The sequence below is a fragment of the Paenibacillus pinihumi DSM 23905 = JCM 16419 genome, from assembly GCF_000422505.1.
Taxonomy (GTDB): domain Bacteria; phylum Bacillota; class Bacilli; order Paenibacillales; family Paenibacillaceae; genus Paenibacillus_D; species Paenibacillus_D pinihumi.
This window is the reverse complement of the sequence record NZ_AULX01000012.1, coordinates 115,343-173,013: the sequence shown is the minus strand read 5'-3', so window position 1 is coordinate 173,013 and position 57,671 is coordinate 115,343. Positions and strand designations below refer to the sequence as shown.

At 44.3% G+C, this 57,671-nt stretch carries 46 protein-coding genes (2 of these 46 running past the window's edge); 6 read left to right on the top strand and 40 right to left on the bottom strand.

The genetic code is table 11. The features are described from left to right. Window positions 1-2,416: the 5' portion of an S-layer homology domain-containing protein gene (locus H583_RS35090; protein ID WP_051235918.1), read on the bottom strand. Its footprint begins 4,241 nt before the window's first position; only the first 2,416 of its 6,657 coding nucleotides appear in the window; it begins with the start codon at window positions 2,414-2,416; its stop codon lies beyond the left edge, outside the window. A 675-nt stretch (window positions 2,417-3,091) separates the two neighbouring features. Between H583_RS35090 and H583_RS36465 the strand changes: the two genes are divergently transcribed. After that, a complete protein-coding gene (locus H583_RS36465; protein ID WP_154665790.1) occupies window positions 3,092-3,244 on the top strand; it encodes a hypothetical protein in 153 nt (50 codons plus the stop codon). 293 nt (window positions 3,245-3,537) lie between these two features. Here the strand turns inward: H583_RS36465 and trxA are convergent, their stop codons facing one another. Both trxA and H583_RS0103235 read right to left on the bottom strand, forming a co-directional pair. Further along, window positions 3,538-3,849 (bottom strand): thioredoxin, encoded by a 312-nt coding sequence (gene trxA / locus H583_RS0103240; RefSeq protein WP_028559210.1) that lies wholly within the window; start codon window positions 3,847-3,849, stop codon window positions 3,538-3,540. 58 nt (window positions 3,850-3,907) lie between these two features. Next, complete coding sequence (locus tag H583_RS0103235; protein WP_028559209.1) at window positions 3,908-4,333, bottom strand: Rrf2 family transcriptional regulator; 426 nt, start codon at window positions 4,331-4,333, stop codon at window positions 3,908-3,910. A gap of 268 nt (window positions 4,334-4,601) precedes the next feature. Here H583_RS0103235 and H583_RS0103230 point away from each other — a divergent pair, with 268 nt between their 5' ends. Beyond that, a complete protein-coding gene (locus H583_RS0103230; protein ID WP_028559208.1) occupies window positions 4,602-5,132 on the top strand; it encodes a superoxide dismutase family protein in 531 nt (176 codons plus the stop codon). Between the two features lie 53 nt (window positions 5,133-5,185). Here H583_RS0103230 and H583_RS0103225 read toward each other — a convergent pair whose 3' ends face one another. The 33 genes from H583_RS0103225 to H583_RS0103065 all read right to left on the bottom strand — a co-directional run bounded on the left by H583_RS0103225 (window position 5,186) and on the right by H583_RS0103065 (window position 47,276). Then, a complete protein-coding gene (locus H583_RS0103225) occupies window positions 5,186-6,373 on the bottom strand; it encodes a bis-aminopropyl spermidine synthase family protein (RefSeq protein ID WP_028559207.1) in 1,188 nt (395 codons plus the stop codon). A 714-nt stretch (window positions 6,374-7,087) separates the two neighbouring features. After that, window positions 7,088-7,450 (bottom strand): LytTR family DNA-binding domain-containing protein, encoded by a 363-nt coding sequence (locus H583_RS0103220; protein ID WP_028559206.1) that lies wholly within the window; start codon window positions 7,448-7,450, stop codon window positions 7,088-7,090. A 66-nt stretch (window positions 7,451-7,516) separates the two neighbouring features. Beyond that, on the bottom strand, window positions 7,517-7,636 hold the full coding sequence (locus H583_RS0103215) for a cyclic lactone autoinducer peptide (RefSeq protein ID WP_028559205.1): 120 nt from the start codon (window positions 7,634-7,636) through the stop codon (window positions 7,517-7,519). Further along, window positions 7,633-8,169, bottom strand: coding sequence for an accessory gene regulator ArgB-like protein (locus H583_RS0103210; protein WP_051235915.1), 537 nt, complete (start codon window positions 8,167-8,169; stop codon window positions 7,633-7,635). The genes H583_RS0103215 and H583_RS0103210 overlap by 4 nt, the downstream gene beginning before the upstream one ends. Beyond that, entirely contained in the window at window positions 8,156-8,815 is a 660-nt protein-coding gene (locus tag H583_RS0103205; RefSeq protein ID WP_028559203.1) for a hypothetical protein, read from the bottom strand. Before H583_RS0103205 ends, H583_RS0103210 begins: the two co-directional genes overlap by 14 nt. 407 nt (window positions 8,816-9,222) lie before the next feature. Continuing rightward, a complete protein-coding gene (locus H583_RS0103200) occupies window positions 9,223-10,098 on the bottom strand; it encodes a DUF72 domain-containing protein (RefSeq protein WP_028559202.1) in 876 nt (291 codons plus the stop codon). A 66-nt stretch (window positions 10,099-10,164) separates the two neighbouring features. After that, window positions 10,165-10,965, bottom strand: coding sequence for an alpha/beta hydrolase (locus H583_RS0103195; RefSeq protein WP_028559201.1), 801 nt, complete (start codon window positions 10,963-10,965; stop codon window positions 10,165-10,167). 115 nt (window positions 10,966-11,080) lie between these two features. Continuing rightward, complete coding sequence (locus tag H583_RS0103190) at window positions 11,081-12,013, bottom strand: hypothetical protein (protein ID WP_028559200.1); 933 nt, start codon at window positions 12,011-12,013, stop codon at window positions 11,081-11,083. A 207-nt stretch (window positions 12,014-12,220) separates the two neighbouring features. After that, entirely contained in the window at window positions 12,221-15,868 is a 3,648-nt protein-coding gene (locus H583_RS0103185; RefSeq protein WP_154665789.1) for an S-layer homology domain-containing protein, read from the bottom strand. A gap of 236 nt (window positions 15,869-16,104) precedes the next feature. Then, entirely contained in the window at window positions 16,105-17,115 is a 1,011-nt protein-coding gene (locus H583_RS0103180; RefSeq protein WP_028559198.1) for a copper amine oxidase N-terminal domain-containing protein, read from the bottom strand. 58 nt (window positions 17,116-17,173) lie between these two features. After that, window positions 17,174-18,022, bottom strand: coding sequence for a hypothetical protein (locus H583_RS0103175; protein WP_028559197.1), 849 nt, complete (start codon window positions 18,020-18,022; stop codon window positions 17,174-17,176). A gap of 42 nt (window positions 18,023-18,064) precedes the next feature. Then, a complete protein-coding gene (gene galU / locus H583_RS0103170) occupies window positions 18,065-18,982 on the bottom strand; it encodes a UTP--glucose-1-phosphate uridylyltransferase GalU (protein ID WP_028559196.1) in 918 nt (305 codons plus the stop codon). Between the two features lie 18 nt (window positions 18,983-19,000). Further along, window positions 19,001-20,536 carry a murein biosynthesis integral membrane protein MurJ gene (gene murJ / locus H583_RS31735; protein WP_051235914.1) on the bottom strand — a complete coding sequence of 512 codons (1,536 nt, stop codon included), beginning with the start codon at window positions 20,534-20,536 and terminating at the stop codon, window positions 19,001-19,003. A 54-nt stretch (window positions 20,537-20,590) separates the two neighbouring features. Further along, window positions 20,591-21,727, bottom strand: coding sequence for a glycosyltransferase family 4 protein (locus tag H583_RS0103160; protein ID WP_028559195.1), 1,137 nt, complete (start codon window positions 21,725-21,727; stop codon window positions 20,591-20,593). Further along, window positions 21,702-23,021 carry an O-antigen ligase family protein gene (locus tag H583_RS0103155; protein ID WP_028559194.1) on the bottom strand — a complete coding sequence of 440 codons (1,320 nt, stop codon included), beginning with the start codon at window positions 23,019-23,021 and terminating at the stop codon, window positions 21,702-21,704. The genes H583_RS0103160 and H583_RS0103155 overlap by 26 nt, the downstream gene beginning before the upstream one ends. Before the next feature lie 41 nt (window positions 23,022-23,062). Next, window positions 23,063-24,136, bottom strand: coding sequence for a glycosyltransferase (locus H583_RS0103150; RefSeq protein WP_028559193.1), 1,074 nt, complete (start codon window positions 24,134-24,136; stop codon window positions 23,063-23,065). Further along, window positions 24,136-25,524, bottom strand: a complete 1,389-nt coding sequence (locus H583_RS0103145) for a UDP-glucose dehydrogenase family protein (RefSeq protein WP_245585831.1) — start codon at window positions 25,522-25,524, stop codon at window positions 24,136-24,138. The genes H583_RS0103150 and H583_RS0103145 overlap by 1 nt, the downstream gene beginning before the upstream one ends. Next, window positions 25,478-26,641 (bottom strand): glycosyltransferase family 2 protein, encoded by a 1,164-nt coding sequence (locus H583_RS0103140; protein ID WP_028559191.1) that lies wholly within the window; start codon window positions 26,639-26,641, stop codon window positions 25,478-25,480. Before H583_RS0103140 ends, H583_RS0103145 begins: the two co-directional genes overlap by 47 nt. A 1-nt stretch (window position 26,642) precedes the next feature. Continuing rightward, on the bottom strand, window positions 26,643-27,800 hold the full coding sequence (locus H583_RS0103135) for a LegC family aminotransferase (RefSeq protein ID WP_028559190.1): 1,158 nt from the start codon (window positions 27,798-27,800) through the stop codon (window positions 26,643-26,645). 7 nt (window positions 27,801-27,807) lie between these two features. Next, window positions 27,808-28,425: an acetyltransferase gene (locus H583_RS0103130; protein WP_028559189.1), complete on the bottom strand. Its 618-nt coding sequence runs from the start codon at window positions 28,423-28,425 to the stop codon at window positions 27,808-27,810. Window positions 28,426-28,449: 24 nt separating this feature from the next. Next, window positions 28,450-29,070, bottom strand: a complete 621-nt coding sequence (locus H583_RS0103125) for a sugar transferase (protein ID WP_028559188.1) — start codon at window positions 29,068-29,070, stop codon at window positions 28,450-28,452. A gap of 19 nt (window positions 29,071-29,089) precedes the next feature. Continuing rightward, window positions 29,090-29,746 (bottom strand): hypothetical protein, encoded by a 657-nt coding sequence (locus H583_RS35085; protein WP_028559187.1) that lies wholly within the window; start codon window positions 29,744-29,746, stop codon window positions 29,090-29,092. 40 nt (window positions 29,747-29,786) lie between these two features. Continuing rightward, a complete protein-coding gene (locus H583_RS0103115; RefSeq protein ID WP_028559186.1) occupies window positions 29,787-31,607 on the bottom strand; it encodes a nucleoside-diphosphate sugar epimerase/dehydratase in 1,821 nt (606 codons plus the stop codon). Between the two features lie 43 nt (window positions 31,608-31,650). Beyond that, entirely contained in the window at window positions 31,651-32,361 is a 711-nt protein-coding gene (locus tag H583_RS0103110; RefSeq protein ID WP_028559185.1) for a CpsD/CapB family tyrosine-protein kinase, read from the bottom strand. After that, on the bottom strand, window positions 32,342-33,115 hold the full coding sequence (locus H583_RS0103105; RefSeq protein WP_036708295.1) for a YveK family protein: 774 nt from the start codon (window positions 33,113-33,115) through the stop codon (window positions 32,342-32,344). The genes H583_RS0103110 and H583_RS0103105 overlap by 20 nt, the downstream gene beginning before the upstream one ends. A 140-nt stretch (window positions 33,116-33,255) precedes the next feature. Continuing rightward, entirely contained in the window at window positions 33,256-35,607 is a 2,352-nt protein-coding gene (locus tag H583_RS0103100) for an S-layer homology domain-containing protein (RefSeq protein ID WP_028559183.1), read from the bottom strand. Window positions 35,608-35,706: 99 nt separating this feature from the next. Beyond that, complete coding sequence (locus H583_RS0103095) at window positions 35,707-36,492, bottom strand: tyrosine-protein phosphatase (RefSeq protein WP_028559182.1); 786 nt, start codon at window positions 36,490-36,492, stop codon at window positions 35,707-35,709. 839 nt (window positions 36,493-37,331) lie between these two features. Beyond that, complete coding sequence (locus tag H583_RS0103090) at window positions 37,332-37,589, bottom strand: hypothetical protein (protein ID WP_028559181.1); 258 nt, start codon at window positions 37,587-37,589, stop codon at window positions 37,332-37,334. A 132-nt stretch (window positions 37,590-37,721) separates the two neighbouring features. Next, window positions 37,722-37,892, bottom strand: a complete 171-nt coding sequence (locus tag H583_RS36460) for a hypothetical protein (protein ID WP_154665788.1) — start codon at window positions 37,890-37,892, stop codon at window positions 37,722-37,724. A gap of 85 nt (window positions 37,893-37,977) precedes the next feature. Beyond that, window positions 37,978-38,649, bottom strand: a complete 672-nt coding sequence (locus H583_RS0103080; RefSeq protein WP_036708291.1) for a response regulator — start codon at window positions 38,647-38,649, stop codon at window positions 37,978-37,980. Next, a complete protein-coding gene (locus H583_RS0103075; RefSeq protein WP_028559179.1) occupies window positions 38,636-43,750 on the bottom strand; it encodes an AAA family ATPase in 5,115 nt (1,704 codons plus the stop codon). Before H583_RS0103075 ends, H583_RS0103080 begins: the two co-directional genes overlap by 14 nt. Window positions 43,751-43,787: 37 nt before the next feature. Continuing rightward, on the bottom strand, window positions 43,788-45,296 hold the full coding sequence (locus H583_RS0103070; RefSeq protein ID WP_028559178.1) for a sensor domain-containing diguanylate cyclase: 1,509 nt from the start codon (window positions 45,294-45,296) through the stop codon (window positions 43,788-43,790). A 300-nt stretch (window positions 45,297-45,596) separates the two neighbouring features. Further along, window positions 45,597-47,276: a glutamine--tRNA ligase/YqeY domain fusion protein gene (locus H583_RS0103065; protein ID WP_173477134.1), complete on the bottom strand. Its 1,680-nt coding sequence runs from the start codon at window positions 47,274-47,276 to the stop codon at window positions 45,597-45,599. 600 nt (window positions 47,277-47,876) lie between these two features. On the opposite strand from H583_RS0103065, the gene H583_RS0103060 reads away from it, so the two are divergent. Next, window positions 47,877-48,593 carry a hypothetical protein gene (locus tag H583_RS0103060; RefSeq protein ID WP_028559176.1) on the top strand — a complete coding sequence of 239 codons (717 nt, stop codon included), beginning with the start codon at window positions 47,877-47,879 and terminating at the stop codon, window positions 48,591-48,593. Window positions 48,594-48,766: 173 nt separating this feature from the next. After that, window positions 48,767-49,129, top strand: coding sequence for a LapA family protein (locus H583_RS0103055; RefSeq protein ID WP_028559175.1), 363 nt, complete (start codon window positions 48,767-48,769; stop codon window positions 49,127-49,129). 178 nt (window positions 49,130-49,307) lie between these two features. On the opposite strand, the gene cls is transcribed toward H583_RS0103055, so the two are convergent. The 3 genes from cls to H583_RS31725 form a co-directional block, all read right to left on the bottom strand. Continuing rightward, on the bottom strand, window positions 49,308-50,750 hold the full coding sequence (cls, locus tag H583_RS0103050; RefSeq protein ID WP_028559174.1) for a cardiolipin synthase: 1,443 nt from the start codon (window positions 50,748-50,750) through the stop codon (window positions 49,308-49,310). 506 nt (window positions 50,751-51,256) lie between these two features. Continuing rightward, entirely contained in the window at window positions 51,257-51,925 is a 669-nt protein-coding gene (locus tag H583_RS0103040; protein WP_028559173.1) for a hypothetical protein, read from the bottom strand. 519 nt (window positions 51,926-52,444) lie between these two features. Next, window positions 52,445-53,635 (bottom strand): peptidylprolyl isomerase, encoded by a 1,191-nt coding sequence (locus H583_RS31725; RefSeq protein WP_051235912.1) that lies wholly within the window; start codon window positions 53,633-53,635, stop codon window positions 52,445-52,447. A 221-nt stretch (window positions 53,636-53,856) separates the two neighbouring features. Between H583_RS31725 and H583_RS0103025 the strand changes: the two genes are divergently transcribed. Continuing rightward, window positions 53,857-56,154: an ATP-binding protein gene (locus tag H583_RS0103025; protein WP_036708287.1), complete on the top strand. Its 2,298-nt coding sequence runs from the start codon at window positions 53,857-53,859 to the stop codon at window positions 56,152-56,154. 73 nt (window positions 56,155-56,227) lie between these two features. Next, window positions 56,228-57,544: a deoxyguanosinetriphosphate triphosphohydrolase family protein gene (locus H583_RS0103020; RefSeq protein WP_028559170.1), complete on the top strand. Its 1,317-nt coding sequence runs from the start codon at window positions 56,228-56,230 to the stop codon at window positions 57,542-57,544. Between the two features lie 125 nt (window positions 57,545-57,669). Here the strand turns inward: H583_RS0103020 and H583_RS31720 are convergent, their stop codons facing one another. Then, window positions 57,670-57,671, bottom strand: a 2-nt sliver of a protein-coding gene (locus tag H583_RS31720; RefSeq protein WP_051235910.1) for an MMPL family transporter. It continues 3,211 nt past the right edge of the window; a 2-nt sliver of its 3,213-nt coding sequence is all that appears in the window; its start codon lies off the right edge, out of view; the stop codon is cut by the window's right edge — 2 of its three bases fall inside, at window positions 57,670-57,671.

Sequence of the window (57,671 nt, the reverse complement as noted above, 5' to 3'; positions counted from 1 at the left end):
CAGCTACTGTGCCATAAAGGACAATACCACCGCTGTTTTCGTACAGAAATTGACCGTTAGCCTTATTTTTGATCCGGATTGGCGCATCCGTAAGCGGCTCGGAAGGTAGTGTTACAGGCTCCACTGAAAATTGCGCGCTTTCTGATTCGGCTACGAGCTTGCTGACCTTCGTAAAGCCCTGCTCATCTGCATATAGCAGATGTCCGGCCCAGCCGCTTTTCAGCACTGTCAGGCCTTCTTCAACACCCGGTTCCATCAGCCATTTTGCGCTGCCCCAGCAAGTGCAGATATCACCTTCCGCAATGATTTGCTGTGGCGGCGCATCCTCCTTGACATCATCGCCCACATGCTCCATGGAAACATAATGGCCGGTCTGCAGATTTTTCAGCCTTACGGATGTCGGCCCGTCCCCTGTTCTCTCCAAATACCAGACCGAACGATGGTCCGTCTCCGGAAGCTCGCCGTATTTCACTTTGGCCAGCTCATCTCCTGCCTCTGTTACTTCGTATAGATAGCTGCCTGTCGCTTTGTTCTTCAGCCTTACATTCGTAAGGCCAGTATCCGCTACTAATTCAAACTTCCATTGGGGACTGCCCCAGCCTGGATTAATAATTCCGTATTCCGCATACTTGGTCAGGTTTTGCAGACTGATATATTTTTGCTGTCCCTCAACATCATTGGCATCCAGCACACTATGAATCAGGTTCGTGCCGCCAGTATCCTTAATGACCCAGATTGCACTTTTCCAATCGTCCTCAACCTCAGACACGCTGATTCTTCCTTCAGACACATGCTGCAGATTGATGAAATGGCCCGTCGCGCGGTTTTGAATCCGCTTGCGCCCATTATAGCGTTCGATCAGCCACTGTCCTTTGTGATCATCCCTGGCAACATTTCCATACTTCAACTGCCCGGCTTCATCCTCATAGAGCACAAAAGGCTGCCATGCATTTTCTATGCGGAAGTATTGCGGAGAACCATCGCCACTAAGAGTCGGGTCCTCGAACAGCCATTGTGCTGCATCCTCCTCCGGCAAAACTGCTCCTGCCTGGGCAGCACCAGTGCTGTTTTGAATATGCAGATACTCGGCTGGGCCTGCCTGGCTTTGAATCGTTTTGTAATCGTCGTAAAGTTTGGAGTCTGCAAGTGTCCACTGGTCCTCAGTTGTAATGTCCTCATTCGGTGCTGCCCTCAGCGGGTCAGTAGCGGAACCGGCACCTTCTCTTGTAATGTAGTGGCCGGTGGCCAGATTGCGCAGCCGCTTCTTGCCGTTCATATCCTCCGTCTCCCATTGATAGAGAGCCCTCTGCCCAGGATCGGTCGTTAGCGAACTATATTTCACAATACCATCTGCTTCATACAAATAGGCATTGCTGACCTTTTCAGTCGTGAAATTCGCAATGCGGTATGGTTTTACGTCCGGGGCCACTTCCACCCGCCACTGGGCATTGTCCCGCTCCGGCACAGACCAGTCGTTAGAACGTGCGTGAATATCATCGAACTGGGTATTCAGAAGATAGATTTTGGACTCTTCCGCCTGGTAGGCATCTACATTCTGGATGTTGATGTATCCTTCGTTTACGGCTGGATTGATCATCCATTCGCTCTTGGCTGTATTATCCAAAGGCCCTGCTTTAATAGGGTCCGAAAATAAGCCCTGTGTCACGTAGTGCCCGGTCGCACGGTTTTTTAGACGATACGTATCAGGTGCTGTACCCGGCTCCAGAATCCAATGTGAACTGTGATTCAGAGGCAGAATTTCCCCATAATCTACAGCACCGTCCTCTCCTTCATACAAATACTGCCCGGCACGAAACTTGTTGGCTAGCCGAACCGGAGCAGCAACCTCCACAGGCTCAAACGCCCATTGCGGGCTCTCAAAGGTGATATTGATATCATTGCTCACCTCGGCAAAGCCGAGCTGGTCCTCCTGGTGGATGACAAGGTTGGCGTTCTCCGGCACTGTTGCACTCTTGATGACCATGTAACCCGCGCGGTTAGACTCATGAATGGTCCATTGGTCCGCAAGCGTGCTCGTTGTAATTTCCCGGCTTGTCAGCGCATCCCTTCTCTTCTGGACGTCGGCAACTGTAATGTAGTGGCCGGTCGCACGATTGCGGATACGCTTATTGCCTTGATAGTCTTCGATGAGCCAATGGGATGACTTGTCCTCATAGCTCGGAAATCCGTAACGAACGATGCCGCTTGTATCCTCGTACAAATAATTTTGCTTCCACTTGTTCTGAATTCTAACATAGCCGGAATCCGGCTCAGGGACAGCCGTCAGCTCCTGCGCTACTTCTTGCTGCGTACCGCCCTCTCCCTGCGGCACCGCTTCATTCGCATAAACAGGTGCTGATGTAAGCGCGAGCAGCAATGCCAGCATAAATGCCAAAATAGACCTTGCACGTTTCATTGCACAGACCTCCCAAGGATACGCAAGTGCAGCATACACGCCAATCACCGCAAGCACTCGCTTATGTAAATTGTTCACCCCTTTATCATAATTTGGAATCGCTTTCATAACGATGTGCATTTCTAAAAAAAGTAGGTGTTATATTACGCATGGAGATCATAGAATTGTTTTGCTGCAATAAATAAAGTAACAGAGAAGGGTTTATAGTAGTAAAAACAGAAAATAATAGTGAACTTGAATTCGCGAATACATTTTGAAGCAGATAAATAACGTTGAACGAGATTAACCGCTTGCCTGGAGGGGATTCTACTGAAATTAAGTTTCAAATCACTTAGCAAACGGGTCTTATTCTTAACCGTCCTTGCCCTCCCCACCGGATATTTCTTTTTCAACTACATTCCCACAGGAATTTTATTAAAGAACGGCATAAAACCAAATCAACTCATCCTCTCCCATGATGATAAGTGGTTTAAGCATTATCTGTATGATCAGGAAGACTACTCTATTGGTATGATTACACTTCAGAAGCGGGACAGATCCAAATTTTATTCCAAATACAATGACGAAAAAAATATTATAAGAAGTTCGAATCGCTCCATGTATGTTAAAAGCGGGTATCCGACTGTAGAGAGTGGCACAATTATAAGACATCTCATAATAGCCGGGAAAATACCCTTGCAAGAGTCAACATCCAAAAAGGTATTCCTTCAAATCAGTGGTTCCCTCAGAGAACCCGATCTGACGAAAGTCATTTCCGGGCAAACCTATTTCTACTATGATGCCGGCCCGACCGGCTACGACGAACCGGTTGAAGTCGTGCTCAAATAGCCTTTAATACTATATAAGTTGAACAAATGACTTTCGGTCAGGGCCGACGTGTGAAAGGTTCTTCCGATCGCTGTTGTTCCCGGATTTCTTGATCGAACGACAGGTAAGAGGGAAATCCGGGAACAAAGGCGACCGCTTCGCTTCTACAGAATCCTTTCACACTCTGGCTATCCCACCTCTGTTTCTTTTGTTCAACTTCTATAGTCAGCCATAACAAAAACAAACCTCCTGCCAAGCAGCATCCCTCGTGGGGTAGCCGCCTAAGCAGGAGGTTCTTTTACGAAACGTATAAATTACAGCTGGCCCAGGATCTTGCCTTTGAGCGCGTCTTTGCTTTGCAGACCAACCATTTTGTCAACTGGTTGACCGTCTTTGAACAGAATCAGAGTCGGGATGCTCATTACGCCGAATTGGGAAGCCAGTTCAGGCTCTTCATCCACGTTGATTTTGCCGATCGTAGCTTGGCCTTCCATTTCAGTTGCCAGCTCTTCTACGATTGGAAGCTGCATTTTACAAGGTCCGCACCATGGAGCCCAGAAATCTACAACCGATACGCCGCTCTCAATGCTTTGATTAAAGTTATCTTTAGTCAATACTACTGCCATTGTAATCATCCTCTCAATATAATAATAATGTAGCTATGTTTAGGGAATACCCGTCACATCAACAATCCTCGCAGTCGTGAATCTGACCAAGCACATCTTGAATTGTAATCCCGTTAAAATGGGTCTCAAGATGACGCTCTGCGGTACAGAAAATACTGCTCATTACCTCTTGCATATTGGAACCTACTACACAATCCATTTCCGGATCACCTGAACACCAGCTTGGACTGAGTGTACCCTTGGCTATACAGCGATAGATGTCGCCGAGTGTAACGGTCAAAGGATCAGCTATAAGCTTATAGCCGCCGCGCGTTCCTTCCCGGGTCTCGACAAAGCCCTCACGCCTTAGAAAGCCCATCACTTTACGAATTCGGGCAGGATGGGTCTGCACGTTCTCAGCGATATATTCGCTGCGCGCCATCCTTCCTGGCAGGTGAGCCAGCAGCACAAGACTATGGACGGCTATTGTAAATTCGCTGTTCATATATGGCACCCCGATTCATACTGTAATATTATCAGTTACAGTTAAGGATGTCAATATCCTTGCTTATTTTGTGATTCAGAATCAAAAGTATACACGGCTTCCCCTGTAAATGCCTTGCTGCAGCAGGCCAATTAGCCAATTACTATGTTGTTAAACGAAATAAGCGGAAGATAATCATCCCTTCCATACATATTATCCAAATTTATGTACAAACTAAAAGCATTGGTTTTGCGTAAGCAACTAACAACTATACACTTGGAGGATACACATGAAAAAAATAGCGATGTTCGCCTGTTTAATTTTTTTGACTTCTGCTCTTGGAACAGCTGCCGCGGACAACAAAGCTCCCGCAGGTGCTCTGGTTGTCCCGATTATTAACAGCGAGGGTCAAAATATTGGCACTGCCAAGCTGACCCAGCAAGGAGACAACGTGCATATCCACCTGGAAGCTGAGAAGCTGGCGCCAGGCAAGCATGGCATTCACTTTCATAATGTCGGGAAATGCGATACCCCGGACTTCAAAACCGCCGGTGACCATTTCAATCCGACAAGCAAGCAGCATGGCTTCAATAACCCGAAGGGTTACCATAGCGGCGATCTGCCAAACATTAATGTAAATGAAGACGGAAAAGTGGATGCCGATATTACGAGCGCCCACGTTACCCTTCTTCGCGGCAAACCGAACTCCTTGCTCAAGGAAGGCGGCACTGCGATCGTCATCCATGAGAAAGAGGATGACTACATGACCGATCCGTCCGGCAATTCCGGCAATCGCATTGCATGCGGTGTTATTAAGTAAATAAAACGGGGCAGAAAGGGGCCAATATGACCCTTTTCTGCTCTTTGTCTTTATTAATTTTTATTTGAGTCGGGATTGGCGTTTGTCTTTCTGATCAGATCGAACGTATCACTGCCGCAGCTCGGACATCCCCGATTTTTGAGTTGCTCTATGGTTGGAATATTCAACTGCGCGCCAACAAGCACCTCTGAATGGCATGTTTTGCATTGATACGTACGGATCGTGCGCTTCACTTCTCCTGTGTATAACGCATCTGCAAATACATCCATGTATTCTGGAGCTGTCTTGTCCGTTGTCCGCAATACAAACATCTGACTATGGTTCGCGATCATTTCGGCCCCCTCATACGTATTAAACCGGGGATAATTGGCCCCGACGGTCAAGCCCATACGGATAAACTCACGCTGCATGGCCAGCATGGATTCCGGGGGCTGATGAGCAAAGGACAAAAATACAGGCTGCCCCTTGCTCCTTTTCAGAGCAAGAATCCCGCGGGACAAAAACAAGCTCATCCCTTGCAGTGTATACGGCGGATCTGTAAAGAAACAATCGTATTGCCCGCATAATTGATCAGGGACGGGCTGCCGCAAATCATGCTGCAAGCATTCAATCGACAGCTGCTCCTGCACCGCAATTCCGCCGATATAATCTAAGAAGCGTTTATCGATATCCACTACAGTAACAGAAGTCTTGGTATGCCCGCCTGCCGGGAACAGCCGCTTCAATAGAAGCCCGATTGATACGCTTACCAGATCGTCATCTCCGACACAAAGGATACGCTTCCCTATTAGCGCATGCTGCTTCAGGCACAGTATTGCCCGCTTCATGCTAGTCTCTGCTGTACACTTGGATTGATCAATTTGAACATCTGCCTGCGGACGCTGAAGGAAATAATTCTGAACCCCGGACATCATGTCTTGAAGCAACAGGGTCCAATCTGAGTCGTTCGCCATAAGCTTCAGATACAACTCCTTGTTCAATCCTCTGTAGCCCCACTGCTCTTCGATCGCATTTTCTCCTGACAGGGTACACCGGACGCCCCGGTCCTGCATGAGCATACCTTCCCGGATCAGCTCCTTTTTAATCGCAGTCGCCAGCGGGATCGGGATCAGCGTTCTGCGCGCCAGCTCCTTGGTGGCTATCCCCGGATTCAAATAACATTCCAGCAGAAATTGCTCAATGACAACAGGACCCTCTTGAAGCTTTACCCGTATACTTATCTGTTCAATGAATTTAATGATAGAAGACCTCCCCGTGTATAGTTGAAATCAAATTTGTTCATGGTGATTGTGCTTTCATGCCGTGCCATTTTCATCTTCCTTTCTGATTTGAAAATAGAAAAAAGGGCAGGGAATGAACATACGTCATTCCCTGCCCCTTTTTCGCTCCACCTGATAGTCCCCATAAAAACAAAAAAATCCGCACTCAAAAACAGTACGGATTGTGGGTACATATACAGGTATCCCTCAAGGTTTGGTTTATATCCGTTGTTCTTAACTAATTCCGAAGCGACTAACAACGCAAATTCAAACAAACCTTGCTATTCAAAGCAATAGGTCCATTGCGATCAGTGCTTCATAATATGGAATTTGATTAGTTAAGAACTACCCTGGCCATAAATTTTCTCCTTGAATTAAGATGTGTTTAGTATAACCTTTGCTAAGAGGGAGAGTCAAGGAGGGACACAGGGATTTGTACGGAGGAGTCTTGAATGACAATCACAAAGAGGATAACAGGAAGATTCAAATAAATATGAGGGGCTGCTCAAGCAGATGATGCGGAGCACGAATAATAAGAAAAGGAGAGAAGCCGATTACGAGGAATATCTTGAGAATTGAGAAAAGACCGCTACTTGTCGCCAGCGGCCAAACGATATATATAGCATGTCTGAGTTTATGTGTTCGCCAGGCACAATCTGGTAATTAATCCGCATCAAAAAGCATGACAGGAATTCGTCATTCACCACCTTTATTGTGCTCCTTCAATTTCCGTTTTACCACTCTCTTCGAGTTGTTGGATACCGTCCCATATTTACCGTTTTTTGTTTTTGACTCTTGAAAAAAAACGAGTGAACGATCCTCGTCAAAATCTGTAATCTTATTCATATTCACCAGATTCGTCCGATCCAGCCGGTGAAAGTCAAACTGCTTCATATGATGTTCGAAAGTCGAGAGTGTTGGCAGCAGAGGATAAAACTCACCGTCCGACGTATGTAAGATGACTGTACGCTCGGAATTTTCGATATATAGGACATCATGTATATCTAAGGTGATCAGTTCCCCCATATTTTTCGGGTCTCTGGTTACATATAATTTCATAGTCTACCACTCCGAAAATCGGTTTGGGCTGCCCGCTTGCGCAATGGCAGCCCTTTTCCGTCATTACTACTTCAATTCTTCAGGCAGTTCAGGACGATGACCTGCAACTGGTGATGCAGTAGCTGCAAAGTAAGCTGCGATACGATTCAACACAGTTGATACATGCTTAGCGATCAATTGCTTCATGTTCTCACCTCCCTCTTATTAGGAAATAATAGAGACAGAGCTTGAACTATGAAAATCATTGTGAAGACTGGCACCTGAAAAATAAAGTTACTGCCCACAATGAATAAAGAAATGACTTTCATAAGCGGGAAGTATTTTTCAGGCATTCTCGCATAGCCTTTGATATTTGCCGGAGCAAAGATGGCAAATATCACAAAGCTAATCGCGGTTATATATAGATTCCACCCCTCCGGAAAAGGTATATGAGGAGGAGCAGCCGCTACGAGCATCGTTACAATACTGCATACGGTAGAAGATTGAAAATGATAACCTCCTGATACTGCCCGCACAAGAATAAGAGCAAGTACAGAAAGTGCTGTTTCAGAGAATTTACCGGAAATTATGCCAATTATGAGAGCTGAAGTATAAGGAATTAAAAAATTAATAACAATAATGAGCGCATACTTCATTACAGCAATACTTACCGTATCTTGCTCATTCGTTTTTTTTATTTTGACTGCCAGCTTTTCCGCCAAAGATTCAATCATCAGCATCAGCATACTCCTTTCGCTGGGCATAATACAGCAAAACTCCAAGAGCAACGAATGAAATGAGAATAATTAATTTTGGAGTGCCTTTACTAAAAGAAACAAAATTTGAAATAGCTATTAGGAGATAGCCTACAATTGTAAGCAGTAATAACCCTAAGTTGGTTCCCTTCAAAGTAACAGGCGCATACTCAAAGTCAGGTACAAAGGTATAACCCAGACGCAACTTGTAAAGTACGGCTGCAGCTATTAAAACTATCAATATAGAACAAGCCTGTAATACATACAACGGTGAAGTATTCGGGATTAACTGTTCCAACGGTACACCCAACCACAGAAAAATTGTCATTACAGAATGCTGAACAAACAAGTATCCCATGTATCCATAGACCGTCATCAAGCTTGAATAGAAAATATGGACCCGAAACACCTGCCAAAACAACAGAAATAGAACAGGCGGTTGTAATATAGTGGCAAGCGTACGTTGATCAATGACCTGGAACAAAAAGTGAGATAAGAATGACATTACAGCAGCAGTAAGAATTATCTGTCCCCAGTAACCTCTCAATGGAAACTTGAACATAACGAATGTTAATATAACCATTGCCAGCCATTCGCTACTAGAGAATAAAAAATAAAGTAACGTCTTCATTCATACGCTCCCGGTTATGAATTCCCCCTAAATAATTTTAGGAAAATTATTCTTGTATTACTTTATATTATACAATAACTTGGGCGATACAGAAAGTGGTAAAACGACATCTTCTTCTATTTTTTTATAATTATTTATGATTAAACTTTAACTCCCTTATTGATTCTCCAATCTTTGATACCTCTGGCTTCGGCAGATTTGAAAATATGATTTATGGGACATTATTTTATGGTATATACTGTAAATAAAACATAGAGCCAATAAAAAATAGCCGAGATGCACTCATCTCAGCTGGTTGATTTTAATAGATTGAATCCATGTATTGCTATACTAATTTTAATTAGTATAAAAAACGATTAGTTTAGTAGTATAAACTATTATCCTGTATTAGCTTCTTAACAAATCTGTCAGAATAAATTTAGCTGTTCCGGCTTCTCTCGCCCGGGCAGCACATCAGCAAACGAGCCGCGCGGCGGCAATTGCCCAAGCATAGCCATCAACTGCTTGCCGTTATCTGCCGCATCTCCGCCAGAGTTATTGTTGAAGATGACACACAGCTTGCCGGACTGTGCCTTGAGCCGCTCCAGCCGCTGCGCCCATTCCGTTAGCTCCGCTTCGCTATATCTGTACAGATAGCGAACCTCACGCCAATTCGGCTGGCCCGAAGACTGCCATCCCTTTTCATTACGCCCATGAAAACGGACTACAGTCAGCTCCGAATGGGTCGTCTCCTCCACAATAGGCACACAGCCGATCCCGGTCTGGGGCTCATCACAAATACTATGAATCCAGCCCTCGTCCCGCATAAACCTCAGTGTCCGCTCACGCATCTCCGGCTCGAACCAGCTGCGGTGTCTGAACTCAAGCGCACAAGGGACTTTTCCCATTCTCCGTCTTGCCTCGCGCAGCGCATTCACATGCTCCCGTCTGCAATCAAACCAGGGCGGGTACTGGAAGAGGACCGCTTCGAGCTTGCCAGCCTCCAACATTGTCTGCAAGGACAAGTGAAATGCCTGATACATGGCTTCTTCTGAATCAAACGGAATTTTGCCCCGGGAATGGCCCGTCATCCCTTGATAAGCCTTCACAAGAAAACGAAAAGATGACGAAGTGTCGTCGGTCCATTTCTGCATGTTTTTCAGAGGCTGTACAGCATAAAACATACTGTCCAGCTCTACAGTCTCGAACCATTCATTATAGGTCTTCAGCTTGTTTGCAGCAGCTTCCCGATCCGGATACAGTGAGGTGTGATCCCCCCACCCGGTCAGTCCGATCTGAATCATGTGTTATCGACCTCGCATAACTTAACTGTATTAGAACTGTGCTTTATAACTTAAGATATCACATTCTCAAAATCCTTGCAGGCGAAGCCAGCGTTCACACGCCGCTGTCCAAGGTTCTGCATACGGATGACCTTCGGCCAGTCCGACACCATGATGACCACTCTCATAGCTATGCAGTTCAAAAGGCACACCATGCCGACGCAGTGATGCTGCAAAATAAAGTGAGTTTTCCACAGGCACGGCATCATCGTCAGATGTATGCCAGATAAAAGCCGGCGGGGTCTGGGCGCTCACATGCAGCTCCAGACTCATGCCCCGAATCTGTTCTTCTGATGCTTCCTCACCCAGCAGGTTGGCAGTTGAACCCTGATGCCCGAACTCCGGCAGCATCGTAATAACCGGGTAGCAAAGCACAGCAAGGTCGGGACGCGAGGACTGACGCAATAGCGGATCTGCGGAACCGGGGTCCCCCTGATGGAACAAAACGCTGGCCGAAGCTGCAAGATGTCCACCCGCGGAGAACCCCAGGATGCCAATGCGGGACGGATCGATGCCCCACTCGAGCGCTCGCTCCCGCACGATACGAACCGCCTGCCGGGCGTCTTCCAGCGGAGCAGGATGCTTGGAAGGAGTGATCCGGTAATCCAGGACAAAGGCAGAGATTCCAATCCGGTTCAGCCATTCTGCCACTGGCGGTCCCTCATGTTCTGCCCGAAAACCGTAACCGCCTCCCGGACATACAATAATTGCCGCCCGCTGTTCTTCTTCCGAAGCCTCCAGCAGATAGGGTGTCAAGACAGGACGCTCCTCCTGCACATGCTCTTGCGCATAGGGCAGCTCCCCGGGCCATAATTGGATAACAGACATCTGAATAAATCCCCTTCCGGATCGATCTTTTCGTTAGCGTTCATATGTATATGATCACACTCAGTCCATATTCGTCATCCTGTTTGCAGTTCCTTCAATCTGCCTGGAAGAAGTGTTACGTTGGCACCGGGAGTGCCATGAATGCGAGCTTATCGTCATTGAAGTACAAGAAAAGGGAAAGATAATCATCCGTCAAATATCCCCAGAGCGTTGAGGTCTCCAAATTAGGCTTGCCCAGTTTATCCATTACCTGCTGTTTGGACATGCCGTTATGGATACCATCCGGCGTCTTGTGCCGTTCGTCCTTGAATATAAGGAGCGAATTCAGTTCATAAATTCCCTCATCGTAATATTGGATATATTGGATTTGTCCGATTTCATCAGAATAAAAAGGCGTTTTGGCATCCGGCTTCCTGCTCTGCAGCTCTTTCTCCCATTGCCCAAAGTTTTTTTCTCCGACAACCAGCCGTTTGGCATCATACTTGGGTTTCTCATTAAGTGGAGCATCCTGTTTCTCGAGCTCCAGCTTTGACTTCTCCAGCAGACTCTCCAACTCCCCCAGCCCGCTGGCCGGTTCCAAGAGCTCATTCACGAGCAGATACACCTGATCATCAGCATAATAGGCTTTGCCGTCTGCTTCAATCGTGTTGCTTTTCAGGTTATACAGGTATTCATAGGTTTCATTTTTGACCTGAAAACGCAATCGGGCCTCTTCTTTCTCCTCCGGCGATACAGCACCAGCCGCTGCATCCTCCATATTAAGCCAGGCCAAGTTTTGCAGTATGACATACTTCCGTTCATCCGGCACTTCCACGGCCTGATCTGAATTGATTGACTGCACAAAGATCTTCTGGACCTCTTCCTGTACAAAAGGCAGCTTATCGAGCAAATACACGGCTTCTTCTGCGCCCTCTGATGGCTTGACTACCATGCCCAAATCAGAGGTATGTACGGTTGGACGGGGCGTATTGACTTGAATGGCAACCCATACCCCGACCAGAAGCAGCAGGAAGCCCCCGACTGCCAAACTTGCCTTGGAAAATTTCATGATTCCACCGCCTGTCTAACATTTTAAAAAAACGAATCATACGTTCGATTATAACACATGAAAAAGAGCGTTCAGCGTTCAGCGGCGAACGCAAATGCAAATTGGGAGTAAGGTATCAATTTTTTGTGAGGAAAGACGGGGTGGACAGAAGAGAATGAGAGCAACCCCCTGCCGGAATGGAGGGGGTTGCTGAATATGGGGTTAAGATTAGCTTTCTTCTGCAGGCTGAACCGGCTCAAATGGTGAGTCCGGGGTTTCTTGTTCTATGATCGGCAGCCAAGGGCCTGGTCCTCCGTTATATCTCTCTTGCAGGTAGGAGTAAGCAGGATCAAAATCCTGGCGCTGAACAACATAGCCTATCGGCTTCCTCTGAGCGTCGTAGAAGATGACATAGATAAACAAATTCGGTGCATCAGGGGCCGGGTTCTGGTAAAGATGATCCGTTTGAAACTGGCCGTCCTGAATTTTGCCTGTGGCCTTCGTCTCCTGTACCGTTACAGGATACGGTTCTTTAGTGGCTGTAAATATAGGACGGCTATGAATGGAATAATAGTGGGCTTGCCAAAGGAGCGGACTGGGCTCCTTATCCCGGCTCCAACTGATTTGCCATCCGTACCATAATACACGGTCCCAAAACAAATTTATTGGAAGGTTATGCTGCTCAATCTCATCCTTCGTCAATCTCTTCAATGATATCTGATCAGAACTTATACGCTGTAACGGAGTTAAATCATACGCATAAGCCCGCTTCGCTTCCTTCACGCCATTTCTCTCTATAGATACATAGAAGGTCCCGGGGCCTCCCGGATTCAGCAATTCCTGTGGCAACAAGCATTGCCACTGCTTACAGCTATAGAGCGGTTCCTGATCATTTTCATTTTTGTAAATTAAAATTATATCTTCGGGATTAAAGAAGGCACTGGTGAAAAAATAAGTCGGCCTGATCTCCCCTGTCCCAGGGGAAGGATAATACGAAATGCCGATATGGGTTACCAGTTGAAAATCATAGGTGTACATAAATACGACTATATAATTCCGTTGCGCAAACTCCGTATCGACCCTAAATTCAATAGAAAACGGCAGAGACGGCATCTGAGAATCAAATCCGATTTGAAACTCATTGGTATTTACCTTTGTTACTTCTGACCAGGATTCCCCATAATCTATCCTATAACTCACGCTTGCCTTGGGGGACTTAGCATTTAGTTTTACAGGAATGGACTTAAACCCCTTAGAGTCTGTCACCGGTACATAGTACACGGTTACTTCTGGGTCAAATGGCTTAGGGTTTCCATTAGTATCTGACAAAGTAAAGCCCTCTAATTCAAAATGTTCCAGGCTGGCATCCATATCTTCGTCATAATCTTGCTCGTCCTGTGTATTACGGATAGCTTTGAAGCCCTCAGGGACATTGTTCTGATTAAATTGAACCAGTTGAACGACATAACCGAGCGGCTGCCTGTCTTTGTCGTAGAAGTACACATACGCATACCGATCATATATAACTTTGGAATCCCCATTATTCCACAATGTCAGTTCTTGACCGCTCAACTCGGGATTAACCTCGGTATCTACAGGAGCCAGACGATACATCAGATTAGGCAGCACCTTTGCATCATCGATTGTAGGGACATATGATTGAGGATTTTCGCCCTGTGTTCCAAAAGTGGAAATGGAGTAATACTGGGCCTCTTGTGGAATAAAATCCGTTTTGCGGCTATCCCATTGGAATTTAACTCCGCTTACCGGTTTGTAGCCAGAGCCCGCATCGGTATTCCTTGCAAGCTCATCTCTGGTAAGAGGCTTAATGCCCAGGTCAGCATTCTGGCTGAGTTTTGCTAACCGTTGCGCCTGATATACATAGGAAACATTAAGCTTCTCCCCATTATACTTTACAATCGACATATCTAACTGAACTTCCCCTTGACTCTGCTGCAGTTGCAGCTGACAATCCAAGAAGCCGTAATAAACAGGGCAAGTTGCAATCGTTTGACCATTGTGAGTAACGGTAACCTGATCTCCGGTATTAAACCTTTCGCTCATTAAATAATATCTGTAGAACAAAGTACCATCGGGATAATAATAATGGGCAGTTAGCACCTTGATGTCTTCTTTCAATATAGAAGCATTCTTCATAAAGATGTTATAGCGGGTAAGCTTGTTCGTTTTAACCTCCACGGACACATGGGCATTTTGTTTGAGCTTTAGAGGAATATCCAAGCTGTAGAAGCTTGCGGCAAGCGGGCGAATTATCTCCTCACTGCCGTCCGAGTAGGTCACAATTACGCTTACCTCTGCGTCCTTTTTCACAGGCGTAAACTCGATCGTCTGGCTGGGAGACGGCTCGTCTACAGGGACCGATACTTCATAATTGTTAACTGTCCCCTTAAATCCTTTACCAATAATTTCGTATCCCTCACCGCGTTGAAGCAAAGTGCCATCTTTCACAACAAGATTGCTCAGTCGGCTGTCATCCGTTTCTGTACCATTGCCGGGATTTGGCCCGGGCGCGCCTCCCCCGCCGCCACCTCCGAAGAAACCACCACCAGCGTTGGATTTCCCTTTGTCGATGAATACCGGTTTGACCTTAAAGGTGGTGCTCTCAGCTTCTTTACTAATTAGGGCGGACTGGATTTTGCCTTCCCCCGTGAAGGCAGATTTGGCATGCAGCTCCACACGATTCAGACTTGCAGTCTTGTCCAGCTCAAACGTGCCGTCTTTGGCATTCTTATCGACGACAAGACGATCAATTGTTCCTTTTGATGCACTCAGCTTTATCCCTACGCCACGAACGTCAATCTGACCAAAACTTCCCTGGAATTGAAGCTCACTCTTGGCAGGGATTATAGAATCAATTTCGATCTTTTTTAAACCATCTAACGATATGGTTGTATTCTCCACTTTCGCTGGAGATTGCAGGATGAGCCTGCTAACAATCGTCAAACCGGAGGTATGCAGCCTAAGTGGCCCGCCCTGCTTGTTCACAATAACGGCACCAAGATTGGAGTCCTGTACGTGGATGGAGTTCGGTCCGCCACCTTTGATTGTTGTTGCACCATGTACGGTTACATTGACCAGGCTGGCATCCCCTTCGCCTACTTCTTCCGAAATAAGCAAATCGCCCTTTATAATTACATTTTGCAACGTTACCGATGCACTCTTGATCGTAGCATTACCGGGTATGGTCAGTGTTCCTTCTTTTGGACCGTACGTCCCCTTCTTGGTATAGACCACATTTTTGTTTGCCGCATATACATCAAGCGCATTGCTAATCGCAACAACGGCCTCGGCGCGGGTTAGAGGCGCAGCTGGACGAAATTGATTGGACGTATCGCCCTTCATAATGTTTTGACTGATCAGATATGCAACGGAGCTGCGGCTCCAGCTTGCAATTTGCTCCCGATCCTTGAATGCAGGAAGCTCAGCAGTCTTATTCTCCCCATTTTGAAGAAGCTTGGCCAACATAACAGCAGTCTCCTGGCGTGCCGCCGGGCGGTCCGGGGATACCTTATCTCCGCCAGTACCACTCAGGTAACCATTTGCAATCGCAGTGGCAATTGCATTCTTCGCCCAGTGAGTCGACGGCAAATCTGAGAACTTTGCGTCACTTGCTCCCTTTAATTCAAAAGCTTTGTTAATCAGAGCGGCGAGCTCTGCACGGCTTACTTCTTTATTAGGCTTGACAGTCCCGTCTTTGTACCCCGTCAGCCAGCCTCTATCCAGCCATTCTTTTAATGCTTTCTCAGCCCAGTGGCCGCGAATATCGCTGGCTTCGGCTGCGTGCAGCGGTATACTGCCCGCCAGCATTGCCAGCATAATAAGCATGCTTGCAGACCATAATCTCGTTCTCCTCAATGTGTACCTCTCCCTTATATGCTCTCTTGTACCAAGTGCTTATCTACTTGGAAAATTTAGTAGAAAAGAACCATATGTGAACATAGTAGCATGAAAAGGTTAATTTTACCAATATGATTTTGTAAATTACAGCTAATCAAAAAAAGCTTGAAAAGCGCCAGATCAAATAGCGCTTTTCAAGCTTAAAAATGATGCTTATAAATAAAAAACTATCAGACTGTTACCAGAAACAAGCATTAGCCTGTCATGCCTTCTAAAACTTCTTTGCCGTCTTTGACTTGCTTTTCAAAAGTATCCCGATATTGTTGGAGAATATCTGTACTATAACCATTGCTAGTAAGCTGTGATTCAACTGAGCTCAAGATATTTTCAAACTTGGTCGTACACTCATCCAACTTTGCCTGGCCCCTGTTCAAGGCTTCTTCTTTTGTAATCTTTTTTGCAATAAGGTCGCCCGCGATAGCCATCATGCTATTCTTACAGCTTGTTTCCAGAGCTTCAAGTTGAGATTGAGCATTCGCTGTAATAGATTCGTAGCTTGGTTTGTTTGGCTGATTATTACCACCATTATTGCCACCAGGATTGCCGCCTCCACCTGGATTAGTTGTGCCGCCAGAATTGCCTGACCCGCCATTTCCTGTAGATGGATTCGTCGGATTTGTTGGTGTAGTATTTCCGCCATTAGGATTTTCAGCTTGAGGTCGGGAGGATTTAGCCGATATCTTGTTATCCTTTTGGTTCCAAGTGATTTGAATGCCAGAGGACTCAGACATAAAACGGACAGGAACATATAAAGAACCATCCAGGATATACGCAGATTGTCCAACTGGAAGTTTCATTTCCTTGCCATTAAATATGAATTTGGCTTGCTTTTCTACCAGCCTTTTAGAAATCCCCACTTTGGATGCATTTTCGCCATCCTTTGCTGTCAGGGCTGCGAGATATTGTTGAAGCCGAGCCTGCTCCTCCTTTGAAGGATTGCTGACCGAAACCGTTGACTTGGCATTATCCCAGTTTACATTTTTCTGAAGAGCGTAGGAGACAAAGCGAACTGGCACATAAGTCGTTCCTTTTAGCATAAATACAAATTGGCCGTCAGGCAGCTTCAATGTTTTTCCGTCAAACACCATCTGTACTTCAACAGACTTTGTAGCAACCACAGCTGGCGCCGCGGCAGCAGCCATAGTCGGAATGACTAGCATCAAGGCAATGAGTAAAGCAACGACTTTCATTTTCGTTTTAGACATGGGATACCTCTTTTCATAAATATGTAGGATGAGTAACATCCAATTCACTACAAGAGCGTTAGTTAAACATCGATTTTAATTGTTCCAAAGCATCATTGTAGCTATCCTGACGGGTCTCATTGTACTCTTGCTTCCACGCATCAATGACACCGGTAGAAATGTGCCTCTCCTGAAACTCGTCCCGGGCATTGGCGACAATTTCATTAAACGTACCTTCACAGCTTCCTTCAGCACTAATGACAGAGACAAGCAACTTCTTTTTTGCACTGTTAGCAGCATCCTCGTCACCATCTTTTTGTGCCTGCTTAATGCTCTCCTTAGCCTGACCGATCAAGTTGTTGACACTTGACTTACAACTGGACTTTAGTGCTGTAAGCTTCTTTCTGTGTTGCGCAATGACACCCTGCTTCTCTGCATCCGTTACAGAGGTCGAGGAATCGTTACTGGTTGAAGATACTCCTGAATCGGATGTGTCAGAAGATTTAGTTCCTGTTGCTGGGGCATTAGGGTTGGAATGTGCAGAGTTAGATGAATTAATCTGCCCCTGATTTTGATCATCATCTTTGACTTGTGGCGGCACTTCATTTGTAAACTGATTTTCTGGCTGTTTAGTGTCAGAGGAATGAACATCGTTACTTGGTGAGTTAGTTGGAGATAAATGTCCTGTATCAGGCTGATCTTTTAGCTGATTTTCAGATTGCTGATTCACAGGTTCAAAAATTTTCTCCTGATTTTGATTATTTAGCTTTTCATCTGCACTTAGTAGCGGAGAAGCGACCTTTTGTTTGCCTTCACTCCAATATAAGCTTCCAACCGTGATGCCAACTGCAAGCACAATAATAGCCGCACTCCACACCTTCTTTGTCGAAGATTGGCGCTTATTGGGCTGAAGAGATTGTTTTTCCATATCACCCTCCTAATTATGGAATTCACTATATTTAGACGCTTTTTAGGGGTGTTTAGTTGCGCTAATGGCAACTTCTTCAAATGCCTGGCCTGCCTCTCTCTCGGCAAGTTTCAGCAAATATTGCAAAAATTCGTCTCTCAGATCTTCGCGGCGCAGGGCAAACTCTACTGTTGCTTCAAGGAAGCCTTGTTTGTCACCAACATCATATCTGCGGCCTTCAAACTTATATGCATACATGGCTTCTTTATGCGAAAGCTCTTGAAGTGCATCTGTCAGTTGGATTTCCCCGCCCTTGCCGGGTGCGGTAGTTTCGAGAATATCAAAGATTGCGGGATTGATTATGTATCTGCCCAGGATGGCTATATTGGACGGAGCTTCTTCCATAAGAGGTTTTTCAATGAGGTTTTTGACCTTGTACACGCGGTCTTCAATATGCTTGCCTTCCAGCACTCCATATTTACTAACATCCTGAAGCGGAACCGCTTGAACCCCAAGAACGGAAGTCTTGTACTCTTCATAAACCTCAATCATCTGTCTTAAACACGGTTTGTCCGCGTAGACAATATCGTCGCCAAGAAGGACAGCAAAGGGCTCATTGCCGATAAAGCTTTTTGCGCAATAGATGGCATGTCCAAGCCCTCTGGGTTCCTTTTGTCTAATGTAATGAATATTGACCATGTTCGAGATTTTTTGGACTTCTTCAAGGAGATCATGCTTCCCTTTGGATTCCAGTTCAAGTTCCAGTTCTACGGACTTGTCGAAATGGTCTTCGATGGATTTCTTATTTCTCCCCGTGATTACCAGTATTTCTTCAATTCCGGATTCAACCGCCTCTTCAATAATATATTGAAGGGTCGGTTTATCTACGATCGGCAGCATTTCCTTTGGCTGCGCTTTGGTAGCCGGCAGGAAGCGAGTTCCTAGGCCGGCTGCTGGGATTATGGCTTTGCGTACTTTCACGGGAAAGTCCTCCTTCTTCTAACTTCTTGATAAACGCTTATCAATTATTTTTTTCAAAATATTAATTTCTTCAATTTTAAATATAATTATTCCAACTAAATACATTAAAAATCCTATTAATATACTCAAAGTAACGGATAATAAGTTTGAAGGAATTAAAGAATAGGTAAATTCGTAACAGTAATGAACAATAAAGCCCATAATAACACTTAAAAATGACACTTTCAAAAAGGTATAAAATATTTCCTTTAGTCCAAATGCACCAATTTTGTTTTGAAGGTTAAACATTAGCAACAGAGTCCCTATTATTCCTGATAATGATGTAGCAAGAGCCAAACCGCCTAAACCCATATAAGGCGCTAAAACAAGCGAAAAAATTATATTTAGAATTACTGCAATAGAGCCGTTTATCATAGCAGTTTTTGTATCTTTTATTGCATAAAAAGCTCGACTCAATACATTTCTTAACAAGAAACCGATTAATCCTATTGTATAAAATAGTAATGCCACTGCTGTCATTTCGCTTGCTGTACTGTCAAACATTCCTCTTTCAAAAATTAACTTTACAATTGGAAGACGAAGAACTATAAATCCTACAGATGCAGGTAAAATAATGATTACGGAAATATTTATAGTATTCTTTAACATCCTTTTAAAAAGTTCATCTTGCCCTGCAGAAAAATATTTTGACATTGATGTGTAAAAAACAGAAACGATTGCTGCAGAAAGTAAGCCTATTATGAATAAGCTCAAACGATTAGAAAAATTAAGTGCTGCGATACTACCTTCTTCAAGTCCCGAGGCCATTATTTGGTTAACCATAGTATTGATCTGCTGAATGCCTGAACCAATCAATATTGGCACAATTAGGATCCCAACTTTTCTAAGACCTTCGTTATTAATATCAAAATTGACTTTAAATCTATAACCTAACTTTTTTGTGAATGGGTACTGTAAAATAATTTGCAATAATGTTCCTAAAACAAAAGCTACTGCAACTCCTGATATTCCAAATGATTCTGTGAAGAAGAACATGGTGATAATCATAATGAAATTCATTGGAAAGCCAATAGTAGCAGGAACAAGAAAACTCCCATGACTTTGTAATTTTGAGCTACTTAACGTTACAATAGCAGTTAATACAATCACAGGTAACAGTATTTGAGTCAATTGGACCGTTAAGACATGCGCTTCAGTAGTAAAATTGGGTGCAAATAAGTTCACAAGCTCACTGGTATAAACAAATCCTAAAATACAAAGAATAATTGTTAGACTTAAAGTTATTGTATAAATAACACTTAAAAAATTATTTGTCTCTTGCTTTTTGTTTTTTTGTAGATAATCTGCCATAATAGGAATAAAAGTTGTGCCTAATGCAGATAGTATTAGACCTGTAAAAACACCAACAATTGATTGAGCCATAATAAATGCATCGGAGTTAACTGTTGTACCATATTTGTTAGCTAAAACAATATCCCTAAAAAAACCTGTAAACTTACTCAGAAGAGTAATTAGTGTTATTAATATGGCAGCATTTGCAATTTTTTTTGACATAGTTAAACTCCTGAGGGTCTTTTGGTATGTTTAAAGGTCAAATTTAATAGAAATCTAAATTTTTTCATATAAATTATTGTATGCTTTAATATTACTCCTATACCCAAAATAATTATGATAACGTTTATAAAAAAGTTCCTTAGTTTTCAAAATTTCTTTATAGTTACACATTTTTGATCTTAAAATATTTAAAAGCTCATCTGAATGTGAATATAAATATTCACTATTCCCAATAACTTCAGATAGCCCATCAACATTTCGTCCTATCACTATATTTTTCCTCGCCATCGCTTCTACAGCAGTCCTTCCAAAGGATTCCCATTTTGATGTCAAAATAAAACAATCCATTGCATAATAAACTTCCTCAACCTCATTAATATTAAGATTAATATATATTTTAACTTTATCTTCTCCGATTTTCCCCTTCAAATCCTCACAATATTTTATAACTTCATCCATATTTTTTTGCGTTCCATCTGTTCCTATAACTAGCATATATACATAATCATTGAATTCATTGCTACATTTTTCAATTATTTCCGTTGCCAGTGCCCAATCTTTTTGAGGACTAAATCTACCACAAAAACCAATCACTGTTCTATCATCTTCAATTTTATATTTTTCTCTAATTAATTGTCTTTTTTCATCGGTATAAATATCAAAGGATTTTCCAGCAGTATTATATATTACTTCAAACTTACCAGAATTTTCATGGAATTTTTTATATGTTTTTTTGTAATTCAACAAATTATGGTTAGTAGTTGTTATTATTTTATTAGCTTTATTGATTAAGCTATTAATGGAGAAAGTTGTAACTTTACCATATAATCCATAAACTCCTCTATCAGTATAGACTATTTTAACATTGCGAATCAGTTTTAAACTAATCAGAATATTCATAACTACAAGGGTTGATGGCATTTGGATATGAATTATATCTGGTTTAATTTTTTTAATTGCTTTTGAGATATCTCTTGACATCATTATTAAATCAATGATTTTTTTACCCCTAACTATAAAATTCTCATATCTATTTAGAACATAATGATTTTCATTTATTTTTGTCCCGCTAGGCGTTATTAAGTAAAAATCATATTGGTTTGACAATTCATTAAGCAATATTTTCATAGATTCTTGTGCCCCACCTGGGCTGGAAATGTCAACATCACTCAAGTACACTATTTTTTTCATGATTTACTCCAGTTTCTAATTTTTTGTTACTACTATTACATGCTATTTCAAGGTGAAAATAAAGACACCAGAAATAAAAAGAAAATGGATTGTTATGAAATATGTCATTAGCAAAGCCGCATATAATAAACATAAGCATGATCAGAAATAATATCCGGGCTTCAACTAAATTATCTTTACTTCTAATGATAATATTCTTAATAGTCCTTACTAAAAAATATATGAAAAAAATAAGGCCAAGCAATCCCAACTCTCCGAAGAAAGATATATAAGAATTCTCTACTCTCATCACTTTATCCGATTGATACTTTGAATCCGAGTTTGAAGTTCCCAATCCTGAACCCCAAAAATAAAATAATCCACCTTCTGAAAGAACAGTTGTAATGTATTGATTCCAATTATCTAACCTAACATTTTCTTTCACATAATTACCCTCAATATGACCAAACCTTGTCTTTATATTTTCAATATTGTTTTCAGGCAACATTTGAAAAACCACTGATAAAAAAAATAGAATGGCAACACCTACAGTGATAGAACGAATAGTAAAGAAATATCTCCTAGAATAAAACACATATATTAAAACCGTTATAGCAGCAACAATATATGACATTCTAGAAAATGTTAAAAGAATAACAGCCAACGTATAAAAAATGGTAACCAATTTCACTAGAAAGAATATATAATTTTTACTTTTATTAAAGAGTATAAATGCTAGAAATATATTCAGAAAAAAACCCAAATTAATTGGATTATATAAAAGTGAAACTAAACGAATTCCAGTTTGCCCCAATAAATCTCTATGAATATTTACAAAATCATTTTGATATAAAATGATTAATAATCGATCTCCCAATAGCAATTCTAAAACTGAAAAAAACAAAATTATATACCCTTGAATTACAAAAATTCTTTTAAAAAATTGAAAATTGTTGTTTGAGTTATATTTATTATTCTTAAAGTAAATAATTACTAATAATGAAATTAATGGATAGAAAAAGACTAAACGGAATTTTAAAAAAGATGTTATAGGATCTAAAATAGATATAAAAACATGAAAAAGTCCATAAATAATAAAAGATAATAATAGAAGATTAGAAATTGACAATTTTACGCTCTTTTGTTTTAGTACACTAGCAAGCAAAAACAAAATTAAAAAAGTAATTAATCCATCCCTAACTATACTAACAGTACTACCTAGAATCATACTTGATAAAACAGATATAAAAGGAATCATTATTGCTAAAATAGTTAATAAAGCTAGTATAATTTTGTTAGATTTCAGTGTGCTCATAATAACACCATATTAATAAAATTTACTTGCATAATACAGCTTCATCCTTCACTTATTAATTCTTTTAACTTTTCAGAATCATCTTCAAAGAAAATACTTTCTTTGTAATTCCTCATTTTAGAAACTTTAGTAGATAAGTCAGATCTATCATTTAATATATGTAATATTTTAGCCTTTATTTCATTTTTGTCATATGGATTCACAGTATACCCGATATTTTGCTCCTCAACCAATTCACCTGCCTTAGTTGAATTGGGGAAAATTCCTGGGGTCTCAAAATAAATTGACTCAAAATATTTATTTGGCATTACAAACTTCTTATTACTATTTTCTGTATTAGGATATACAGACCACACCAAGTCAGTATTAGCGTATAATTCCCCTATTAAATTATAATTAAATTGCCCAGTTATAACTACATTCGGAAAATTACAATCTTTTACGTATTTTATTAAGCGTTCATTATCAGCTCCGCTGCCATGAATTTTTATCTCAACATTACTTAAGTCTTTAGTAGCTTCTAATAAATTTTTTAAAATATCAAAAAATCTAACCGCGCCAATAAATGAAATTCTAAAAACAACAGATTCTGTGTTCTCATATTTTGGGAGGAATCTCGGAATTTTGTTTTCCAGTACAATTATTTTCCTTTTGAAACACGGATATTTATCTTCAAAAAATCGTGATGCTAAAATCATACTATCAACATTTTTAAGGCTTATTCTTTCAATGGCCTCAAGTGAATACTTAACTAGAGAATTACTTGTACTAATCATATCTCTATTTTCATATATTAAATTAAAATGAAATTTCTTCTTAATAAATGAAGCCAGAAATAACATATCCCAATTAGATGCAATTACTATTTCAGGTTTAAATGAAAGTATTTCTTTTTTTATGAAACTATAATATTGAAACATATACTTAAGTTTTTTGAATCGACTACCATATGGTGCAATTCTATTAAATATTTGATAATCAGTATTAGTAATTGTGTCTTTTGTTCTATTCCAAGTAATCACTTTAACATGATGATCTTTATTAATCACTTTAATAATTCTTTCATTCCTACTATTAATTGGATAGCTACTATCTAAAAATATGACTTTCTTCATTAATTACCTACCCCAATATAGATAAAATCATCTAGTTTCCTTTCTCTTTTAGAGTATATATTACGTAGATCAAAAAAATAATTCCCATTCATATTTTCTCTAATTTTACTCAAATTCATCCCTCTAAATTGATGCCATTCAGTCATAATTACTATCGCCTCTGCATCCTTAGAAACTTCATACTCATCATTCATATATTTAATATTATTACCTAGATGTTCAAGTCTCCATTTTGCTTCTTTCATACCTTGAGGACAATATGCTTGTATTTTAGCTCCCGCTTTAATCAATCCTTCAATAATATCAATAGACGGTGCATCCCTCATATCGTCAGTTTCTGGTTTAAAAGATAAACCCAAGACTCCAATAATTTTACCATCAAGTCGTCCATCAATACTCATATTGTTAACAATTTTATGTACCATTTTTATCTTCTGTTTCTCATTAGCTTTAATAGCCGCTTCTATAACCAACATTTCTTCATCATTTTTTCTTCCAATATCTGCAATAGCCTTAGTATCCTTAGGGAAACAGGAACCTCCGTAACCCGGTCCAGCGTGTAAAAATTTAGGAGAAATTCTCCCATCCATCCCCATTGCCCTAGCAACCTCTTGAACATTAGCCCCAACTTTCTCGGCCAATAATGCCATCTCATTAATAAAACTGATTTTTACTGCGAGAAAAGCATTTGATGCATATTTTATTAGTTCAGCTGTTTCAATATTTGTGAAAACAAAAGGGGTTTGATTTATATACAATACATCATAGACGCTTTTCATAGTTGCTCTTGCTTTATCGGAGTCAGTTCCTATAACGACTCTATCAGGTTTTAAGCAATCCTGAACTGCTTTTCCTTCTCTTAAAAACTCTGGATTAGATACAACTTCATATGGTATGTCTTTTTCTCGCTCACTCAAAATTCGAGAAATAGTATTATTGACCATTTCACCTGTCCCTACAGGAACTGTAGATTTGTTGACAATCACTTTGTAGTCATTCATATGGATTGCAATATCTGTCGCAGCTTGTAGTACATATTTTAGGTCTGCACTTCCATCATCTTTTGGTGGAGTACCAACCGCAATAAAAATAACATCACTTTTTGAAACAGTTTCCTGGATATCTGTAGTGAAATGTAATCTTTTCTCTTTAAAGTTTTTATCCATCAACTCCTTTAATCCAGGTTCATATATAGGTAGTTCACCTCTTTTTAATTGAATAATTTTCTCTTCAGCTACATCCATACAAATTACATTCATACCAAACTCCGCCAGTATAACTCCCTGAACTAACCCTACATAGCCAGTCCCTATTACTCCTATATTCATTTTAAATCCACCTTTATCTTGTAGTTTCAGCTTTGTCCCAAAAGGGTTTTGATCTTCCACTAATTTGTCTCATTGCACCCACTAATTGAGCCGCTATAGTCATAGTATAATAATACGGATAATAAAATATTTTGTGATTGAATCCAAATATCAATTTACATCCTGCAAGGAAATAAAACAAAATTTGCAACACAAAAGTAATTAAATAAAATTTGTTTTCTATACTCAAAATCAGATTCGTAATCAATGCACTTAAGTGAAAAAGAAACAATGAATATCTGAGAGTCCTGTGCCCTAAGTAGAAATAACTAAACCAACCATTTTTAAAAACATTATATTTTTTTATGTTTCCAAAAATGAAAGTCAGAATCTCTCGATTCATTCTTACCTTTCTTTTGAATTCATCTCCAGAAGTTTCTCCTGCCTTCTCATAGGCAACCGCATTTGAATTATAAATAGCTCTTTTCTGATTAATACCTGCAAAAATAGGCATGGCAGAATCATGACAAGCGATAGGATTAAAATCCACATAATCAATTCTTCTTATTGCATATATTGCTCCATTACCAGCTGTAATCGTTTGAATATCAGACTCTATTTGTCTCATAAACAAATCATATTGCCAATAATTATTTTCAGTATTACTTGATGCAAACTCTAAATTATTTACATATTGCAATCTTCCTGTAACATATACAATATCCTTTGATATGAATGAAGAAACAAGGTAATTTACAGCTTCACTATCTAACATCGCATTAGCATCGCTAAATACCAAAATCTCGCCTTTAGCTATTTTAACTGCTTCATTTTGAGCATTAGTTTTTCCTTTTCTTTGCTGAACTTTATACAACTTTATAATATGATTCCGATTATTTTCAATAAAACTGGTTACAATTTCATTTGTTTTATCTGTACTATTATCAGAAGCAATAATTATTTCAACTAATTCTGCAGGATAGTTCAAGTTGATTAAGTTTATCAACTTATTTTCGATAACTGTTTCTTCATTGTGAGCTGGAATTATTATTGTGACAGATGGTTTAGATTGGGCGTTAGCCACCGCTTTCTTATTTCTAATACAATTCTTTATTAACCATAGAGAAACGGGATAACCTATAAAACAATAAAAAATAAGAAACAAGCTTATCCAGAAAATAAAACTAATTATTCCCATTTTAATCTCCCAACCTTTTTAAAACTTCCATTACTTGTTCCTGTTTCAAATTGCTACTGCATGGAATGTTTAATAGCCTTTCTTCATAGAAGATAGCATTTTCAATCCTATAAGACTGATTAGCGCAGTAAGGCTTCTGTTTATGTATCAATCCCCATAGAGGTCTAGTTTGTATCCCAAAATTATTCAATTGAATTAGTAATTCATCTCTGTTGACCTTATACTGTTCCTCTACTATTAATGAATAAAACCAATGGTTTGCTCTTGTGTCCTTTCTAAACGATAATAGCCCCAAGCCCTCAATATGCTCTATTCCATTACTGTAGAGGTTATAATTATTGATTTTTGTATCAATAAAACTTTCTAATTGGTCAATCTGATGTGTGCCAAATGCAGCTTGAATGTTCGTCATTCTATAATTGTATCCCACTTCATCATGTGTAAAATAAAGAGGGTCTGTTTTTGCTTGGACAGAAAGAAAGGATATCTCTTCTAATAGTTCTCCATTATTAGATACGATCATCCCTCCTCCACCGGTTGTTATAATTTTATTTGCGTTAAATGAATATACCCCTATATCACCGATTGTTCCGCAATGACGATAAGCGAATGTTCCATCTTTATAATATGACCCCAAAGCTTCCGTAGCATCTTCAAGCAACTTTAGATTATATTTTTCTTTAATTTCCATTAATCGTTCCATACTAGCTGGATTTCCAAAAACATGAACAACAATTATTGCCTTAATTTTTTTCCCTGTGGATTTATTAATTACTGTACCATCTGTAAACTGACATTCTTCTTCCAAAAAGGCTTCCAATTTATTCACATCTAAATTTAAAGTATCGTCACAGTCCATAAAAACTGGCTCTGCTCCAAGATATTTCACCGGATTAACTGCAGCTATAAAGGTTAATGTCGGGACGATGACTTCGTCACCGTATTCCACTCCAAGCACCTTCAATGCAAGATGAAGCCCGGCTGTTCCACTTTGGCACGACACCGCTCTTTCAGTGCCAACATAAGCTGCTACTTTTTTTTCAAACTCTTCAATGAAACGCCCGCCGGTTGAGACCCAGCCTGTTTCAATAGTTTCTCTCAAATTCTCTAGTATGTCTAACGAAAGATTAGGTACAGATAATGGAATGACTTGACTCAAAATTTATTCACACTCCAAGTTGCTTTTTTATTTTGGCAGGTACCCCCGCCGCCATTACATAATTGGGAATATTTTTAGTAACTACGCTCCCAGCTGCGATAATTACTCCTCTCCCAATGCTAACATTATTAATTACTTTTGCTCCTAAGCCAATCCAACTAAACTCGTCTACTGATACGGAGCCTCCTAACCTCACCCCAGGTGATAAATGTACAGAATTATTGATTGTACAATCGTGATCCACACTTACCGCAGTATTTATTATGCAGTGTTTTCCTATTGAAGAATCACAGTTGATAATTGCACCAGGCATAACTACTGTACCTTCATCAATACTACTTTGAGAACTAATTATCGCATTTGGATGAACTAAAGTCGGGATTGAGTATCCAGCAACTTTTAATCGACTGTTCCATTCCGTTCTTAATCGGTTATCTCCGAATGCTGAAAAAGCATATTGATAGCGATTCAAAAACAACTCGTACTTACTGGTATTGCCTATTGTGTTAGTTAGGTCTTCATTATCATCCAGGAATGAAACTTCATCCCATTGATTCATTAAAACTGCTATTTCAGCAACCACTTTACCGTGGCCACCTGCTCCTAAAATAAGTAATTTGGGCATTATTTCATTCACCGACCATTTTTATTATAAGCCAGATTCCACGTCACCTGTAAAAGGCTGCATGGTATTATCAGAAGAAGAGTTTATATCCTTACTTTTTAAAACATTATATATTGTAAGTAGCAAAATTTTGATATCAAGACTTAGAGATTGATGTTCTACATACCAAACATCCAGTTTAAATTTTTCTTTCCAACTTATAGAATTACGCCCATTAACTTGTGCCCATCCTGAGATTCCTGGCATTACTTCATGTCTTCTGGATTGCTCTGGGGTATAGTAGTCTAAATATTTTACCAAGAGAGGACGTGGGCCAATAAAACTCATTTCACCACGCAAAATATTAATTAATTGGGGTAATTCATCAATACTTGTTTTGCGTAAAACATTACCTACTCTAGTCATACGCTCCATATCAGATAATGCCCTGCCGTCTTTCTCCATTTCAGTTGCCATTGTTCTGAATTTCAGCACTGTAAAAATACGAGAATTCTTCCCAGGTCTATTCTGTTTAAATAGTGCTGGACCTCTAGACTCCATTTTAATTGCAAAAACTGCAAATAACATAATTGGAGAAGCAATCACTAGAAGAAGAACAGCAAATACTATATCAATTAATCTTTTCACATAAGGATATAATTTCACTTTTTAAACCCCATCAATATTATTTGTCTTTCTTTACCTCATCATATTGTCTTCCTTGACTCACACCATATTTCTTAGCTATCTCAATCAATTCATTATACTCATCTTCAGAAAGCTTCTCTAACATCAGCGTCCTGGCTTCCTTTTTCTTCTCCTTGCTCAACCCTCCACTCGCTAACTGCTGAAGAGTCTTAATGTCCTCCAAACTCAGCTTGGAAAGCAGTATTGAGGTTACCTTGGCTTTCTCAGATACAGTAGCTGTTTCCTGTATCTCTTTTGCTTTATCTACAGAAACGTTAGGATTATATTTCTCCTCACCTTTGCTTAGTGTCTTGGAGCCATCATCCTGTTTGGTTTCATTTTTGTCTGGTTTAGTTAGAGTATCTTCGTTTTCTTTAGCAGTTCCCTCAGAAGGAGTATTTTCCTCATTCTTCTCAGACTTCTTCTCTGAATTAGAAGGAATATCTTCCTTCTCAACCTTGTCATTTTCTTGCGTTTGGCCGCCCTCTGCTTCTTTATCACTATTAAGCATCGAGCTCTCCATCTCCGCAATGACACTATTTGAGAAGGAAGACAGGAACTTATCAATCACATAGTTTGCTGTAATCAGACCGCCTATTCCAAGAACTAGCACAATAGAGAACACCACAATTAAAATTTTATGCCACCGCTTCATGTTCGTGTGTCACTCCTTTATCAAATCCACTTAGTTCTGCCTAAGACACATGCTGATACATCGGTACAAGATTCTCAATAATGTCCTTGACGGAACCATGGCCATCTTGTATCACTTTCTCAAAGCGCTTGAATTCCAGTTCCAAATGAGTGCGATTAATTTCTGTCGGCTTGCCTATGTATATTCTGTCATGTTGTGTGGAGTCCACCGCTTCTTCACTAGTCAATAGCTCTTCAAACAATTTCTCACCTTCACGAATTCCAGAAAACTCAATTGGAATTTCGGTATAAGGCTCATAACCGGAAAGCCGAATCAAATCCTCTGCAAGGGTAACGATTTTAACCGGCTTGCCCATATCCAGCACAAAGATTTCTCCACCCTTGGCAAATGAACCAGCTTGGATAACCAGTTGTACAGCCTCAGGTATTGTCATAAAATAACGAATCATGTCGGGATGAGTCACCGTTACCGGTCCGCCACGAATGATTTGTTCCTTAAACCTAGGAATCACACTGCCGCGGCTGCCTAACACATTTCCAAACCGGACAGCGACAAATTTGGTTTTGCTTATAGCATCCAAACTCTGCACATACATCTCCGCAATTCGCTTGGTTGCGCCCATAATGCTGGTTGGATTAACAGCCTTATCAGAGGAAATCATTACGAAGCGCTCTGCGCCATACTTATCTGCACAATCCGCAACATTTTTTGTACCAAAAACATTATTCTTAACAGCCTCTGACGGATTGCGCTCCATCAATGGAACATGCTTATGCGCCGCCGCATGAAAGACTACCTGCGGGCGGAATCTTTTAAAAACTTGATCCATTCGTTCCCTGTCTTGAATGTCTGCAATAACAGTCTCAATATGAAGCCACGGGAACTTTGTCCTTAACTCCATCTCAATCAAATAAATACTATTTTCCCCATGGCCTAGCAATAATAGCGTATCTGGCGAGAACGTAGATATTTGTCGGCATAGCTCAGAGCCTATAGAACCTCCGGCTCCTGTAACGAGAACAACCTTATCCTGTACGTAATTCGCTATGCCTTCCAAGTCACTGACAACCGGATCTCTTCCCAGCAAGTCTTCAACTTCAACATCTCGGATAGCTTTGACAGATATCTTACCGGTAATGAGATCGTTAATAGCTGGAATCATCTTGACTTTAGCACCAGTAGCCAATGCCAGATTGATTAAAGCGGAAATTTCCTTCTTTGGAGCTGATGGCATTGCAATAATAAATTGCGCAACACCATACTTCTCTACAACTTCTTGAATTTCATTCCTTGAACCAAGTACGGGTACGCCAAGAATATGCATTCTCTGTTTTTCAGCTGCATCATCCATGAAACCTACCAGTTCCCAGTCCGTGAATGCCGGATTCGTCAACTCTCTGGCTATCAATACTCCGCAATCACCGGCTCCAATGATTACAACGCGTGACTTTTCTCCAGCGTCATTAAACCGGTTGGAACGAAATACTCTCCACCCAAACCGTACTGCCCCCATTAGTATTAACATGGTCTCCAATGTACGGATCATGATTGCGACGGATACAACCTCCTGTAGAATCAACACAGGGATTAACCAAGAAAGAATACCCCCAATTGTAACCGCTTTGACAATGGCAATGATTTCTCCAATACTCGCATACTGCCACATTCTGTGGTAAAGACGGAAGTAATAAAGGCTACCACCACAAAGCAAGGTTGAACCCAGCCCATAGACAAGCATTTGAGAGTAATACGTATCTGGAATAGCACCATCAAATCGCAGCACGTACGAAATGTAAATACTAAACCAAATAATAGCGATATCTATTAATAATAGAACCGAGAGCCTCCACCTCTTGTTCATGGTTTCCCCCTTACTAAATTAGCGTCTTTGACAGGTATCCTGACTACGCTTTGTCATCCTGACCATAATAATAGTAATAGTACCCAGCCTCGCCGTTCTTGCGTTTTACGTTATTCATCACAACACCAAGAATTCTAGCGTTGACATTATCCAAATTTGCCTTGGCTTTCATAGCAGCATCCTTTTTGACATTGCCATAATCTACAACCATAATCACCCCGTCACTCTTGGATGCAATGATTTGCGGATCTGTAACAGCCAGCAGCGGCGGCGCATCAATCAAAATAATATCGTAGTTTTGACGTAGTTCATCAAGCAGCGCACTCATCCGCTTTGACGCCATCATCTCGGCAGGGTTCGGTGGTATTGGGCCTGAGGTAATAATTTGTAAATTCGGAATATCGGTATTTTGTACGATATCCTGATAAGTCGCTTGCTGAGATAATATAGAAGAAAGACCTTGACGGTTAGACAACTGAAAGGTGTGATGTGCGGTTGGCCTTCTCATATCCGCATCGATCAAAACAACCCTGCGTTCCGTCTGCGCATACGTAACAGCCAGATTGCTAATTGTGGTTGATTTACCCTCCCCAGGACCAGCAGATGAGACCATAATGACTTGTACCTGCTCATCAATGGAAGAGAAATCAATATTTGTGCGTAAAGTCCGATAAGATTCGGAAATGGGGGAGCGTGGATTTGTAATTGTAATTAGGTTGCGTCCATTCTTGCTTTTACTTTCCAATTGTGACACGTTCCAGTTCACCTGCTTTCTTGTAGCTCTGCGTTACAGACTTGGCGCCGCTAGCAGTTTTCACATCCTCTTGATCCATTTTTGAAATTGCACCTAATGTAGGCAACCCCAGATAGCGCTGTACATCTTCCTCGCTTTTCAAGGTATCATCAAGAAACTCTAACAAAAATGAAATTCCTACCCCTAGCATTAACGCTACTACAAAGCTAATCGCAATATTTAATGGAATATTCGGAGAAACCGGCGCCGGAAATGCGTCAACTTTGGCTTCGTTAAGAATCGAAACATTCTCAATATTGAACAACTGTGGAATCTCACTCTGAAAAATTAAAGAAACAGCATTGGCAATCTCCGCCGCCTTACGGTAAGAGATATCCTGAACGGCTAGTGTCATAACCTGAGTATTGTTGACAGAACTTACCTTCACTTTCTTGGAAAGTTCCTCTGCTGTTAACTCAAACTGAGGGTATTGTTCGGCTACCTTATCCAAAATAGCAGGAGTCTTGATAATCTCTTTGTACGTATCAATCATCCGAATATTGGAGTTGATCTGATTGATATCAAGCTGCTGAGATATCGCTTGAGAGGCACTTTGATTAACAATGATCTTGGTAGAAGCCTCATAGACTGGTTTCTTGAAATATACACTGAAAATCCCTGACACCATACAAGCCGCAACCACAATCGCAAGGATCATCCACACTCTCTTGCGAATTATGCGAAAGTAATCGCGCAAGTCCAATTCATTTGACACGTCATTTCCCTCCATGCTGTCTATGCAATTTCGTTACAATACGTAGCAAAAAACGACACAAATCTACAAATTGTAGACAATAGAAACCACCCTCCCCGCATCTGCATGAGAGGAGAGTGGTGTTTTAATAGGCAGATGGATTATTCAGCGTAATTGAATGCGCGGTAGATAATAACTGCTGCCTCAGCACGGTTAGCTGTAGCGTTAGGACGGAATTTACCGCCTGAACCGATAACAATCTCTTTGCTGGACGCCAGAGCTACTCCAGATGCCAGAGTCGAATGAATATCCGATGCGTCAGTGAATTTAGTCAGATTTGCTTGGACATCTTCAACATCCTTCAAGCCTGCAGTTGCTTTCAGAGCACGGGATACCATTGTCGCCATCTCAGCACGGGTAATCGTTGCATTTGGTACAAACGTTGTTGCTGTACGTCCGTTGATAATTCCGCTCTCTGCCGCTGCTGCAACATAAGGAGCGAACCAGTCAGCTGCTTTCACATCGCTGAAGTTATGCTTAGCCAGGCTGCTGTCCAGGTCAAGCGCTTCAACGAGCATTTTCGCAAATTCAGCACGAGTTACGCTATCTGCTGGAGCAAATACGCCCTCTTTCTTGCCTTGGATTACACCTTTGGCAGCAAGAACCTGAATTTGACGGCCTGCCCATGCTTGTACAGAAGAAATATCGCTGAACGATACTTTGTTCTCTACAACTACATAGGAAGAGAAGCTGTGACGGGATTCAACGATTGCATCGCCTTGAACTTTACCGCCTACGAATTGCAGTTTGCCATCGACAATTTTCGCAACAGTCAGAAGCTCTTTGTCCAGATTAGCTGCATTTTTGAGCGGGATTGAGATCATAATCGGTTGGGCAAACTCAGTTACTGCTTGTCCGCCAACAGTCAATCCAAACTCATAAACATCAGAAGCGACAGGCAGGGAAGTTGTATCTTCTGCTGCAGTACTCTTCTTAACGTTGAGTGCGATTTTGTCAGAGAATGTAGCTGTAGCCGGAACTTGTGCAGAGAATCCGCTGAATGTCACTTTGAAAGAAGTGATACCGCTAGCTTCAAGCTCTTTGATCAAGTCAGAAGCCAGTTCAGCTGATACGCTGCTTGCAGAAACAGAGCCCAGGTCAATCGTAGCAACCAGCTTAGGCAGGCGAGCTTCAGCTCCTGGAGCTACCTCTTTCAGCTTGGCAACGATTTTCTTTGCACCGGAAGTCAGAGAATTCAGATCAGACTTCGTCAAGCTAACTTTAGCTTCGCCATCGGCAACTGTTACTTTGCTCGAAGCATTGTATTTCAGCGTCTCATTCAAAGCTTTAATTGCAATTTCAACCGCTTCTTTGATCAACGCTTCTTTAGCTTCACCAGTTGCGTTCTCAATAGCGTTTTTCTTGTTGTTCAAATCTTGAACAGCTTGATCAGCAGGGCTGCTGATACCGCCACCGCCACCGCCGCCTGGATAACCGCCACTATTGTTACTCAAAGTTACACTCTTCTCAAATACAACTTTACCAGCAAGTACAGCTGTGATTGTTGCAGTGGAACCGGAAGTAGTCGTGGAAAGTTTGCCTTTATCATCCTTGTTATCAACGGTCACAGCAGAGTTGGAAGACTCCCATTGGAGCAATGAAGTGATATCCTTACCAAAAACTTTGAACGTTACGCGTCCACTCAATCCATTGGTAGTCACATTCCCTACACCTTCAGTACGAATATAGGCACCCAACATTGCTTTAGCAGCCGGCTTATACTCAGGGAACGTTTGTTTTACATATCTAAGGGATTGAATGATATCATCTACAGTTACATTTTTATCCGGATCGCTATTATCATCCAATTTTTGCAGAAGCAAGCTTACTTTGTTGGACTTGTCTTCTTTAACAGCAACAAGCACTTTCTTAAGCAGTTGCTCTTGTGCTGCAGTATCGTTCAGGAGCTTGGCGAGCTCTACATCAGTAATGGAAGCCAAAGTACTCTTAATTTGGGATTCAACAAGCGCCGCAAAATCGACAATGTCGTTCACTGTCAGTTTATCAGCACCAAATTTATCGGCTAAATCCAACAGGAATTGCTTGTGCTCTTCTTTAAGATTTTCAAGCTCTTCGAATTTAGGGTCATAGGTCATACCCAGAACAGCTTTAAAGATGTCGAAAAGCTGCTGTTTTTCTTCAGCGGAGAACTTGACACCAATTTTGTTCCAAATTGGATCGATAAGCTCATGATGATCATCCAGGTTAAGATCATTCTTGATAAAATCTCTCAACGCTCTTACTTCATCCTGCCCATCTTTATCCAATGCCAGATTAGCGTGGATAGCGTTCACTTTATCAATAAAACCCTTGTTGCTAAACGCAGCACTCGCAACTTGCACAAATCCAACCTTTTCAGCCAGTCCTTTGCTGCTCAGTGGAATACCAGCAAAAGCAGTTACCGCCATGCTCGCAGCGATCGTTGTTACTACCAGTTTCTTCTTGAAAGTCACTACTCTCTCACCTCGTTTAAGTATTTGAAATTGTCGCCAAACATCCCGAATTATGTATCTCCCCTTAAGATTCTAGCATGGTAAAAACGATTGCGTCAATTAGTAACGGAAAATATTGGAAATCTTTCTCCAAATCTTAAGGTTTTCTTTTGGTAATTCGGCAGGCAAATCTTCCAGGGGCCGACCGTTTACAATGTGTTCTGCATTCCGTTCGTAATACACCCGCCAAGATTTCCCAAGCTCTTTCTCCACCCTATCATACGCTTCGCGCAGCCGAAAGTTTCGTTTTTCTACATGATGCGCATCCGAAGATATGACATGGATCAGACCATTTCGGCAAAGCTGCCACGCGCTGCGTTCAATCTGCCGGCCGAATCCTCCCAGCAACGAGTGCGTGGTCATCTGTCCATAGGCTCCTGCCTCTACCAATTCTTCAAGCAACCTCGGGTCATTGGCAATCTCTTTATTCCGTTCAGGGTGAGCGATGATCGTACGCAAGCCCAAAATAGAAAGCTCATGAACAATCTCCGTCATATTCTTTGGGACAGAGGATGACGGCATTTCGATCAGAACGCAATCTGAACCGCCCAATGTCAGCAACTCTCCCCTGGACCAGGCATCCAGCAAATCTTCATGTACCCGGATTTCTTGCCCCGGCAGCACTTGCAGCTGAATTCCTTCGGCAAGCAGACGCTTGTTCACTTCTGCAGTCAGTTCTCTTACCTCGGCCGCATAATTCCAGAATGACCGGTTAGCATGATGGGGGGTCGCAACAATTGTCCGAATTCCATCCTCTACCGCGGCCCTGGCAAGCTGAAGCGTCTCTTCCCAACCAGCCGCTCCGTCATCTATCCCAGGCAAAATATGACTATGTATATCTATCATTCCAAGTATCCTCCCCGCTGCTATATGCCTCTTATTCTAGCATACCCCAGCAGGCTTGCCCAAGCACAATACCCGCTCTCCGCCTCAGCAGTTATTGCCATTATACTCAAATTCATGTCTTCCGCTTGAATCCTCATTTATCACAAATCAATCTTGTTTTACCCGTTTTATGTTATAGTGAAACACTTGTTTTTTATTTTTTATTACAACCTGTACTCCCACTTTTTAGCCAAAATTCAAATTAAGAAAATGATTAGTTATAAAGTTTTTCTTCAATATTAAGTATATGTTTGTTTATTATTGGATAATTACAATTATTCTGATAATTAAGTGCAGCAATTGCTCTCTTTTTCTATGTTAACGGAATCTGCAACATAATTCTATATGTTTTCCGAAAGTACTCATATGGTTATAATTGGGGTTTAATTTTTTTTATTTTCTCTATGTATAATAGTAATCTATTCTTCAACCTGGAAAGTTCATCTCAGCTACTAATTGCAGTAGAATATCTGCATTTATTAAATTTATTATTGAAGAAGTTATTTATATTATTAATGCTTTCTGCATGCTAATCTCTTCAATACTTTTTCTTATAACCCTATATTTATCATGTTATTTGAAGTTTTCATTTTGAGCTTATTTCTGAATTCATTTCCTGCTCATACTTCCGTATTCCCGTTTTTTATAACCCGATACTTTCTTAAATCCCTAATATTATTTTTGTTTGGTATATTTTTCTTTTATGTTTTCCAGTCAAGCTTTTCCTTTTAATTCTGTTTCATATGGTTATTTCACTCAAGCTTCTGCTTGATTTTCTTATCTCTGCTTTTTACACCCTTTCATTCCTTGCTTCTCATCTCACTAATTAGAATGCTGACTTTATTACTAGAGTCACACAGTTCTTTTCTTGCAGGGCTTATCTGTATCAGCAAGCCTTTATCAATGCCAAACTCAATACTCCGCGCATTTATGGTCTCTATCTCTCTATATCTATATCTTATTCTTTCTCTTCTCAATTCCACCCTATCCATTTCCCTGCCCTGATCGGATCTATATGTAAAAGCTGCCAACTCTCCCGCACCGCTCGGTTGCTGCATCCCTTTTAACTGCTCTCCCTTGAATTCCCCGCCTAAACACATTTCAGGCGCGGCACTTTGTCCGTGCAGTGAATTTCAAGTCCGTTCATTCACATCTGCCCGTTCGGAAAAAGTCCGCGCCCCATATATTCTTTAATCTGGCTTGGCATTACTCATCCGGCCTGCAGGATTTGCATTGTTGTAAATCAGTTTTCTGCTCCGCTTGCCAACCTTCATCCAGACCTTGCCTTGCTCATCCTTCATAAAGCGGATTCCCAGCAGCACTAACGGCGTTTTGATTTCCTGAAAGTAATAGTATGGCATCTTCATCACTCCTTCTACTACTTAGGATAGTGGAAGGGGACGAACGCAACTAGTGTTGGATGTCACACATGTGTACTATGACATTTCAATAACTGGCCTGCAACAGCTTGACGATGGCCTCGGCCCGGCTCCCTACGTTCAGCTTCCCGTACAGGCCGCTGATATAGTTGCGCACTGTTCCATCAGAGATATTCAGCTGCTTCCCGATCTCATTGTTGTTCAGCCCCTTCACCATCAGGCGGGCCACCTCTTCTTCCCGCTCCGTCAGGCGCGGCAGGCTGGGCTGAAGCTCAGCGGCCATGGCGGCCTTCTGCTCCAATTGACGCAGCCGGAATGCCAGCTTCTCCGCAACAACCCCCTGCAGCATAAAGCGCCCCGCAGCCGCGTCACGAACCGAAGCCATCAGCTTGTCACCTTCCATATCCTTCAGGATGTAGCCACTCGCCCCGCCCGCCAGGCCTTCGATAATGTACTCGTCTTCAATGAAGGTGGTCAGGATCATAACCTGAATCTGCGGAAATTCGGCCTTGATGCGCTTGAGCGCAGAAATGCCGTCCATGATCGGCATTTGCACATCCATGAGCACCAGATCCGGCATAAATGCCCGCGCCAGATCATAAGCCTCCAGACCGTTTTTCGCCAGGCCTACAACCTCCATGTCCCCTTCATATTCCAAAATCAGCTTAAGCCCTTCCCTTGTCGGCAGCTGATCATCAGCCACGATAAGCCGGTACCGGGATTTCTCATTTTTCTGCATTATACTGCTTCTCCTTTACGTTGGTGTAGGGCAGGATGATTCGCAGAAGACAGCCCCCGTCCTTGTGAGACCCAATGAACAGCCTTCCATTCAGCGCCTCGACGCGCTCGGTCATCGCCGTCAGTCCAAAGCCCGGTGTCACCTGCTTGGCTCCGCGGCCGTTATCCTGAAGCATGAATTGCAAATATTGCCCTTCATCCCGAAGCACAAAATGAAAGGCGGTTGCATCGCCATGCCGGATCGCATTCGTCAATCCTTCCTGCAGCGCATGATAGATCACATGATGATAAATCCGGTCAAGCTCGAATAACGGGTCAAGCTCGGCCTTCACGGTAATCCCCGCATTATGCTCCGTACTAGCAATGAGCTGCTGGAGCGATTTCACCAGATTGCCGCCCTCCGCCTCCTTCAGCATGTGGATCGAACCGCGGATCTGGTTGAGTCCTCCCCTAAGCAAGTCCTGAACGCCCTGCAGACGATCCAAAGCATCCTCCGGCTTTTTGCGCATCTGCCATTTGGCTGCTTCAATCTGAAGAAGTGTGGACGTAATGGCATGACCGACGATGTCATGGACATCGGCTGCAATCCGGTTGCGGTCCATCTGGATGGACGCTTCCGCCAGTGCCGACGCCGTCTCCCGGATCGACAGCTCCAGGGAGCGGGTACGTTCCTTCACCTGCTCCTCCAGCGTCTGCTTCAGCCGTTCCGCATTGGAGTACAACTGTGCATTCTCGATGGAGATGACACACTGGGAACAGAGCACCTTCAATACATCCAGCCGCTCCGGAGTGAATATGCCCGCCGACAGATTATTCTCCAGATACAACAGGCTGATCATCCGGTTATTTTTGATCATCGGAATGCATAGCACAGATTTCATCTGCTTGTCCTGCACATAAGGCAGCGCTGAGAATATTCCTTCCCGGCACGCATGGTTCAGCACGACAACCTCTCCGGTACGCGCCGCATAGCTGATTATGGCAGCCGGCACATCCTCTGCCTGCTCCAGCGGCACCCGCTCCAGACGGACATCCTTGCCGGAGACAGCCTGCGCTTCAATGAACAATTGATCTTTGGCTTCGAATAGGAGTGCGCCCTTCTCGGCTCCCGCATTATGCAACAGGGTGCGCATCAGCCCGACCAGCAGCCGGTCCATGCGCATCTCCCCGGATATGGTCTGGGCTGAACTCATGACTGCCTGGTAATCGATACTGCCGGACAATGGCGTGTGGTCGATGAAGAGCAAATGGCGGAATTGCTTGACCATCCGGGATGCCTTTTCCAGTGCGCCCCACTGCAAATAGGCCTGATAGGACTGCGACAAATACCCTCGCGCCAGATGCGGCTTGCCCTGATCGATGTAGAAACGGAAGGCATTCTCTGAAGTAATTGCCAGATTATGCGTATATCCGCCCTCACGCGCAGATTCGCACGCCAGCTCATATAACTGTGCCGCCTTGACGAACTTGCCCGTAATGCGGGCGAACTCAGCGGACATCAGCAAATATTTATGCTCGTAGTTTTCCGGACACCGGGCCTTGTAGCTCTTGATTTTCTTCAGCTGGCGACGCATCGTGCCCAGAAAGGCTTTGCGTTCGGTATCCGTGACAATCGGGTAAAGCTCAGCCATGATGAGAAAATTATAAAACCCGAAGGCAGACATCTCCGTTTCATTTTCCTGCCGCATGCTGATAATCGCCTTCGCCCTGACAATATAACTGTACGCCGTCTCATATTGTCCGAAAATATAAGACGTCACGTAACCGAACATGCATACGGACTCCTCCAGCATGATGTCCTGCTCGCCCTTCTGGTTCAAGGTGAAGCCGGGGGCCAGAATATCAACCTCTGCGAACAGATCCTCCGGGTTCCGTTCCCCAATCAGGCTTGACAAGATCGTGGAGATAATAGCCGCAAGCCTGGAGTGTCCGGGATCTTGACTGCGGCTCAGAAATTGAGAGTTTCGCACAATCAGCGTATACACTTCGCCCAGCGGCCTGCCGAACACAAACATCAGCGCACATGCGAATAATATGCTTTGCTCTGCATGCCACAGACTGCCGGATTCCAACGCGGCATGCTCAGCGTGCTGGATAAATTCCTCCAGCAGGCCCGGCTCGTAACGGCGCCAGCTGTCATAGCACAATGAAAAGACATTGGAATTGATGCTTCTCATATCCGGATGGGCTTCCGACAGCTCATAAGCCAGCTTGCCCCATTTAAAGGCATTCCGGTAGTTCCGTGCAACCATCGTGCTGAGGAGCGCCAGACCGGCAAAATGGACCGATGCTCCCGGCGAAAGACCATGTTTGAGCGTTAGTTCGACCATCGTTAAATTTACAGAGACCCAGCTTGACCCATTCTCCACAAACCTTGCATTTCCGGAATAGACAGAAATTGACATGGCAGCCAACAGTCGTGGATCATCCATAGCAGGGAGCTCACGGATCCGGTCCCGGTTGCGCCCTCGAAGCTTCCACTTCAGACGAAACCATTGCTTGACCAACTGTGTCATGCCAACCTTCTTCGGAAGATGGATACCAAGCATGAGCAGCGCCTCGTCCGCCAACTGCAGCGCCTTGGCATTGTGGCCCCGGTTCGATTCAAGCTGAATCATCGTTAAATAGATCGCTGCACGGTCCATATCAGCAGGTGCCTTTGTCATTAGCATGTCAAACAGCTGATAGGCGGTTGCTTCCTCTCCACAGAGCAGTTCACACTTTGCCTGTGAACTGAACACCCGGAAGGCCAGATCGAAGCAGCGCTCCCAGCCGTCCCCCTGAATCAGCATTGCCGCCTCACGGAAATACCGCAGCGCCTGCTCCCAGGCTGTCGACTGTAACGCCTTTTGCCCTGCCTGATCATTGAGCTCTGCCAGTTCCGCCTTCTCTGCCCATTCCTTAATGCGTTGTTTGCACTGGTTCAGATGAATGGCCGCTTCGAATAAAGCCGTATCGGCTTCTTCCGCCACCCGCCGCTTCCACATCTGTCCCACCGCATAATGGTAATTCACACTGTCTGCTGCCGAAGCATGTCCCTGGCAGTCCTGGCGAATCCGGTCATGGGGGAAAGCAAATACCGTGCCCCCGGCATCATCCCTGCTGCTTACCTGCAATACACCATGCCGCACCGCCTCCAGCAAGTCGGATAATGCACCCTCCCTTGAGCGGCCGCTCACCTCCAGCAGCATGGACAGTTCGAATTGCCGCCCGAGAAAGGCCGCCCAGCTCAGCAGTTCCAACGCAGTCTCCGGCAATGCTGCCAATCGTCCGGCTGACCAATTTCCCAGTGACTGGAGCGGGGAGTCCATAGCCTTTACCCTGCTCATATCCCATTCCCAGTACCGGTCCGGCCGGTTATAGGTGAATATGCCCTGGTCTGCACCGTTTTGCAGCAGCGTACGGAGCAGCAGCGGGATACCGCCGGTCTTCACTGTCAGCACCTGCGCCAGCTCCTTGAGGCTGTCTGCCGGTGTTCGTAATGTATCCGCCAGCAGTTGCCGCACAGCTTCCTCCCTAAGCGGAAGCAGTCTAAAACGGACAATCACCGTTAATGCCATCGCAGCTTCCGGTTCCCACCCGGACCAGGGGGTTCCCGGCTGCTCTCCTTCACGGTATGTGCAGACAAGCTTCAAATAGCCCGTTTTTCGGCTAAACAGCTGCTCAATCAATTGAAGCGATGCTTCATCCGCCCAATGCAAATCATCGAGGAAGATCGTCAGGGCGTAATTGGCATCCGCAAACAGCTGGATGAATGAGCGCAAAATCTGGTGGAAGCGATTCCGCTCCTCCATAAGCGGGAGCGGCCGCACCTCTGCCGATTCCCCGATCAGAAGCCCCAGCTTGGGCACCCAGTTGATCAGCAGCTGTCCGTATTCCCCGATCCGCTCCTGTATGCGCAGCTTCCAAAGCTCCAGCTCATGCTTTTGCCGGATCAGCAATTGGGTAACCAGATTCTCAATGACCTGTATCCAGCCAAAATACGGAATATGGGAAGAATTCAGCTCGAATTTGCCCGTGAGGAGCATACCCTGGCTTTGCATATGACGCAGCGCATCCCGCACAAAAGCCGTCTTGCCGATTCCGGCCCGACCGCCAACCAGCACAATGTCAGCCAGATCATCGGTATCCGGATCAAGAATTTGCTGCAATCTTCTCTGCTCCGCTTCCCTTCCGTAAATATCCTGTGGAATATGCCATTCGCCCGTGTTATCCTTGGCCGCCAGAATAAAGGGCACGACAACCCCCTTCTCCTTGATCTGCCTCAAGCATTCCAGGAAGTCCTTATGAATGTCGAACGCGCTGCCATAACGCTCCTCCGGCGCCTTATCCATGCATTGACGGATAATATCCGATACAGCCCAGGGAATCGAGGGCTCCCGTGCAGATACCGATGGTGCCTGGTTGGCGATATGCGAGTAGATCAGTTCCGTCGCATCCTTCGCCTCAAAAGGCAGGGATCCGGTCAGCCATTCATACAACGTCACGCCCAGACTGTACACATCACTCCGGTAACCAGCCTGTCGGTTGAACCTGCCTGTCTGCTCCGGAGCCATGTAGGCAAGCCCGCTCTGATGCAGCGTCGGCTCAGTTGCAAATGCTGGAGGGTTGTCCACCAGATACGCCCGCTGAAAGCCGGTCAGCTTGACCTCAAGCGTATCCGGGTGGATTAAAATATGGAACGGATAGACAGCATTATGAACAATCTGCCGGTTATGCACGCGGGCCAGGCAATCGGCCACATCTGCAGCCACGCCAAGCAGACGCAGCAGTCCCAGCTTATCCAGCGGCCGGGCCGCATTGCGGCCTTGACCCTTGCCAAAAAGCTGCGGCACCGGTATGCCGCCAAAGTCTTCAAAAAGCAGAAAAGGACGATTGCCGTCATGCTTGAGCTCCAGCGGCTTGACTGCTCCGCGGCCTCCAAGCAGACGCAGCATTTCGAACTCCTGCTCATAGCGGCTCATACTATCAGCAGGCGGATAAGGATCACGGGTCGTTTGGCACATGACAACCGTTTCATCACGAAGTCCCTTTAACCTGTAGAGAATCGTTTCCTCATCCTCGGCGATTCGTCCGATGATTTGATAGCCCGCAAGCTCCATCTGTATCCTCCTCCCCTTGCCTGCATGCTGCCGTGCTTTAACCGATACGCCGCAATACCTTGTCCGCTTCCTTGATCAACGTACTTCCCTCCAGGCCATCCGAAGGAAAATAGCTGACACCCATGCTTAGCTGTACCTGCACCGGCTCCTCCTCGTAATCAAAGGATGACTGGCTGACAAAACGGCTGTGCAAATGTCTCATTGTCTCCTCGACGTAGGCAACAGACGGCACCGGCTCAATGAGAATAACGAACTTCCCCCCGCTAAGCCGTGCCGCCATGCCCATAGAGCCCACTGTCTCCGTAATGATAAAGGCCATATGCTTGAGGGCTTCATCCCCTGCCTCATAACCATAGCGGTCATTCAGCTCCTTGAAATGCTCCAGATTCACGACAATAACAGCAAGCATCTGATTGCGCAGTATGGCCTTGCCGGTTGCTTCCTCCAGCCGATCATAGAACAGTCTCCGGTTCGGAAGCTGAGTCAGTGAATCGTGGTACGCCAGGAAGGCAATCTGCTCCTGATGCGCCTTTTGCAGCGTAATGTCCCGGATAATCAAAATGACATGCGGCACATTGCTCAAGGAAACATAGTCGCCGTCAATCAGTACATCCACACGCTTGTCTCTGTTGTACAGCGTGATTTCCATCGACCGGATCTCCTGCTTGCCCTGAATCAGTCCTTGCAGCTCCTCGCCTCCAAGATTCTCCAGTCCGGACCTTGCCAGATGGACGTCATTAAACAATTGTCTGGCGGCCGGATTGGCTTCCCGGATGCGCCCGGACAGCTCAACGAGCAGAATCGGCGACGGGTTCAAATTGAACAGCTTCTCGTACCGCTTATGGTTGAAATCGAGAAAATCATAATTCCGCATCGCCAGAAACAAGGTGGAGCTCCAGATGAGCCCGCCATAAATATACGTATACGGAGGCAGCACCTCTCCAAACGAAATAAAACCGGACACCACATGCCACGCGATCACCAGAAAAATGCCGGTAAACAGCAGGTTATAGATGCTGCGCTGTTCCGGAGCACTGGCTTGTACGCGGCCTTTAAACAAAATAATCAAATACATGGCGCTAAACAGAATGCTCAAAGAGAACGTCCAATAATAAGCCGCGTTATATACGGGCCATTTCCAAATCCCCCTCTGGACAAATTGCTGAGCTGCAGCCAAGTCCTGATAATCAAGGAAGATAAGCGGCAACAACAAGAAGGGGATATAAAAAATATAAGGATACAGAAGCTTTGGCATCCTTTTATCGAAACCCGCAAACTTGGTAAGAAAATGAAATCCCAGCCCGGGAATGGCAAGACCCACACATGAGAACCAAAGCACGCTCAGCCCCGCGCTGTATTCAATAGGCAGCAGAAACCTGACGCTTTCCTCAACAAACAGCAGCAAATAACAGGCCGTAATCAGGCTTGCCAGCCGATGCTCGGTCTTCTTCGGGTTCCGAAGCAGCACTTCAAGCCCAATATGTACAAGAAAACAGATCGGAACGATGTAGGCAAGCATAAACATGACAGCTTCCGGGATAAGCAAGCATCCATCCTTCTTTCCAACTCATAATTAGGTCTAAACACTCAGGTCAATAGTACAAGGTTTTGTCTCTAGTGTAATCGATTTGCGTCGTTCTGTAACTAGGCAGAATCAAGCGCTTCCGTCACCTGATTCTGCCGTTGTATGGGGCAGAGGCAGCATACGATTGGCGCAGATAATACAGCCTATTCACAGCATAACGTTCATAAATGCCGTTTTTTGCACAAAAAGAGCCCAATCGGACGGTGCCGATTTGGACTCTTCTTCATATAGGACAAACTATTTAATTGCCTGATTGTCTCATTAAGCCTTCGGATTGAAGGAGCTTTTCAGTGACACAATGCGGTTGAAGGCCAGTCGGCCTTCTGCCTCAAAGTGAGGGTCCACATTAAAGTAGCCATGGCGGAAGAACTGGAATTTCTCGTTGCCCTTCACACCTGCCATATTCGGCTCCACAAAACCTTGCAGCACCTCAAGCGAGTTCGGATTAATGCACTCCAGGAACGGCTTGCCTTCCTCCTCCGCTTCGTCGGTGATCAGCGGCTCATACAGCCGGAATTCCGCGGCTTGAGCCTGAGAAGCCTCTACCCAGTGAATTGTGCCCTTCACCTTGCGGCCTGTGAAGCCGCTGCCGCTCTTCGTTTCCGGGTCATAGGTGCAGCGCAGCTCGATGACATTGCCGTCCGCATCCTTTATAACCTCTTGGCAGACGATAAAGTACGCATGCTTGAGACGCACTTCATTGCCCGGGAACAAACGGAAATATTTGCTCGGCGGATCTTCCATGAAATCGTCCTGCTCGATATAGATTTCGCGGGAGAATGGAATTTTGCGGTTGCCCAGTTCCTCGTTCTCGGAGTTGTTCTCCGCTTCCAGCCATTCCGTCTCGCCTTCCGGATAGTTCGTAATGACAACTTTCAACGGCCGCAGAACCGCCATTGTGCGGTTCGCCTTCAGCTTCAGATCCTCACGGATAAAATGCTCCAGCATCCGCTCATCGACGACGCTGTGTGCCCGTGCAACCCCGATCTCACGGCAGAAATTGCGCAGCGCTTCCGCAGTGTACCCTTTGCGGCGCAGACCGGAAATCGTCGGCATCCGCGGATCGTCCCAGCCGTCCACAATATTCTCATCCACAAGCTGCTTGAGCTTGCGCTTGCTCATGACAGTGTTGGTTACATTCAGACGGGCAAACTCATACTGCTTCGGTGCTGCAGACATCTCCGTCGATTCAACTACCCAGTCATACAGCGGACGGTGGTCCTCGAACTCCAATGTACAGATCGAATGCGTGATGCCTTCAATGGCATCGCCCAGCGGATGAGCGTAGTCGTACATCGGATAGATGCACCAGGCGTCACCCGTGCGATGATGGTGCACATGCGCAATCCGGTACAATACCGGATCACGAAGATTGATGTTTGGCGAAGCCATATCAATTTTGGCGCGCAGCACCTTTTCCCCGTCCTTGAACTCGCCGCTGCGCATGCGGCTGAACAGGTCGAGATTTTCCTCCACACTGCGGCTGCGGTACGGGCTTTCCGTTCCCGGCTGCGTCAGCGTCCCTCTCGTCTCGCGGATTTGCTCCGCGTTCAGATCGCATACATAGGCAAGACCCTTCTCAATGAGCCTTCTCGCCCGGTTGTACATTTCCTCGAAGTAGTCCGAGGCAAAACGCAGATCATCCCATTCAAAACCGAGCCAGCGCACATCCTCCCGGATCGATTCCACATACTCGGTGTCCTCTTTCAGAGGGTTCGTGTCGTCAAAGCGCAAATTCGTTTTGCCGCCGAACTCGTCTGCCAGCTCGAAATTCAGACAGATGGACTTGGCATGCCCAATATGAAGATAACCATTAGGCTCAGGCGGAAACCGGGTAATAATTTCATTCACCTTGCCGCTTTTCAGATCATCGCTAACAATGCTTTTAATAAAATTTGAGGATGATGTCTTGTTCTCCACTGCAATCAACCTTTCCTGCATAGCTTTGGCTTTGTGTGACAGCGTTGATGCGCCTCCTGAAATCAAGTTACAGACTGCACTAAAGCTTTCCATATCTTGCATTCGGCGTCTTGATCTATCGATTGCCTTAGCCCGAAGTATAATTCCTATATCTCCTTATAATACACAATTTTGCAGTGAAATATAAGGCTGGACGGTGGTTTATGCAACAAAACGTTCTATTTTTCCGTTTTTTAATATGAGAGTCCTTCACCATTCAGGCGCTTGGAAGCGAGGCTTGCCCTGCCGCCGGGATAAAAGGTTCTTACGGTTGATGTGAATGCCTGGTTTGTTGCGTTATAATTTTGAAGGGAATCGGTTTTTAACAGCAAACAAGAAAGTTGTGCTTCATCCCCTTCATCTCTGGCGCCGGATACAGCAGCCCTATCAAGATCAGGCTTTATGAAAAATTACCTCTAATAAAATCGTCCCCGAATTTCGATAACTATAGTTGGGGTTAAACGGATTTATAGAACAAAGCAAGCCTGCAATAAGACTCGCAAAGATAGAGCCGCTGACAGCCACTATCTGCCTTACGTCTGTTGGGGGCACCTAAATTAAGAGGCAAGGTCAGGTGTAAACATGGATAAGAAAATCAAAAAGGTAAGAACACCGCTTGGGTTGTTTGGCATCAAATGGTACATCAGTAAAGACGGAACACGCTGGGTGCGATTCGGCGACGGAGAACGCAAAAGAATTGCGCGGGGCGGATTTTTGCTGGGCAAATGGACAGCGATTCTGCTGGTTGCCGGAGTTATCGGCTGGAACGGCTACAAGTACGGCATGAGCTACGCTTCGGACAAAATGATTCAACAGCTGTCCAATCAAATTGTCAATGCCGATGAATTCGAGCGGATGAAGCAGGACCCCGCTGTTCAGCAGCTGCTCCAAGAACATGCGGACGAGCTCGGCAAAGAGTACATTGACAAGCTGAACCTGCCTGTCGCCACAGGCACAAAAACGAGTTCTCCGGGTACCGGATCAACGACGGATAAGCCTGGGGATGGCAAGAATGGAGGAGATAATCAAGCAAATACGGACAAGCCGGACAAAACCCCTGCAGCCGATGGCAAAAAAGGCGGCAAGCTCATTGTAAAGAACAAAGAAGAAGCGATGCAGCTATTGCTCAGCAAGTTCAGCATGAAGGAGCTTACCGATCTGGCGAACTCGGCCAAAGGCGGTCTGACCGATGAAAAGAAGGAACATATTAAGGACTCTGTCATGGCCAGGCTGACTGCAGATGAATTTGAAGCGGTGAAGGTAGTTGTCCTGATGGAGCTGTTGAAGAAGGAGGGGTAATAAAGAGAAAAGCAGACAGGCGTGCCAAAACTCAGAAGACAGCTGCCGCGTAACAAGGTGATGCGTGAATCTGTTTCTTGCGGGGTAAAGTACAATATAGTGTATAATGTAGAAAAATAACCCGCATGAACTTACAGTCCATGCCTCACTAACGCATGAAATGAGGGAGTACGATGAAAACACAATGGATGGTCATCTCCGCTCTGCTCTTTGCACTCATTACGGCAATCTTTGCTGTAATTAATGTGGACAAGGTGCAGGTCAACTTTGGCTTCGTCCAAACCCAGACACCACTCATTCTCGTCATTCTGATTTCCACTTTGCTGGGCGGACTGACCGTGTTCTTCTTTGCGATCATTCGCCAGTTCAAGCTGCAGCGCCGGATTCGCGGCCTGGAGAAGCAATTGGCCAGCCAGAGTGCTGCTGCCCCGGAATCCGCATCCGGCATGGATGACGTACATACAGACGCGGAATATATGATGGAAGATTCAGCGCGCTTTAGCAGGCGGGAGCCGGATAGTAAGGAAAACATTTGACATTATGGCCTGTGCCAGGTTGCAGCAATGAGGGGGAGTACCGATTGCTGTTAAAAACCTCCTTTATGATTAAGCGCTAACCTGGACAAGAGCCATCTCAGATTTTAAATAAAGAATGGCCGGCAATCCGATGATTGCCGGCCATTCTTTTGCCTATGATCTAATCCAAAAACGCAAGCTACAAAATCGGCGACAGCAGCCGTGCCAGTGATTCCTTAAACTTGAGGAGCAGCGAACGGTTATGATAGGTATCCCTTGTCAGCTCCGTGCTGGAGCGCATATCCCGCTCAAAAATCCGCTGGAGGCGTGTAGATGTAGCCGTATCATAGATAAAGGCGTTCATTTCAAAATTGAGCCGGAAGCTGCGGATATCGATATTCGCCGTTCCGACCGAAGCCAGCTTGCCGTCTACGACAATTGTCTTCGCATGAATGAAGCCGCTGTTGTACAGATAGACCTGCACACCGCTTTCCAGCAGCTCGCCCAGATAGAAGGATGAAGCCCAATAGACCAGCTTATGGTCCGGCTTGTTCGGAATCATAACCTTGACATTTACACCCGAAATCGAAGCCAGCTTCAACGCTGTAAGCAAGCTGTCGTCCGGAATGAAATACGGCGTCTGCAAATAGATGCTTTCCTTGGCCGCATAGATCATCTTCAAGTAACTGTTCTTGATCTGTTCCAGCACGGAGTCCGGTCCGCTGGATACGATCTGCATCCCTACCGAGCCTTCGCATTCCGAGGATACCCGGAAATAATCCAGCTCCAGCGGCAGTTGTGCCGTCGAGGCCAGATTCCAATCCAGTATGAATTGCACCTGAATCTGCTGGACAGCACTGCCCTCCAGCTTCAGATGGGTATCCCGCCAAGGGCCGAACCGCTTGGATTTGCCTAAGTATTCGTCCCCGATATTGAAGCCGCCAATGTAGCCGTAATGTCCATCAATAATCGCCAGCTTGCGGTGGTTGCGGTAATTCAGCCGCAGATTGAGCAGCGGAATCCGGGACGGGAAGAATGCCGCCACATGTCCCCCGGCCTCCGTAAGCTCCTGAAAGAAGCGTTTCGGCAGCGCCCGTGAGCCGACATGATCATACAGGAAGCGTACCTCCACGCCCTCTTGCGCTTTTTTCACCAGCGTCTGCATCAGCCGCTTGCCGAGCTCATCATCCCGCACAATAAAGTACAGCATGTGAATATGCTCCCGTGCGCTTCGGATATCCTCCAGCAGGGAGTCGAATTTGCTTTGTCCTTCGGTGAATATTTGCACACTGTTGTCTTGCGTGTACAACGAATGGCTGCTGACCAGATTCATTAAAATCATATCATGATAGCTTGAAATCGCCGGGTCCTTGAACTCGATTTTGCGCTGTTCCAGCATTCTGAACTGCTTGCGCAGAATATCGCGAATATGATTAAGCCGGTCGATCTTGATCTTGTAGATCTTGCGGCGGCTCATGTTCTGCCCTACAATCAGATATAATATAAAGCCAATACTGGGCAGAAATGAAAGCACCAGCAGCCACGCCCATGTAGCAGCGACATTGCGCCGCTCCAGGAAAATAACGGTGCCTGCCAAAAGGAAGTTCAACACATACAAGATGGCAATTGTATTTTGCAGCATCGCTTAAGGAGCCCCCCGTTCCCCATTATCTCTATACTCCTCTATTATCTATGAAATGCTTTGAAAACACCAATTTTCCGGCGAAAAACTTCTGTTGGTTTTGTATTGCAAAAAACGTAATTTCCATTTATGAGATTCAGCAACAATTAACTTAAGGATATGTCCCAAATTTGGATTTTTTTATAATTTGAAATATCATATAGGGAAGTAGGGATACCATCTTATGCATATGTAATGCCACAAAAAATATCATAAAGGAGGGCAGATTAAAACAAAGGAGCCGGCCTGGTGGTATGATTTCTTTGTACTTAGTCATTAATTTGCTGTTGCTTATAAGAAGAAATGAATTAGGGGAAGTAAAGATGGGGAAGGACGAATTAATCTTCACGATAGCAAAAACTGAAAACTGATGGTCGACTATATACAAGCCAATATGCCTTAATTTATATTAAGGAGGAGATAACTCCCCCTTAACTCATGTCCCCTTCACCAGTATTTAATTCATATTATGCGAGCCAAGGTAAACTCATCTCTACAGTTCTATTCCATGTTGTTTTATGTTTATATCCGATTGGAATTCCAAAAACTTCTGCTCCAACCAAATAGTAACCGTCCACAGATATATAAGCCGTATTTCCACTCCACATCGTACTAGCTGATGAAGTCTGGGTCCAATCAAGCCCTGTTTGTAGGCCTGTAAGATAAGAATTAACATTGAAAATGTTGGTCAGGTAACCTCTTCCGTTATTTTCAAATGCTACTCTATAAGAATAATCTATGTTTTTCCACGAAAAAAGACCACCAACTAACATCGCATACCATTTCACATGACCATCATGATAAGTGGATGAGGTATTAAAATTTTGTGGGGAAGTAAATGTTGATATATCTTGATTAGTATGTTTATCCGCCATAATTAACGCAGAGATGAACGCTTTCAATTCTTCAAATGAATCGAATTTTTTAAGTTCTAATCCCAGACTGTTATTTTGCCTTGATGTAGAACTATCAGGAGTTATAACTTCTACCCCATATTTTGTTCCAATATCGATTAACTTCTGTCTTACCTGTTCATCACTCAAACCCGATTTTTCCGGGGAAGAAGCAGAAACAGGAGTAACAATGAATAGCATTAATACGAACGACAAACAAAACAACAAACTTTTTTTGGCCAAACAACACACTCTCCTTATTAATTTTTTATTTATTAAAAATGAGGTGAAGGGGCTGAATTCATATGAAAGTAAAATGGGTAATTAGTATATTATTGAGCATCATATTACCTTTAATTTCAATATTAATTAATAATGGGGGAAATAAATTTGGATATCCTATAAACTTTTTGTTTTTTAAAGGGGGGAAATATGACTATTTAGAGAAATGGTATGAGATAATTTTTTGGAAGAACATAAAATTATCAAGTTTCAGGGTTGATTTATATTTAATAAATGTTTGTGTAATACTCCTTGTTTTCATCCTATGCTTAAAGTGGATAGAGAAAACTAAATCATAAATACTATATTATACAAATAATTCAAAAAACCTCTTTTTATAGGTGAATTTAACCAAAACTTTAATCTTCTTACTCTTTTCAAGAACAAGACCATAGCTGATCACCGCAACGCCAAAACGCCGATTCCGTTATCATGGAATCGGCGTTTCTATTAAGAAAATTGTCTGAGAAGATAATTGCTTTATTTGTTCTTGGCTGAGTTAGCTCCGTTGTCCTTCTGTCCACCCTCGGCAGGGTTCTCCTGTGTGCTCGGCTGCTCCGGATTCAGCTTGTTATCGATGACAGCTTTGTCATGGAGCTCCTGAAGCCAAGTGGCAGACTTGGTGTAAATCTCATTATTAACAAGCTGCTCTTTCAGCTCGTCCTTTTTCTCCTCATACGTTGGAGTTTCAGCTTCTTTACGGTCCGTCAGCTTAATAATGTGGAAGCCGTGCATCGTTTTGACGATACCGCTCAGCTCGCCCTTTTTCAGAGCAAAGGCTGCTTCCTCAAATTCAGGCACCATTTGGCCGCGACCAAAGAAGTTTAAATCCCCGCCGTTTTCCTTGGAACCCGGATCCGTCGATTTCTCCTTCGCCAGGGTCGCGAAATCCGCTCCCTGCTTCAGCTCCTTCAGAATGTCCTCGGCTTCTTTTTCCGAAGCTACAAGAATATGGGAAGCTCTTACCTGTTCAGGCGTACCCATGTATTGCTTGTTCTGTTCGTAGTATTCCTTTACTTTGTCGTCGGTTACTTCGACTGTCGGCCCAAGCAGCTTGCGCAGCTCGATCTGGTGATACATCTGTTTGCGCAGAATAGCTTCTGTCATGCCGTTCTGAACTACGGCATTCATCAGCTGCTCTTTGGAGCCATATTGATCTTCAAGCTTCTTCCATTCCTCATCCACGTCGGCATCGGTAACCGTCAGACCTGCCTTAACCATCTCCTGGCTCAAGAGCTTCTCGGTAATCAAGGATTCCAGTGTTTCCTTGCCTCCCGCATCCACGAGGGTATTATACAGATCATTCTTCGAAATGTTGTCGCCGTTAACGGTCGCTATAACTTCATTCGAAGCTTTGCCGCCCAGCGGCCCCGTCACTGCGATGACAATCAGCAGCACCAGCAGCACAAAAGATACGCCCATCCAAACAGCAGCCAGCTTGTTCGGCTTTTTCGGTGCTGGCGGCTCCTCTTCCGGAATATCGGCGAGCACATTCTGAAAATCGTTCTCTCTCTGTTTGTTCTCCACAGGCTCGCCCTTGCCAGGTTCATCACCAGCCAGCTTGTTACCGGCTGATTCAGCTATTTCCTCCTTTGCTTCTGTGGTGCCCTCCGCTTTGCTTTCTTCTTCTGGAAGGGATTCATTCACTTTCTTGTCTTCCGGCTCTTTCATTCCGTTACCCCTTTCATTTGTCATACCAATATAATACCAAATATAGCAGACTAGCGGTTCAAGTACCTTAAATCAAAATAAAAATTTGACAGTTGATTCCGAATCCAAAATTTAAACGTTTTTCCAAGCATTTAACAAAATGCGGAATCCAATTGCAGGTTGTTAGGCTTCCGTGTAAACTTCAATAGAACGCTATGTTAGATTTAAAGGAAGGTGCAGGTATGTCCATCAAGCTGAAGTTGTCCTTGTGTATTTCACTTGTCGTAGCGGTAGTGCTTACACTGAATATCTCCATCTATTATTTTACGACAATGGACAGGCTTATCACCAGCGCCAAACAGCAGTCGCAAGCGATCTCCGAGCAGATCGGCTCCGCACTGGAAGCTACAAGCTCTGCAAGAAACAACATGGAAGAATCACTTGGACGCATGCTGCGCATGGCTGCAGTTTCCGCGAGGAAGCAGCTTCCTGCCGATATTGATCAGATTACCAATGAAGAATTGAGACGTCTTAGCCGTGAGCTCAATGTGAACGAAATTACATTATGGCGGCGTTCAGGCAGCGATATTATTGCCGAGAAATCCTCTGACCCGGCTGAGCTGAATATGAGTTCCACCACTTGGGGATATTGGCACACTGCTTTTAATCAGCTGCTGGATAACCGGGAAGTTACAATTCCACAGGGACAGAAGCTCAAAGACTTCTGGTCCGGCCCCTATAATTTTGCCTCATCCAACCCGGACAAGATTGTAAAATGGGGCTATTATTACGATGGAACAACAAATTATATGATTAATCCCTATATAAGCGTAGAACCCTTGATTGCCTTCACCGACCGCTTCAAAAAAGAGACGATTCCGAAGTTGACCAAAGGCTACCCGGGTGTGCTTGAAATTAACGGATTCGATCCCGAATTCTTCGGCAAGGACCCGATTCTAAGGGTGAAGAAGGGACGTCTGGTCTACAATCTCGATGTCCGGGCCGTGCTCTTCGGCAATAACCACTATGCCAACCCTGCGCCCGAAGAGGATTTGCGGAGCATCCAAAACGCCGCAGTATCCCATCAAATCCAGACGCAGACAGCGACCATCGAAGGCAGACAGGTAACCAAATATTTCATCCCGATTGCGGGCGAATCCAAGCCCTATGTATTCAGCATTGTGCTGGATCAGAAAACGATTGTGCAGCCGCTGTACGACCAGCTGTTCATTCAGACGCTAATCTCCTTCTTTCTGCTTGTCATTACGATGTTCGGAAGCTACTTCATATCAGGGGTACTGATCCGTTCCTTAAGCAAGATCGTCAATAAGGTGAACGAAATCTCCTCAGGCAGCTTCGGGACGAAGATTGAATTAAAGAATACCCGGGACGAGCTTGGGCAGTTGGCTGCACGGGTCAACTCCATGTCGGACAACCTGCAGCTCTATATGAACCGCCTTCAGAATTCGGCCGAGGAGCTTCGGAGCACGAAGGAATATCTTGAATCCTTCATCAATCATACATCCGATGCAATCCATGTTTCGGATTTGCAGGGCAACATCACACGGGCAAACAAGGCATTCTGGCAAATCTATGGCTGGAGCTTCGAGGAATTAAAGGGACAGCCCCTTCCCGGCCAGCTTGATTCAATGCGGGAGGAGGAGCAGGATCTGATCCGGCGGATATTTCAGGGCGAGACCGTCACCGGCTACGAGACAGCACGCATGATTAAGAGCGGCGGACATGTCGATGTCAGCCTCACCATCTCTCCGATCCGCAATGAGCAGGAAGAGATCGTGGCAATCGCGACAATCTCCCGCAATATTACCGACCGCAAGCAGACCGAGGAGATGATTCTCCGCTCGGAGAAGCTGTCCGTCGTCGGACAGCTTGCGGCCGGTGTCGCGCATGAGGTGCGCAACCCGCTGACGACGCTGCGCGGGTTCGTACAATTGCAGAAGACAAAAGGAACGGTGAGCCAAAGCCATCTGAACATTATGCTTGCGGAGCTCGACCGGATCAACTTCATCGTGAGTGAATTCCTCGTACTGGCCAAGCCGCAGGTCATTTCCATTCAGACCTTCAATTTGCGCAAGCTGCTGAATGATCTGGTGATGCTGCTTGACGGACAGGCCAATCTGGACAAGATTCAGATTAATCTGCCGAGTGAAGGCCAGCCGGTCCTTGTAACAGGGGAGCCGAACCAGCTTAAACAGGTCTTCGTCAATCTGCTCAAAAATGCGATGGAAGCCATGCCCGGAGGCGGAACCATTGCGATGGAAATTGAACAACATATAGAAGGCAAGGTCATCGTGCGTGTCACCGATGAGGGGACCGGCATTTCCAAGGAGGATTTGCAGCATATCGGCGAACCTTTTTTTACCCGCAAGGATACCGGAACCGGGCTTGGACTGATGATTTGCCAGCAGATTATTTCCCATCATAAAGGGTCATTAAATGTTTACAGCGAGTTGGGCAAGGGAACTACTGTGGAAGTAGCTTTGCCCGGTGCCGCTGCGGAAAAGAACCGCAGCGAATGACAAGGAACAACTTGATACCCAAGCCTGAACTTATTTTTCATTATATTATGGAACGCCAAAGGAGGAGAGAAGCATGGATCTTCGCACAATGCGGCTGGCCGAGCCTTCCATTCATAATTTCAGTGAAGAGCGCGAGGAATATGAACGGGATTACGCCCGCTTAATCCAGTCGCCTGCATTCCGGCGGATGCAGGGCAAATCTCAAGTATTCGGTGCCGGTACAGGGGATTATTACCGCACCCGGCTGACACACTCCCTGGAGGTATCCCAAATCGCCCGCGAGGTGGCACGCCGACTGGGCAAGCATTATCCCTTCCTTGGCAAGAAAGAGCATCCCGGACTGATGATTGAATCCGCTGTTGTCGAATGCGCGGCACTCGCCCACGACCTCGGGCATCCTCCTTTCGGCCACCGGGGAGAGTCCGTGCTGAACCGGCTCCTGCTGCAGCACAGCGGCATTCCTTATGAAGGCAATGCCCAAAACTTCCGTATCCTGATGTTCCTGGAGAAGCGGGCCGGAAGCGGCAGCGGGCTGGACCTGACGGCAGCCGTGCTGCTGGCTATTAACAAATACCCGTTCTCGCTTGGAGAGACCGGGCAGCTGAAAGGTCTGTATACCTCGGAATGGCAAATCATCAAGCAACTGCGCGACCTGTGGCAAATGCCTGAAGGCTGCGGGACGCTGGAGACGCAATTAATGGATTTATGCGATGATATCGCTTATTCCACCCATGATATTGAGGACGGCATCCGGGCGGGCAAAATCCGCATGGACCGTGCGTTCTTTGAGGATGAGCGGCTGATCGAGCTGCTAGTACAGGAAATTACCCAGGATGTGCACAATAGCGATGTATACTGGGATCAGATTGATGTTCCGGCTATGGTACGCAAAGTACTTGCCGGCTATTTTGACCAATGGGAGGAAGTCTACGCCGCCTGCAATCATGAGCCTTCACGGACACGCAAGGAAATGAAGGCGCGCTGGGTAAGCATCTTCGCCGGACGGGTCGGCATTATTGATGATCCCGCCAGCAGCTGGAAGCGCGTCACCTTCGTCCGCGACGGACAAAAGGATTTCGAGCTGTTGCGCACAATGGAAATTCTGAAGAAGCTTGCCTGGGTTACACTTGTGAAGGACTTTCGCGTACAGCGGCTGCAGATGCGTAGCGAAATCCGCATTGGGCGGCTATGGGACAGCTTCATCGATCCTGACTATGGAAAGCTTATTATTCCCCCTGATTGGGTCGAGAGCTACAAGCAGCATAAGCAGCACTGGCCTTGGGCCCGCTTCGTGGCGGACTATATTTCCGGAATGACGGATGCCTATGCGGAAAAAGTATATGCCGAGCTGTTCTCCGGCTCTTCCGGCTCCATCTATGAAAAGGACTGAGTATTCAATAATGGGCAACTGCAGTCCTAAAAATCAACAAAACCTCCTGATCCGCTCGCGGACAGGAGGTTTTGTTTTTAGCAAAATGATACTTCATTCTCAGCAGATTCAACGCGGCTCCAACTCT

Excerpts from the sequence above, each read along its gene's own strand:
- H583_RS0103020 (WP_028559170.1), top strand. The coding sequence starts at position 56,228 with ATGGATCTTCGCACAATGCGGCTGGCCGAGCCTTCCATTCATAATTTC.
- H583_RS0103180 (WP_028559198.1), bottom strand. The coding sequence starts at position 17,115 with ATGTCTAAAACGAAAATGAAAGTCGTTGCTTTACTCATTGCCTTGATG.
- H583_RS0103130 (WP_028559189.1), bottom strand. The coding sequence starts at position 28,425 with ATGCCCAAATTACTTATTTTAGGAGCAGGTGGCCACGGTAAAGTGGTT.
- H583_RS0103025 (WP_036708287.1), top strand. The coding sequence starts at position 53,857 with ATGTCCATCAAGCTGAAGTTGTCCTTGTGTATTTCACTTGTCGTAGCG.
- H583_RS0103200 (WP_028559202.1), bottom strand. The coding sequence starts at position 10,098 with ATGATTCAGATCGGACTGACCGGGTGGGGGGATCACACCTCACTGTAT.
- H583_RS35085 (WP_028559187.1), bottom strand. The coding sequence starts at position 29,746 with ATGAAGCGGTGGCATAAAATTTTAATTGTGGTGTTCTCTATTGTGCTA.
- H583_RS0103080 (WP_036708291.1), bottom strand. The coding sequence starts at position 38,649 with ATGCAGAAAAATGAGAAATCCCGGTACCGGCTTATCGTGGCTGATGAT.
- H583_RS0103235 (WP_028559209.1), bottom strand. The coding sequence starts at position 4,333 with ATGAACAGCGAATTTACAATAGCCGTCCATAGTCTTGTGCTGCTGGCT.
- cls (WP_028559174.1), bottom strand. The coding sequence starts at position 50,750 with ATGCTGCAAAATACAATTGCCATCTTGTATGTGTTGAACTTCCTTTTG.
- murJ (WP_051235914.1), bottom strand. The coding sequence starts at position 20,536 with ATGTCAAAAAAAATTGCAAATGCTGCCATATTAATAACACTAATTACT.
- H583_RS0103205 (WP_028559203.1), bottom strand. The coding sequence starts at position 8,815 with ATGAAGACGTTACTTTATTTTTTATTCTCTAGTAGCGAATGGCTGGCA.
- H583_RS0103175 (WP_028559197.1), bottom strand. The coding sequence starts at position 18,022 with ATGGAAAAACAATCTCTTCAGCCCAATAAGCGCCAATCTTCGACAAAG.
- H583_RS31725 (WP_051235912.1), bottom strand. The coding sequence starts at position 53,635 with ATGAAAGAGCCGGAAGACAAGAAAGTGAATGAATCCCTTCCAGAAGAA.
- H583_RS0103190 (WP_028559200.1), bottom strand. The coding sequence starts at position 12,013 with ATGAAATTTTCCAAGGCAAGTTTGGCAGTCGGGGGCTTCCTGCTGCTT.
- H583_RS0103215 (WP_028559205.1), bottom strand. The coding sequence starts at position 7,636 with ATGAAGCAATTGATCGCTAAGCATGTATCAACTGTGTTGAATCGTATC.
- H583_RS0103210 (WP_051235915.1), bottom strand. The coding sequence starts at position 8,169 with ATGCTGATGATTGAATCTTTGGCGGAAAAGCTGGCAGTCAAAATAAAA.
- H583_RS0103155 (WP_028559194.1), bottom strand. The coding sequence starts at position 23,021 with ATGAGCACACTGAAATCTAACAAAATTATACTAGCTTTATTAACTATT.
- trxA (WP_028559210.1), bottom strand. The coding sequence starts at position 3,849 with ATGGCAGTAGTATTGACTAAAGATAACTTTAATCAAAGCATTGAGAGC.
- H583_RS0103115 (WP_028559186.1), bottom strand. The coding sequence starts at position 31,607 with ATGAACAAGAGGTGGAGGCTCTCGGTTCTATTATTAATAGATATCGCT.
- H583_RS0103160 (WP_028559195.1), bottom strand. The coding sequence starts at position 21,727 with ATGAAAAAAATAGTGTACTTGAGTGATGTTGACATTTCCAGCCCAGGT.
- H583_RS0103075 (WP_028559179.1), bottom strand. The coding sequence starts at position 43,750 with ATGGAGCTTGCGGGCTATCAAATCATCGGACGAATCGCCGAGGATGAG.
- H583_RS0103195 (WP_028559201.1), bottom strand. The coding sequence starts at position 10,965 with ATGTCTGTTATCCAATTATGGCCCGGGGAGCTGCCCTATGCGCAAGAG.
- H583_RS36460 (WP_154665788.1), bottom strand. The coding sequence starts at position 37,892 with ATGCCATACTATTACTTTCAGGAAATCAAAACGCCGTTAGTGCTGCTG.
- H583_RS0103230 (WP_028559208.1), top strand. The coding sequence starts at position 4,602 with ATGAAAAAAATAGCGATGTTCGCCTGTTTAATTTTTTTGACTTCTGCT.
- H583_RS0103220 (WP_028559206.1), bottom strand. The coding sequence starts at position 7,450 with ATGAAATTATATGTAACCAGAGACCCGAAAAATATGGGGGAACTGATC.
- H583_RS0103055 (WP_028559175.1), top strand. The coding sequence starts at position 48,767 with ATGAAAACACAATGGATGGTCATCTCCGCTCTGCTCTTTGCACTCATT.
- H583_RS0103150 (WP_028559193.1), bottom strand. The coding sequence starts at position 24,136 with ATGAAGAAAGTCATATTTTTAGATAGTAGCTATCCAATTAATAGTAGG.
- H583_RS0103140 (WP_028559191.1), bottom strand. The coding sequence starts at position 26,641 with ATGGGAATAATTAGTTTTATTTTCTGGATAAGCTTGTTTCTTATTTTT.
- H583_RS0103060 (WP_028559176.1), top strand. The coding sequence starts at position 47,877 with ATGGATAAGAAAATCAAAAAGGTAAGAACACCGCTTGGGTTGTTTGGC.
- H583_RS0103065 (WP_173477134.1), bottom strand. The coding sequence starts at position 47,276 with ATGCAGGAAAGGTTGATTGCAGTGGAGAACAAGACATCATCCTCAAAT.
- H583_RS0103090 (WP_028559181.1), bottom strand. The coding sequence starts at position 37,589 with ATGCAGCAACCGAGCGGTGCGGGAGAGTTGGCAGCTTTTACATATAGA.
- H583_RS0103095 (WP_028559182.1), bottom strand. The coding sequence starts at position 36,492 with ATGATAGATATACATAGTCATATTTTGCCTGGGATAGATGACGGAGCG.